The sequence below is a fragment of the Geomicrobium sp. JSM 1781026 genome, assembly GCF_041949955.1.
Taxonomy (GTDB): domain Bacteria; phylum Bacillota; class Bacilli; order Bacillales; family Marinococcaceae; genus Geomicrobium_A.
In genome coordinates this window covers 57,672-115,342 of the sequence record NZ_JBHFQF010000005.1, presented here as the reverse complement: position 1 = coordinate 115,342, position 57,671 = coordinate 57,672, and the positions used below count along the sequence as shown (strand labels likewise).

Below are 57,671 nucleotides of genomic sequence, written 5' to 3'. Positions count from 1 at the left end.
TCAGTGACGATGCCATTAGTACGCCGACAATGATGAGGGCTGCGGCTGTAACATGGGACGTGACAACTTCAAGAAGTGGCGAGAAGAACAAAGCCACTAAGAAAAACCCTGCCGTCACAATGGCGGTGAAACCGGTTCGCCCCCCTGCAGCGACACCGGCTGAAGATTCTACATAAGCTGTCGTCGTTGACGTACCGAGAATCGCACCGATAGACGTTGCAGAAGCGTCAGACAGTAACGCTCGGCCAGCATTTGGAAGCTTGTTATCTTTAACAAACCCCGCTTGTTGGGCAACGGCATAAAGCGTCCCCGCTGTATCAAAGAAATCAACGAATAAAAACGTAATTACGACAATCGATAATTGCAAAATCATTTCCGTTGTCCACTGCACTTCCCCTAAGTGCGTAAACGCTGCCCCAAAAGTCGGAGCGAGACTTGGAATGCTACTAATAATTCCAGACGGCGGTTGAATTAAGCCAAATAGTATACCCGCAATCGCTGTAGCGACCATTCCATAGAACACACCGCCACGTAGCTTCAACACCATGAAGCATGCTGTAATAACAACCCCGAACATCGCAAGCAGTGTGTAAGGGTTCGATAAATCTCCGAGACTAACGAGCGTCGCTTCATCCAATACGATAATATCGGCATTTTGCAGGCCAATAAAAGCGATGAACAAACCAATACCTGCACCCGCAGCATATTTCATTTCCGAAGGGATGGCGTTAATAATCACTTCACGAATCTTAAAGAGCGTAATAATAAGAAAAATAATTCCAGATAAAAATACGCCAAACAAAGCAATTTGCCAATCAATACCCATGCCTAGTACGACGGTATAGGCGAAGAACGCATTCAATCCCATTCCTGGAGCCAATGCGATCGGATACTTGCCCCACAGCCCCATAATAAAGGAACCAATCGCTGCAGCAATGGCCGTTGCAACAAAAACTGCATTGGCGTCCATGCCCGCATCACCGAGGATAAGAGGATTCACAGCCAATATATAAGCCATCGCCAAAAATGTTGTAAAACCTGCGAGCGTCTCTCGCTTATAACTCGTTCCATGCTCTGCAAAATTAAAATAATTCTTCAACGGACTGTTCCCCCTTAAGAAAACCCATAAAAAAAGTCGTTGCCCCGATTGGCAATACGACCGAAAATGACTTGCACAAGTAGTGCAGACATATACCGATCATAGTCAAGACATTTACGGTGTCTTGGTAGAGACTTACAAGCCATATTCTTGTGGTTATATGAGGTATCTTGTATTCTTTTGTACAATATTATTCTACCAACGTTCCATATCGCTTGTCAACGAAATCCGAACAATATCATTCGATGCGGATAATATGTTCGTAAATAGAAAAAGCAGCCGGATGGCTGCTTAACACGTTTCATCTGAACAAGCGTCCCCTTGCTTCACAACATTTAGAGGACTCGGCTTCTCTTCTGCTTTCACTTTGTTTAACACTTCCAAAAAGGCCTCAGGAGGTTGAGCGCCTGAAACGGCATACTTTCTATTAAAAACAAAGAACGGAACCCCTTGAACGCCAAGCTCCGCCCCTTCGCGAATATCTTGCTGCACAGCTTCTTTATATGCGCCGCTCGCCAATATATTTTGGACAGCTTCTTTTTTCAACCCAACTTCTTCCGCTAACCGAACAAGCTCTTGTTCTTCGCCAATATGTTTTCCTTCAATAAAGTACGCATGCAATAGCTTTTCAGTCAGTTCATTCATCTTCCCGTGTTCTTTTGCATAATGTGTCAAGCGGTGAGCCGCTTCAGTATTCGTCGATTGGACGAGATCCAACCGATAATTCAAACCAACTTCTTCCGCTTGTGCAGCTACTTGTTGCTGCATCGCTGCCATCTCTTCAACAGACTTGCCATATTTTTTCGCGAGCTTCTCATTCATCGATTCAACGGAATGTTTCGGAGCATCCGGTTCAAGCTGAAAGCTCTTGAATGTCACATTCACATCGTTTTTCCCTTCAAAATCCTCCAAAGCCATTTCGAACTTTCGTTTCCCTATATAACAAAACGGACAAGCAATGTCCGACCAAACTTCTACGTTCATCGTTAACGCCTCCTTCTCGTAACAGCGTAATGCATTTTTTCTTGAAGCACAAAACCTTTGCTCATGTTGCTCGCTTCATATACTGCCTTTCTGAATAGCCTAATGTTTTTTGCACGTGCTTATTTTCTTTAACGGCGTGGTATTTATAAAAACCAAGGTCCGTATATACCGAAATCGCCGCATCGTTCGTATCCACGACTTCGAGTACATATTCCATATTGTTTACGTCCTGCATTAGAACATTCATTAACGCATGGGCCACCCCTTTTCTACGATGTTCAGGGTGCGTGGCAACGTCCTCGATATAACATTGGTCATCGGCTAATCGTATCGGTTTTCGGTTCATCGAGATCCAACAGAGGTATCCTTTCCACATCCCAAATGAGCGAATCGCATGTCGCAGTGATAAGACTTGCGAATAAGATGTCGACGTTGAATAGACAGCCAATCCGATCACCTTGTCATTTTCTATCGCCACATACACTTGCTCTCGTTTAAATGTCGGGGCAATCGCTTTGATTAATTGTTCATCCGTTCGATTCAGAAACACCAAATCACGATGAAATGAAATGACCAAAACTGCTACGGCCTCTTGCAGAAAACGTTGATTCAATCTGTCCAGCCGCTCAATAAAATACGCCATACACCTCACCCCTTCATCGCCAACGCGTTGCGCCCATCCCTTATCAATTACGAACGTACCACTCTCCAATGAACAGTTCCATGTTCTTCCATTATACCCATTCGCATACGCATATGTACATTTCAATTGGAAGGGTAGAGGGTGATTTAACCCATTAGCAATCGCTTATATATTTCCATTGCTCGTTTAAATCAATCCAATTATAATGAAGAAAAGGAGGTTGACTGATGGAGAAAAACAATGACTTTCAACAACTTTTTGACTTGATGACTGACACAAGAACAACGATGATCACTCAATTTGATCTTATGCATAAGAAATTTGAGGAAATAGACAAAAGATTCGACCGTGTGGAAGATCGCTTAGATCGAATTGAAAACGAACAAACCGCTCTTACGAAACGTGTTGGAAATGTAGAAGTTGCCCAACTCGACATGAATGCCCGTATGCTCCAAGTAGAAGAGAGTAACGAGAACGTCGCTACCGCTCTTCAAGCCATTTCAAAAGTGTTGAAGCAAACGTTATAATGATAAAGGTTAGCTAAACACTCTTACAGAAACTCCTGCTTTCAGCGCAGATCGAATTATTAGCAGATATACCCGACTTGTACCCTTTATGTTTTACTAACTTCCCGATCATTCCCTCCGCCTTTTAAACAACCATATACACTACTAGCTTGCATTCAATGCACTCGCGTTATCAAAACATAAACACTTCTCTTAGGCATGGTCCATTTATTTTGCGGCTTGAATGAAAGACCATTATCCCCAAACCTCTATTTTGAACGTGCATACCTATCCTAGTATTTATGTAATCAACACTAGGATAAACTATATAATTCATGAACTTCAGTTCCAAAGTTCCGCTCTAGCGTCGTACACGCCATAATCAATACGAAAAAGCGCACTAGCCACCTTCACCGTAGGATTTAAACACTCCCTCCACTGAAAACGACGTTTGCGCGCATTACTTTTTTGGCATCATTTTTCTATTTTCATCTCATCATCCATACCGAATTGTACAACTCACCAACTTTAACTTCTTTCAATGTAGATAACGACCTGATCGTATTACTCTACATCACCTTTAACGTGACGAGAAACGTAGTCTCCACTATTTACCTATGTGATTGTACCAAAATCATTGACGGTAAAAATTAATATCACGAACGTTAATTCAATAAATTATTTTTTTCATATGTTAACTATTCCCATATAAGTTTGTTCAATACTAGTGTTCTTAGAGATTTCCATGAACTTCAATGCCTGATCGTATGCTTTCTTATCGTTGAATCGATTGGACACTTCTTCAGTCACCTCTCCTTTTTGAAAATACAAGTTATTCTGATCAAAGACTTCTATTCCTTTATCAACAAGATCAATGTTAATGTCTTCAAATGCATATAGTCCTCTTGTCACCATACATCTGCCTATATATTCATTCAAATCACAAGATCGGAATTCTTGCTCGACTTCATTCAGTAGTAACAAACCTTTTTCTATATCCCCAAGTTTTAAATAGATGTTCGCTAAATTGTATTTCGTCTTTTCACCTACGATTGTTTGACTTTGGTTACCCGTATGAAGTGCATCATAAAACGAGTGTTTAGCCACCTCGTAGAAACCTTGCCTATATTCGTGCAACCCTCGATTTCTCAATACTAAAGAGTTCATATAAGGATAGGGAGCACTAAGTTCTAATGTGTGTTCAAACAATTGGCTCGCTTTATGAAATGATTTCGCCTCTGATTGTATACACGCCATTAAAACTAAGCAGTTCGTCCGTCTTCTTTGATGGTTATCACTTGTTTTAAAAATCTCGTACGCTTCGTTAATATAGTTCATTGCAATGATATTTTGGTCTATTCGGTACAGACTCGCTCCAAACCTATAGTAAAATTCAGCTTGCTCATAACGATTTGCTTTATGCAAAGACTTCTCTGCTACTCGATAATGCTTTAGTGCGATTTTATAATTGTCTTGATTAAAGTGTATAAAACCCTCCATATAATGGTATAGGTACTCCAGTACACGATCCGTCTCAGTAATTGCATAAATACTTTTTAATTCTTTTTGCTTCACTGGTCGATGAATAATCTCACCAGTAGTAACCTTATGTCTGAAATCGACTAAATGAAAATAGTCTTTTACTTGCTTAGAAGTTTCCTTACTACTCAACAGGTCGCAAACTTCAACTCGTTTATCTGCTGCACCACGGAGGTCAAAGTTTGATAGTAAGCGAAACCATTCACCAATTTCTTTTATAATAGATTGGTCATTCGTCACTACATCCACAACCTTTCAAGGTGAAGATTATCATCCACAAACATATGTATAGTAATTATATATTATATTTTTAATAATTAGATATATTCCATTTAAAATAAATACAATGCGACATAATATGACAAATTCTTCATTAGTTAACGAGCATCATCCTTTTATGAATGCTATTAGGTTTGCTCCTTTTTAATTTCTTCATGACAGCTATTTATTGTAAAGATGTCCAAGGTACTCTCCTAACTCACCACCTAGTTTAATCTTTTGATTTTCTTCAATATCGATCCATCTGTAATGGTATAGCCAACCGTTATCAATGCCGTCGCTTTCCACGACGACAGAGAATTCATCAGGACAAGCTTCTGTTAGAGTGAGTAAATAATAGTGTCTCGTAATCATTACCTGTTTCGTTGCTAAATAATACTTATGAGAGCCTAAATATTCATTCATTTCAACCGCTTTTAATTTAGACTCTTCATCAATCTCACGCAGTAGGCACTGCTCCAACGTTTCATCGTCTTCTAACGTTCCTCCTGGAACTTGAATTCCGTATGACTCTACACCTTCTTCAATCATCGTTAGTAATTGAAACTTGTTCTTTTTATTTCTCGTAATATAAGCTGTTGTTTTCGTTACTGTTTTCATTTTTACCACCTCTACTTTCCAATGCTCCCTGAAATAATCAACGACAGGGGCAGTTATGAATAAAACGTCAGTGAGCTAAATTTATGTATACCCTTTCTTAGATCTGACGTAGTGGGATCTAATGAACAAGAAAGTAAAAAGTCCAAAAACGGTGAGATTGTTTGCTTCGTTATTGATGGTTTTTTAGATGTAATCTCTTTGGTAACACCTGAGTTTGTGAAAATGTTGATGACCAAATTCATCATTCCTACTATTACAAACTATGGTCAATTAGCTAGAATCTTAGCCCTACTTTATGCTATGAAAAACAAACGCTTTCGTTTCCACTCCTGCTGCTTTCCAGTCAAAGTCACCATAAACTTGCACCTGTGCGAAACCAGCTTGCTCTAGCGAATGTGTAATCTCTTCCTCCGTGCGAAATATTAATTGCATTTTTTCATGCACAAGAATTTCATCTGTTTTTACATGTTTAACCGTTTCATAAAACGTATACACACCGTCAACAAAACCATCGTACGCTGTCCATATTTCAAGCTGGTCCCCTGTAGCCTCGTCTACTGCCCGGTCAGGGGTTTGGTCTTGTTCCCACACTTCCCATGCTTTTGCGCTCGGGTTACGCGTATCAAAGAGAAAATATCCACCTGGTTTTAAAGAGCGGTACACGTCGGCAAGCGTTTGTTGCCAGCTTTTATCCGTTAAAAAGACTTGTGCTACATTTGCCGTCATGATGACAGCGTCAAACATCTTTGATGGTAGCGTGGCGCTATCTCCAATCATCCAGCTTATTTCGGCGGCATGTTCTTTTTCCTTCGCTAAAGCAATCGCTTCAGCATTCGGATCTATTGCGGTTACATCGTGGCCAGCTTTTGCTAGGTGGATTGTAAACCGTCCTGTGCCACAGCCTACATCGGCTACTTTCTTAGGCTGTACCTTTTTCAATAACTGTAAAAAGAATTCATCGTGTTTTCCCCACTGATTAATTTGATCATATACGAGTGGAATCATCTACTTAGCACCTTTTCCCTTCTTTAGAATCCAATCTACGGCATCAAGCAAGTGCTCTGCATAATAGTCCAGCCTCTGTCTCTAGCCAAGTCTGACGATAATCACTTTTTGAGCGCTCGCCCAAACCTGTTGCCACTACTATCTTGTAAGCCCCCACTTTATGTGCAGCTAACATATCCGTTGAACCTACATCTTCGATAATGACGGTCTTTTTGAGATCTAAATGATATTTTTGTTTAGCCTCTAGAAGCAAGCCAATCTCAGGTTTATGACATCCGCACCGTTCAGTTGGACTATGAGGACAAATAAACGAATCATTAAAGCCCAGCTCGTCAAATTCCATTTGAAAGTCCGCTATTGTTGCCTCACCCTTACTAATCCGGTGCTGATTCGTTAGAGCAAATAGCTTCACGCCGTGATCTTTTAGCTTTTTAGCGCTCTTCTTGTGAATGGATACGGCGAAAAATCATTTGGGTGGATAAAATGACCCGTTCCACCCATTGTCCCGTCTCGATCAATGAATACAGCTTGTATCTCTTGGAACATACATCCTCCTCCATTACAATCACACGATTTCTCCTACAACGTCATAATAATTGGACCATACATTTTAAAATAAGTATACACATTGAGCTGTAAGTTGAAGAATCATTAATTTTTGATTCTTAATCTAACGACATTATCCGCTGTTCAACAAATTTCAATTTGTGTCATAACTTTGCTATGAAGAATAAAAAAGCCCTAAAAACTCGGTTTTACCAAGGCTTTTAGGGGCATCTGTTATTATTCCCACTCAATCGTCGCGGGTGGCTTACTCGTAATGTCGTACACGACGCGGTTGACGTGTGCGACTTCGTTTACGATTCGTGTTGAGATTTCTTGGAGCACGTCGTGTGGGATTCTTGCCCAGTCTGACGTCATGCCGTCGATCGATGTGACAGCACGTACACCTACGGTATAGTCATACGTTCTGGAGTCTCCCATGACGCCAACACTTCGCATGCCTGGAAGTGCGGTGAAGAATTGCCAAATCTCTTTGTCGAGTCCGTGGGATTGAAGCACGTCGTGCAAGACGGCGTCGGATTCCCGAACGATCTCTAATTTTTCTTCGGTAATTTCACCGAGGACACGAATACCGAGGCCAGGTCCAGGGAAAGGTTGTCTCCATACGAAGCTTTCTGGCAAGCCGAGCTCGGTTCCAAGTATGCGAACTTCATCTTTGAACAACGTGTTCAGTGGCTCGATTAAATCGAGGCGCATGTCTTCAGGCAATCCGCCAACGTTATGGTGCGATTTGATCGTTTCTGCTGTTGCTGTACCGCTCTCAATCACATCGGTGTACAATGTGCCTTGGGCAAGAAAGTCCATGTTTTCGAGCTTAGATGCTTCTTCTTCGAACAAGTAAATGAATTCGTTGCCGATAATCTTACGCTTTTGTTCAGGGTCGCTGACGCCTTCGAGCTTTCCGAGAAAACGATCAGCGGCATCAATTCGTCTCACATGAATATCAAATTTGCCTTCGAACATTTCCATAACGAGGTCACCTTCGTTTTTGCGAAGCAAACCGTGGTCAATGAACATACACGTAAGCTGGTCGCCGATGGCACGATGGACGAGCATCGCCGTCACTGATGAGTCAACACCACCGCTGAGCGCACAGAGCACTTTGCGATCGCCAACGGCTTCGCGAATCTTCTCGACTTCCATGTCGATAAAGTTTTCCATCGACCATTCGCCACTTGCGTTACACACTTCGTACACAAAGTTTTTTAGAAGCGCGTCGCCGTGCTCGGAATGGCGAACTTCTGGGTGATATTGCACACCGTAAAGTTGCTCGGCTTCGTTGCTCATCGCCGCAACGGGACATGATGGGCTCGTTGCATCCACGATGAAATTCTCAGGTGGGGCAACAATTTTATCGCCATGACTCATCCATACGAGTTGCTCACTCGGCAACGCTTTGAATACTTTTGATTCGTTCTCAACTTGAATCATCGCTTTTCCATATTCACGATGATTGGCCGCTTCTACCTTGCCCCCAAAATGATGGGTCATGAGTTGCATCCCGTAGCAAATGCCGAGAATCGGCACGCCTAAATCATAAATCTTCGGGTCGCACGTCGGTGCTCCTTCTACATAGGCACTGTTTGGACCACCTGAGAAGATAATGCCTTTTAAGTCTAATTGCTGAAGCTCTTCAGCCGTCACTTCGTTTGAGTAAAGTTCACTGTACACACCAAGATCACGGATTCGCCGTGTGATGAGTTGATTGTATTGACCGCCAAAATCTAAAACAGCAATCGTTTCATTCATTTCCTTATTCATTTGCTCGCACCTCGTGAATGTTTTATCTGCCGTTCGTGTTAAAATCCGAGATTAATTTTATCAATATACGATAGAATGGTCAACGCAACGACGAACTGCTCTTGTGAATATAATCAAACATTTTCTGGATATGACCATTTGTCTTTTCGGGAATAACCGGATCTTTAGCTCCATAATACAAGTCATGATACACATTCGTTAACACGCTCATTTGCTCATCTTGAAAACGAAAATCAATTCTCGACGCATACTCTAATAGTGTTTCATGTTTTGCCCGCGTTAATCCAATAAACTTCAAATACCACAACACAGATTCATACGCTTGCAAAAAGTCCCTTTTTGACTGAACTGACTGGTGTTTTCGTTTCATCCATGCATAAATGAGTTTTTTCCGTAAGAAAAACAGCGTTGCTGCGATGGTCACGAAGACTCCGAGTAGAACAGCGACTAAACCCGTCGGGAATGATGAGTCACCGCCTACAGCCGCTGCGCCTTCTTCCTCTTCCTCAAGCCCAGCGTTTTCTTGTTGCTCATCTAATAGAGGGTCATAATCGTCCATCGGGTCCACGTCTTCGGTATCCCCAATCTCGATGTCCGTGTACACGTGTGATGATTCATTATCAAAGCCAGGTGTCGGTTCAAACGGTACCCATCCGACATTAGGGAAATACACTTCCACCCACGAGTGAGCATTAGAATTCGATACCTCGTACACGCTCTGGTTGTCTTCTGTGCCAAAAAGCTCACCAGACGTAAACCCTTTGACCCAGCGACTTGGAATGTCTTGGGAACGCAGCATCACAACCATTGCGGTAGAGAAGTTATCACAATAACCAATTTGGGTGTCGAATAAAAACTGATCGACATAATCTTGTCCTTCTTCAGGGATTGGTACGTTCTCAATTTCATAGTCGTATTCAAGCCGCAAATGTGTCTCAATGGCCTTTACAGCGTCATATCGATTTTCACTCTCAGAAGTCAAATCATCGGCAAGGGAATGAACCCGGTCTGGAAGCTCGTTTGGCAATTGCAAATACCGGGACACAATCGCTTCCGGGTCATCACTGTCGTCTAATGGCGTATACTCCATCCGTTCTATCGAGAAGTCGGCATCGTTATACTCAATTTCCATGCCTGCTTCTTCATTGTAACCCGTCCCCATCTCAATTCTTCCGCTCACCGAATCTACATAATAATTCATGAGGTTGTCATTTGAACGAGCTTCTAAAAACTCTCCTTGCGTAAAAATCATATCATTGGCGCTAAACATGGGTGTATACGTCACATGCGCCGATTGCTCTTCTACTTCTGTGTCATTTCCATAAAGCTGCACGTTGCCTCTCTCTTCAATCGCTTCACTATGTTGTTCTGTTACCCAGCCATGACCGGTGTACACATGCTTGGACTCACCACGCCAATACCCAGGGTTATCAACGGATGCATACATGACGGGTGTATCATCCATTTCAAAACCTCCGCCGAGACGATCGTCATGATCCCCATAACCAATCCTGCGGTTGCCTGTATCATATTCCGTGCCAAAACCGCCTGCAGCTTGAATGAAAGGAACTGGATTTGGCCATTGCGGCGCCAACTTTGGCGCTGAGACAGCTGCAGTCGTTGCAATGCTAACGACGACTAGCGTGACGATCGACCAACGCCACCAGTGCCTCATGGAAATGTTCATATACGTTAATGATAACCGTGACATCTTTAGATGTGCAACGAGCACAAACCCAATAATGAACAGTCTGAGCATTGCCCATGAGCCGTCATAAAGCGTAAATGTATCAAGAACAGCAACATAAATAACTGAACATATAAAGAAAAACATCATTCGCCTGACGTAGACAACCCAATAAAACGTGAGAAAGCTCATGAGTGCTAAAAGAATCATAAACAAAAAGGAGCGGTACATTTCGTTCAAAGCATGCAAATCACCTGTAAAGATGAGCAGCGTTTGCTCAAACGTCATCGAAAAGAACGTTTGCCACCACGAGATTCCCAAAAATACATCTTGAAAGAAAATCGTATGCATACTATACAAGATTGCAACTGTGACAAACAAAAGCCGGAGTAAGAAATGCATTGAAATTGCATTGACAACAAAAAGAAATGCCGTTAATAACAAGAATACGTGCACGTATCCGGTATCCGTAAAATAAGGCAATGGAAATAACCACTCAGCCAATAAAATGTATGTGAGCAGATACAAAAATACGTGTTGAGGGTTTTGAAAAAAAGATGTCCCACTTTTCATCAGCTGCTCCTCCTTCTCGACACTCGACGTACATCGGTTTGATGAGTGAGCGGCATTTCTATTGTCGGAATACGCATCTGTTTGAATTGGATCGGCGCTGCTTCGTGATTTCCGTAAAAAACAATCACATGCTGCCCCAATTGTTTTAGCTTGCGAACATCCGCAACGGCACCGTCATGAAGGGTAGGGGTCACATAAATCACCGTGTTTAGAAATTGGAAACCTTTTTGAATGGGCGCGCGTTTCATACCTGCTGTTGGAGTGATTTTGACAAGGATATTCATCACGTGTCGTAAATGCGCATGATCTTGCCCTTTCTTCGTCGTATAAGAAGTTTCACCTACAGCAGCGAAATTCATCAGAATCCCATGTTCAAAACTATGATCGACCAGCCCTGCTGTCCATTCAATCGCAGACTCAAATGCACCATTGTCTTCCGACCTCGTATCAAACATGACCGTATACCCTCGACTCTCTTCACGGTCAAAAGCCTTTGTTGCTAACTTGTTCTGGCGGGCGGTGACTTTCCAGTCAATACTTGACAAGCGGTCACCGGCTACATATTCACGCACGTTAGAAAAATCCATCGTCTCATCATAACTTGATTTTGCCTGTCCACCGCCTTCAAGTTTCGCCAAGTGGTGTGGTTGCATCTTCCTTTGCAAAAACGAATCGGGGAGCGTGGCAAGGTTCGGGTATACACCAAGCTCATTCGTCACTTTTTTTATCGCTTTTCGGCGAAAGAATCCAATCATATCCCCTGTCTCAAGTGTGAAGTGATCGAACGGGTACAATCCACGTTTAACACCTTTGACCACATAACTGTATGTCTTCTCTTTGGCAAACAACATAAAAAAGAATGCACCAGGGTGACTTTCAATTCGCACCCCTTTTGGCACTTCATCCATGACGCCTAAATAAAGGAGAGGGAATGGGCCTGTTTTCTTTACGGTCACTTCAACCGTCGTATGATCCCCGTTCTTAAGTTGCTGGTCACGAATCGTACGGCTCACTTGCACAAACTTGAGTGGCGTGACGGTCGAGAGCATGCCAAGAACGACGATGGTTACCACACTATAAAATAAAAACCAACTAATAAATCCACCTTGAAACATGGCATAGCTGTATAACACGGCAATCATAATGACCGTGAACAACAGTCGGAACACGAGACCGAAAAAGTTCCCGTATTTGAACTTCATCGTACGCTATCTTTCCGGGTTGCTGGCACGTTTACACGCTTTAACACGCGTTCAATCAGGGCAGTATCTTCCCCTTGTACACCCAATACATCGGTCTGAAGTACCAACCGGTGACCGAGTACGAATGGTGAAAGGTATTTCACATCATCAGGAAGCACATATTCTCTACCATTCACATAAGCATACGCTTGACTCGCACGCATGAGCGCAATTGAACCACGCGGGCTGACGCCAAGCTCGACACCTTCAAGATCTCTCGTTTCCCTAACAATGGCGACGATGTACTGCTTCACCGAATCATCGACATATACGCCGGTGACTTCTTGTTGTAATTGTTCAATTTCATCTACTGAAATGACCGATTGCAAATGCGAAAACGGATGAGTATTCTCTGTTCGGTCCAGCATATCCAGTTCTTCCATTTCATTTGGGTATCCCATCTGAATACGGAATAAAAAGCGATCCAGTTGTGCTTCGGGCAACGGATACGTCCCTCCGTGCTCAATTGGATTCTGCGTAGCCATGACAAAGAAAGGCTCAGGCAGTTGATGGGTTTGACCGTCGACGGTAACCATGCCTTCTTCAAGCGCTTCAAGCAACGCTGATTGTGTTTTTGGTGAGGAGCGATTGATCTCATCAGCCAACACAATATTCCCCATAATCGGTCCAGGGCGGAATTCAAATTCTTGCGTGCGTTGATTATATATTGATACACCCGTGACGTCGGATGGAAGTAAGTCCGGGGTAAACTGAATCCGTTTAAAATCGGCACTTGTTGCTTTAGCTACTGAACGAACGAGCATTGTCTTTCCAACACCAGGAACATCTTCAATAAGTACATGACCACGTGCTAAAAGTGCAGTAAGCGTTAGTGTGATGACTTCACGTTTTCCGACTACGACATGTTCAACAGCTTCTATAATTTCTTGTAATTGAGTTCTCGGTTGATTCAAAGAAATTCCTCCTCAACATTCTCCATCTCCGTAACTTTCATCATAACATTAATTAATTCCTTCAATGATCATTTTTTTCTGTAATTTCTCCCATTTTTTTCAGTGATTCAATCGTCGCCTATTTGCTAAACGAAACATACGGTATACGAAAAGGCAATCGTATAGATGGCCAACCTATGCTACAATGATGTGAATTGATCGATTGTTCGGAAAAAATCCCATGAAGGGAGAGGGTCTCATTGCAAATTCGATTCGTGAATACGAGTGAACCGGGCATCGCAGAAGAAATCTTAACGGTTCAGTGCCCCGCATATGAAGAAGAGGCGAAAGTGATTGGATTCGACGGCATTCCTTATCTAAAAGATACCGTTCATTCGATTCAATCAAGTACGGAAACTTTTCTCGGTTGTTTTGAAGAAGATACGCTGCTTGGATTTATCGCCTTTGAAACTGAAGCGAACAAAGCACAAATTACGAGGTTATGCGTACTCCCGTCTTACTTCAGAAAAGGGGTCGCAACACGTCTCGTTAACCATTTACTCACCCATTCCATCCCTGAAACGCCTATACACGTTCATACTGGAAGCTTGAATACACCTGCTCTTCATTTATATCGGCAATTTGGCTTTGTTCATGACCATTTAGTGGAAGCACAATCGGGCGTATGGTTGCAATGCCTTACTAGAGGATCACCGTAAGGACAATTCATTGCAATAAACAAGCTGCCATAAAAGATGATGCTCTTTTATGGCAGCTTGTTATTTTTCATTAAAATACCGTTGCAACAATGCAATACAAGATAATCGTTGCAAATAAAATACTCATATGGTTTAGAGAGTAAATAAACATGGATTTCGCCCATTTTTGGGGATCCATCCGCCGATACCCGATCACACTAAGCAACAACCAGCCGACTCCTAAGAGGAGTGCAACGAGCACAATCCCTAAACTGAGCGGCATAAACAAAAAGCTGGCAAAAATAAGTGCAACTAAGTATACGTTCGTTTGCACGTATGTGCGTCTTAATCCTTTAACAACGGGTAGCATTGGCACTTTAGCAGCTTTGTATTCATCATGCTTACGAATGGCAATCGCGTAAAAGTGTGGCATTTGCCATAAGAGCATTACGACAAATAGTCCAAGTACACCCGCGCTAAGCATATCCGTTGAAATGGCTGCCCAACCGATAAGCGGAGGCATTGCTCCTGAAATACTTCCAATTTCAGTGTTATAAATCGACCGTCTCTTTGACCACATCGTGTAAGGGATAACATATAGAAATAGACCCATAAACCCGAATAATGCTGCGAGTGGTGATGCAAAGAATAAAGCGAGTAGCCCTAAAAGAGCGATTGTCGTTCCAAATATAAGTGCAGTACGTACAGGCATGACTCCCGTCACTGTAGGACGGTTCTTTGTACGTTCCATGATGCTATCAATATCTCGATCATATACATTGTTAAACGTGCCGGCAGCACCGATAATAAATGCTGAACCAATCGTTGCGAGCACAATTTCTGGGATCATTTGCAATGGACTTACTTGGTTGGCATATAAAGCTAGTGCTATACCCGCAAACATCGCAATCAGATTTGATTTAACAATCCCTGTTTTAACTGTCTCAGCGATGACTTTTGAAATGCTTTGACGTGGAACCGATAGGGAGGCAGATGCGGTTGAGGTCGTCGTTGCCTTATCCATTGTTTTGTCCACTTTTACATTACTTCTCATTGTCCCCCTCTTTCCTCTGACGCCGATGATATCTCTATATAGTCTACCATGATTCGCACAAAAAAACCGCAAATCCACAAATAAGCGTGTGAACAATATGTGGATGCGGCAAACGAGTCCAATTTTCTCATTATAGTGTACCCTCTCACTAGAAATTCTACAACAACGTTTTCTAAAGTAAAGTACAATGATAGGAAACAGAACCTTGAAAGGAGCGAGACTTTTGCTCGTAACCTCACAGCTCAGTAAAAAAATGGAAGCTGTTGAAGCGTATACGCTTCAACAGCGTTTGCAGTCATATATGGATCAGCCAGGTAACCCGATGGGTGTAGAAATGGGGGTGTTTGAAGGCGCAAAGGCTTTCATCGTAAAGAAAATCCCAGGCCCTTCCCTCAATACTGTACGACTTCTAAGCCCAAGTCACTTGCCATTATTACCTGAAATAATTGACTTTTACAAACAGCACAATCTCACGCCCACGTTTGACATCGCTCCTACGACAAACATTGAACCGTTGCTACGTGGTTTGTCAGAATATGGATTTTATCAAGCAGGGTTCCATGTTTGCCTTTTTAAGCCGATTAATCCCGACACGAGCATTTCCGACAATGAGTTGTCGACACAATTAACCGGTAACGATTCATCGTATTTCGGGAAGCTGTATGCCGGTTCATTCGCCATGCCTTCATCCTTTTCAGAAACGATTGGAATCAATAACGAGCAATTAATGAACGAGCCGAATTGGTTTTATTATCATCGAGACGATAGTTTTGGCGTTCTCCACATCGCTCGTGATGTGGCCAACCTTACCGGAGCAGGTACACTCCCTAAAGAGCGTCGTAAAGGGCATCATCAAAAACTGATTCACACGAGGATCGTAAAAAGCGCTCAGGCAGGTTGTTCACTTGCCATTGCCCAAGCGTCTTTTCAAAGTCAAAGCATGTCAAACTTAATAAAGGCAGGGTTTCTGATTGGATATATGCGTGCAATTTGGCGAAAACGTTAAAAAGACTCGACGACAATTTTACCAATCACACGCCCGCTTTTCAGTTTCTCATGAGCATGTGTTATATTCTGCGCATTAATCGGTGAGTATACGTCTTGAACCGTTGATTTTAGCACACCTTCGTCAAAAAGCTGAGCAGCTTCTGTTAATAATTCATGCTGTGCAATTTGGTCATCGGTTTCATACATTGAGCGAGTAAACATGAACTCATAACTAAACGTGATGCTTTTTGTTTTCAGTAGTGAAAGGTCCAAAGGCTCTTCAGCGACAATGCTGCAAATGTTTCCTTGCGGCGCACAAGCAGCTGTAATGCTTTCCCAGTAGTCAGATAGATGAGTGCAACACAAGACATACGAATACAAATCTTGTCCATCAGCTAAAATGTCTCCATGATTGATCACGTGATCTGCACCTAATGCGTGCACCCACTCTTTCGTTTCTTTACGAGACGCTGTCGCCGTAACGCTAAGACCAACCCATTTCGCAAGCTGAATTGCCATTGAGCCTACGCCTCCGGCTGCACCGACGATTAACAACTTTTTCCCCGCGTTTTCTTCTCGCTGCTTCTTCACACCCATTCGATCAAATAAAGCTTCCCAAGCAGTAATTGTCGTTAAAGGCACTGCAGCTGACTCGGAAAAAGATAACGACCGTGGTTTCTTCGCCACAATACGCTCATCCACGAGATGGTATTCACTATTCGTGCCAAGCTTTGTGACATCACCCGCATAGTAAACTTCATCGCCTTCTTGAAATTGTTCGACCTCATCGCCAACTCGTTCAACGACACCAGCAGCATCATAACCAAGAATTCGTGGCTCTTCAAACTGACCAACACCAGCCGTAAATTGTTTCGTGTCGACGGGGTTCACGGATACCGCTTTGATTTTTACGAGCAATTGACGCTCCGTAGGTTCAGGTTGTTGAACCGTAACATCTTCCAAGTTTCCATCATGATAAAATCCTACTGCTTTCATGATACACACTCCTCTCTTGATCTTATTTTCCATAATAAAGAAATGTACGAATATTGTCACAGTGGAAGTGTTATGATGATCATGATTAATGGAGGTGAAGAATGGTGAATACGATTAAAGATTTTCTCGTGATGGCGATGGGCACCTTATTATTTGCCATGTCCATCACACTATTATCAATGCCAAATCAACTTGCTGAAGGAGGAGTTGCTGGACTTTCATTACTACTCTATTATGGCCTCAATTTATCACCCGCACTCGTAACATTCATCGTAAATGGCATTCTTCTAGCGATCGGTTATCGGTTTCTTCCACGACGTATGGTGATGTTATCGCTCGTGAACATCCCACTACTTTCCTTGTTTATCTTTCTCACAGAAGGCCTAGGATCTCCAATTAACGATCCGCTACTTGCTGCAATCTTTGCAGGGATCTTTACAGGTGCTGGATTTGGGCTTATTTTCCGAGCACGTAGCTCCATGGGTGGTACATCGATTATTGCGAGAATGCTGAATTTTCGTTTCGGTTTCGATCTTACAGCTACGAACTTTATTCTAGACCTCATGATCGTCCTGAGCGGAGTTTTTATTATTGGACCTGTGTATACGATGTACACCATCATTGCGCTATTTATCGGAAAGAAAGCGACTGATTTTGTTTTAGAAGGAGTCAATACGAGACGGGCAGTGAATATTGTCTCTAACAAAGCACCTGAAATTGCTGAAGAAGTTGTCCAAAAAATGACAGCAAGTGCTACCGTTTTTAAAGGGCACGGCATTTATACACAACAAGAGCGAAATGTAATGTACATTATCGTACCGACTCCTCAACTGTTCTATCTAAAAAAGATCGTTGAAAAAATTGACGCTAACGCATTCATCGTCGTCCATCACGTTCGTGAAGTGTCTGGCGGCACATACGTGAAACGAAAAAGAATACAGAAACGAATTAATTCAAACTATTCTGTCTGATGAAAGCATACACGGTTGACAGTCTTGCTATGAAATGATAGATTACATTTTAGTTCATTAGTGATTTATCGAGCTAAAGTAATCAAAGGGTGATTCTCATGAATGCTGTTATTATTGCTGTTTTACTTATGATTATTCTAAGCCTTATGCGTGTACATGTAGTCATTGCCCTCATTATAGGTGCTTTGGCTGGTGGGCTCTTCGGCGGCCTCGGCATGGAAGGAACGATTGCTACCTTCAGCGAAGGCCTCGGAGAAAATGCCGAAATTGCACTTAGTTATGCTGTTCTTGGCGCCTTCGCAGTGGCGCTCACTAGAACGGGACTGCCACAGTTGCTCGTTGATGGGGCTGTTCATCTCATTGGCAGAAAAGGAGAATCGCGGTCAAAAACTTTGCCGAAAGTGCTCATTCTTTTCGTCATCTTTTTAATCTCTTGTATGTCACAAAATGCTATCCCCATTCATATTGCCTTTATTCCGATCCTCATTCCGCCAATTTTACAAGTGTTAAATGAGCTTTTGATTGATCGCCGAGCGGTTGCCTCAATTATGACGTTTGGTCTAAAGGCGCCATATATGCTCTTACCGTTTGGATTCGGGGCACTATTCCATAATATTGTTCTTGAAAATATGGAATTGAACGGAATGGACCCTGCCGGCTCATCGATGTCGTTTGCAATGCTGTTACCGACAGCCGGGATGTTCCTTGGACTACTCGTTGCTGTTTTTATTACGTATCGTAAGCAACGAACGTATGAAAACATACCTATCGAGAGTGATAACACAAACAAATCGGTAACTTACACGGTTTATTCCATCACGTTTGCGATTCTCGCAGTCATTGCAACGGTTATTGTTCAAATCATTTACGGGTCAATGATTTTTGCAGGTCTTGCCGGACTCATTATTCTTGTGTTTAGCAGAAATGTTCGATTTAAAGAATCGGACGCACTTTTAACCGATGGTATGAAAATGATGGCATTTATTGCTTTTGTTATGATTGCCGCTGCTGGATTTGCTGAAGTGATTCGAGCAACCGGTCATGTTGAGCAGATTGTTGATGCTTCCACAGCTTGGATGGGAGACAGCCAAGGGCTAGCTGCCATCGTCATGATTCTAGTCGGGCTTCTCATCACGATGGGGATCGGTTCTTCTTTTGCGACCGTACCGATTATCGCTGCTCTGTTCGTACCTATTTGTGCAGCGATGGGCTTTAGCCCCCTTGCAACGATTGCATTAATCGGAACAGCTGGTGCTATTGGTGATGCAGGTGCACCGGCATCGGACAGTACATTAGGTCCTAGTTCGGGTCTTAATGCGGACGGTCAGCACAACCACATTTGGGATACGTGTGTACCGACATTCTTACACTTTAACATTCCCCTTGTCATTTTCGGTTGGCTCGCGGCTGTCATCTTATAGAACGTATAAAGGCTGTTCCTAAAAGTCGGTTGACCGACTTTTAGGAACAGCCTTTTTCTATTGAAAGGAAATTGCCTGGGCAAACATTGACGGTTTGTGATTCCTTTTGAATCTGAAAATGTTTTGCGTTAGAATGAGAAAGTTGGATTAATTTTCGCAAAAAAGAAGGGCTTTTATATGAATTTCAAAGTATATGTATTGGCTGTTTCTGCCTTTGTTGTCGGTATGGTGGAATTGATTATCGGCGGAATTCTGCCGATAATTTCTGAAGATCTTGGCGTATCTGTCGGCGCTGCTGGACAACTCATTACGATTTTCGCACTCGTTTTTGCCGTTTCTGGCCCTGTGCTTCTCTCGTTAACGAGTCGGTTCGAGCGCAAAAGGTTATACTTAATTGCTCTTGCTGTTTTCTTCGTAAGTAACATCGGTGCCTTCTTAAGCCCGACGTATGCCGTGCTCGTGATCTTTCGTGTAATCACAGCGATGAGCGCCTCGCTCATTATCGTATTGTCACTCACGATTGCTCCCAAAATTGTAAAACCAGAGTATAAGTCTAGAGCAATTGGAATTATTACAATGGGGGTTAGTTCTGCATTAGTGCTCGGTGTTCCGTTAGGAGTCGTCATAGGTGAAGCATATGGTTGGCGCATCCTCTTTTTAATTATTGCTCTTTTAACACTCGTTGCAGGGCTCGTTATTATGAAGTTTCTTGACGCCATTCAACCAGAACAAGTGAGCACGGTTCGAGAGCAAGTACGTTCCTTACGCCACACGAAACTGTCATCAGCACATCTTGTCACATTGCTTGTGTTAGCTGGACACTATACGTTTTATGCGTATTTTGCAGAGTTTCTCAATGTGACGATGAATCCTGAACCTTTTTGGGTTAGTGTTGCATTCTTCGTGTTTGGCATCTCAGCCGTGAGCGGAGGGGGCATCGGTGGTTTTGTCACCGACAAAATCGGTCCGGAAAAAACGGTACTTATCTTTACCGTTCTCTTCTTTATCGTATTAGCCACCATGCCATTCGCCGTCAACTCGTTAGTACTATTCGCTATTTTTGTCGTCATATGGGGCATGCTCAGTTGGTCCATTGCTCCAGCTCAACAAGGCTATCTCATCAAAACGGCTCCCGATACTTCAGACATTCAACAAAGTGTGAACACATCGGCATTGCAGTTTGGAATTGCGATCGGTTCTGGCGTAGGAGGCCTTGTGGTGAATGGCTGGTCGGTAACAGCTACTCCACTTGCAGGCAGCGTACTCGTCATTTTAGCGCTTGGGTTTGCGCTTTATTCGTTCAAACAGCCCGCTATCCAAGGAAAAACGATTTAACCGTATCCAGTGCACAGACCGCCCACCTTTCTCATACAATAGTAACCAGAAACGTGAGGTGGTCGAATGAGCAAAAATCAGCAAAATAAAAACGGGCAATCAAGCCGAGATGCCGAGCTCATTCAAATATCGGAGGACTTGATTTACTTTGGGTCAATCCTGAATACCACGTCCTCATTTCTCGGCCTGATTGGTGTACAAATCGCTCGTGAAGTAGCTTCTCGTACAGAAAACACAAGTGCTGCAGAGGCAGCTACCGGCTTTGCCTTTCAATCACAAGTGGCTGAAAACTCACTTCTACTACGAGATGGTCAAGTCGCACCGGAACATTTAGAAAACAAACTTGAGCAACTTCGTACAGAGCTCAATCACGTAAACTGGAAGATTCAAAATTTGCAATCACAACTAAACCGCAAAAGATAACCCTCAGATCAATGCGCCAAAATGATCTGAGGGTTATGATTAAGACGTTTTTTCTTTAATCTTTCGTATACGTACAACGAGTGAGGCGATTAAACTAATAATCATAAGAGCCGCACATACGATCATTCCAAATATAAGCGTAGGGAACGCGAAAAGTAACCACGTCGCATCACTTAACAGCATGAATGCAATGTACATCCCACCACCAATTAAAAACCACACCATCATCATAATCCCAGGAACGATGTAAACATCTTTGAACTTTCGATAAAAAAGCCACGAGCCTAGTGTAGTCACCGCCAGCGCTGCTATGATTTGCAAGATTGTTATCCAGTGCATGCGAACCCTCCATTTTTTCTATTGCGCACTCTATACGACCACATCCTGAATTGCAACTTCCACTTGTTATTTAAACTGCGGCATTTCTCGTTCAATATACTGTATACCTAATTGTTCATACCATATGTTCAATCCTTCCCATAACGCTTCGCAGCATGCATAAACAGCTTTTGTGTCCTCTAACTTGCCTGTTAGAATGCGAGAAACTAATGGTTCAAACCCTTCCGGAATCGAATCTGCTGCAAGAGCTTCTTGAAACGTTTTCGCACGCGTGCTATACCAAATCCGGTTCCACAGCCCTATGAGTTTCGCTGTTTGCCAAACCAAGTCATATGCCCCGATTGGTATATAATGAAAGTTTTCCATCTCCATGTTGCCGCGAATTTTCCCCATTGTTTCATACGGCTCCCAAATCATAAAAATTCGCATCGTTGCTCGGATGTCTTGTTCGTCAATAAGAAGTGGCAACTCGCGAGCTCGTTTGAAAAGCGCACTTGGGTCGTGCAGTGGCAGGATGTTCATATACACGCCAGTCCGAATTGCCCAACTGTCATCTACTTTTTTTGCTCCTTCTAGAAACTGTTGCTCAGTTGCTACAGACAACTCAAGCTTAAACGGTGGATAAACGAATTCGTGCTCTTTTAGCGTACAGTTGTCAGTAATAATCACATGCATTTCGATATCTGAATAACGGCTAGCCGAGCGTGTAGCCATCGAGCCATACAACCCAATCGCAATGATCTCCCCCGAAAAATCTGCAAGCAGTTGCTCTGTTACTGAAGCGTAAAATTGCTCTTTTTCTTGAATTGACGTCGGCAATGGAAGTTCTCTCACACAAATCACCTCATACACTATTATTTCCCGGGCAATGTTTGGCTCGTATGGCGAGTGGCATACAATGCACCAGCGATGGCAAATAAACCTGCCGTTCCTTTGCCAATCATCATCGCTGTCATATGTTCAGGGCTCACCCCTGCGACAAACCCTAGATGACCACCAAATATAAATGCCCCCGCCACACAAAAAGCGGCTACAACAACCTTTCCCCGTTCATTCATATGTTTATATATTGCCAATGCAGGAATTGCATGTGCTAAAGATACGAGCAGTCCCGCACTGCTTTCTTTGTTCAAGTTAATCTTTGCCCCCACCGTTTGCAGAGGTTTTTCTAACACCTTTGAGATCACATATACGAGTGGCATAGCGCCGGCCAATACAATGACAATTTGTCCTAAAATCCCCATTCCCTCTTGTAACGGTGCGATGTTTGGGACCGTGACGAACAATGTATCGATGGCGAGTAGCATCAACCCAAAGACTGCAACAACCGTTACGGCCTTTCCAATTATCGTAAAAAGAGTAATCACCAATGACGCTTTGAACGTCAAACCTACAAATATAAATCCAGATAACCCGATCGCTGGGATTAGATTGTTCAGCATCATGCCTGTAGAAAACCCAGCCATCCAACCACCTGCTAGACACCCAATAGGAGCAAACATAATGCCTATAAGAATACCTCGAATAAAGTGCGGGGTGTCTTGCTTTTCAATGATTCCGAGTGCAACAGGCACTGTAAATGCAATGGTTGGACCATACATCGTTCCAATAAGCGCCCATGCGAAAACCTTCGCATCCTCATTGTAGTGAAGCGCCTCGGCTAACGCATAACCACCCATATCAATGGCGATAAACGTGTTAATCACTGCCGCCGGTTCGATACCTGTAAATCCATAAAGTGGGTCCGCAATTGATTGAAGCGACGTCGCAATGATGGGCGCGATCGTAGTGATGCCAACAATAATGATCATTAAAGCGCCGAGTAATTGAAATGCCTCATGAAACTTATGGCCAAGCCCTAGTCTTGAACCGAGTAAGTAGTCTACAGCTGCCACAATAAATGAGCAGAGAAGGACGATAAAGATTACGTCATTGATTGTCATCATTTTCAAAAAAACGCATCGGTTTCTTTTCTTCCTTATAATATTCAATTCGCTGATCTCTACTACCTGTATGAAATTCAAACCGATGACCGTCTGGGTCGGAGAAGTAGATGGAATGCCCTTCACGTTCTTTATCCCGGTCTCTACCTTCGTCGAATGAAATTCCGATCTTTGTAAATATCTCCTTTTTCATCTGGAGTTCTTCAGGTGTGACGGTGAAGGCCATATGTGTATATGAATGTGAAATTTCGTTTCTCGGAATGTTAGTCTGAACATTTAACGCAAGCCAAACTCCGGATAAATCAAAGTAGGCCATCCGTTCCCCTTCTACCAGAATCTTTGCATTAAGTGCCGTTTCATAAAATTCGATAGATTTCTTTAGATGACTAACTGAAAACGTAATATGATTAATCTCCATGAGAGACCCCTTTCGCCATCGTATGTTCTTTGTTTAATTCATAGAAAATCTTATGACTCCACGCAAGTATTGTGGAGAGCAGAATTAATCCTCCAAGAATAATAAATAACACCGTGAAATTGTAAGCTTCTGCAAGTAACCCACCAACACCTGCACCTAAAGGAATTCCTGCTTGTGCCAAAATTGTTCTGACCGCAAATACACGACCTCGCAAATGCTCTGGCACTCGTTTTTGGTAAAACGTCGTATTATTAATTGTAAAAAGCATGGCGATAAATCCTTGGACCGCCGACACGACCCAAGCGACCCAAATCGTTGTCGTAAACGCCAGTGTTGCCATCGCAACCCCCGAACACGTGAGACTGCCTAACATCACTACGCGCAAGTTTTTTGGAGACTGCCATATGCCCGCCGTAACAGAACCAAGCATCATCCCGATTGAAAAAAGAGACATGAATATTCCGTAGTGAAGTTCGGTTCCACCGATGTGTTCAAGGATATACGGTAAAAACATTGGTTGTGCCGCACCTGTACTAAAATTAATGGTCAACATGAGAATGCCGATCCAAAACAATACCGGGAACACCCGGTAAAAACCAATCCCTTCCTTAAACATTTGGAACCACCGTTCTCCAGCCGTTGACCTTTCTCTTTGGATTTTCGTTAAAAAGAGCAGCAACCCTCCGGAAACCGTTAGTACACTCGTAATTAATATGAGAACAAAGTTGGGTCCGAGAAACGCGAGCAATACTCCTCCTAAAGCTGGACCTAGCATCATTGTTAGCTGCATCGTTCCTTCCAACAGCGCATTACCCCGTTGCAATTTCGATTTCGGGAGTAGATACGCCACATACGCCATTCCAGCAGGACGAAACAGTGGTTCTGCTAGTCCAAAAACAACCGTCGCTGCAAATAACAATCCAATGGTCAATCCACCCGTTACCGAAAAAACAAGAATTACGCTAATCGCTAGAGCCCGCATGAGCTCAGAGAAAATCATGACACTTTTGTATTGCAACTTATCAATATATGGACCTGCTATGAGGTTCATAATAATATTTGGAACGGTAAAGAGGATCCAAGTAAGACTCATAAAAATTAATGAATCCGATAATTGATAGACTAAAAAAGAGATAATGAACGTCGTAAACGTGCTTCCGAGTGCCGATGCAGACTGGGCAATCCAGAGAATGACGAAAGACCGACTCATATAGACTTTCATAATGACTGCTCACCTCCATGCAAAAATTGCTGGAGCCGAAGCGTCATGGCGTCCATCCCTTCTTCTCTGTAAGAATACCGATCATTTTTTCCATATGTAGAATGCACTCGTACTAAGCCTGCAGCTCTGAGTGTGATGATGTGGTGATGCACCGTACTTTTCGCTAAGCCCATCTCTTCGTGAATTTCTCCAAAACTCTTAGTAGTTCCAACTAGGAGTCGCAAAAGCGCTAATCTCCGTTCATCGCTGAGTGCTTGTTGCACCCTTAAATAATAAGGAGCAATCGTTTCACGGAATAGTACAAGATCATCTGCTGAATACGCGTAATAAGATACATCCTCATAGTCTTTGTATAACACAATTGGACGCCAATGATAGTGGGGCGTTAGGATGACGGTGCGACTTTTTATATCTTCTAAGTAAATGCCATTCGTCACATGTTCAACAGCTTGTACCAGTGGGTATTTGTCAATAATTTTGTCGGCACGTTGCTTTTGCGTCCACAACCCCGCTGTCACTCTTGCCTCAATTTTGTGATAATACCCATCATACCACGCGCGCAAAATTTCATAAATTTCTTTTCCACCACTTTGAATGGAATACGGATTTCTAGGATGGTTCTCTGGCCAATGCCCGCTCTTAATCTGTTGTAAGAACTCCATAATTCCTTTAGGTTGTACATCACTTAACAACAAGTGTTGATCCAAGTATAGCAACGACTGTTCAAACGCGTCTGTGTCGATGTACTCCAGCTGTTCCTTAGAAAAAGACGTTCCCACTTCCTCTTTCCATTTCTGATTAAGATCAAACCGTTTTTGATGCGTACGATTTCTAAATAGTCTCAAACTAAGGAGAAATTCCATCACAGGTTTACACTCAGACTGAACGCGCATATCGTTCGACTCCTATCGAATAGTATAGTTCGATTTTAGTCGAACAATTCGTAATTTGCAAATCTTTTATCCTATGTTACCCTCGTATTAGTCAACTATAAAGGAGAGGATATTCATACTTTCTAAGTGGACGTGGTACCAACTCATTATACTTATCTTCCTTTTTACAGGGTTATCGTTTGCACACCTCATCTCCCAATGGATCGTGAATGTGTTCTTTTCCCCAGACGGTACGGTGATCCCTAGTTCGGTATCAGCATTGTTTTTGATTGTGTTCGTATTCGTTGTGTACGCGCTTTTCATCATTGAAAATAAGAAAGACCCGTCATTGTTTGATCATGCTTTTTGGTCCAAAGTGCCACTCGTATCATCGGTTGGTTTAATAATTCTAACCGTAGGTTTTATCGTTAGCTTTGAACTCTTTTCATTTTCCATGCAATCTCATTGGTTGCTTACTTTCGTCTTCATCTTTATCTTTTTAACCTTTTCTCTCCTCACCTCTCTTCTCTCTCGTACAAATGATAGTCTTCTACAATCCATCCATCTAACGATGGGCATTCTTGTTGTCGTCCTCTTATTGTTCGTATTACTTTAACGTGCGGTTGCACGTTTTTTTATTGACAAGATCCTTTTATCAGATTATTATTACTTTATATCGATCAGTACTGTTCATTAATCAGTACCGATTAAAGCGATGGTGATAACAATGAATGTTCAATTCAAAAAGGGTGTGCTCGAGTTATGCGTACTCATCCTCACGTCTCATAAAGACCGTTACGGGTATGAATTGGTTGAAGAAATATCAAAGAAATTCGAAATATCTGAGGGTGGAATTTATCCACTGCTTCGCAGAATGACGAAGGAAGAACTGTTTTCGACGTACTTGTCTGAATCCAAAGAAGGGCCTCCAAGAAAATATTACGCAATTACAGAGAAAGGGTTGCTTTTAAAAGACGAATTACTAAAGGAATGGACCCATTTTACACAAGGGGTTCAAGAAATTATTCACGGGGAGGATTCTCATGACTAAAGACCAATATGTATCCGTACTGCAACAACACTTAAAGGATATACCTGCTCACGAGCAAGAGGAATTCATAAATGATTATAAAGAACATTTTGTACTTGGCATGGAGGAAGGGCGGAGTGAAGAAGAGATTGCCGACCGGCTAGGTCCCCCAGAAAAAACAGCGAAAGAAATTCGAGCTCAATATCAATTAACTGCCGCTGAACAGAAGCCGACGTACAAAAGCGTATCCAAAGCCGTCTTTGCCGCTGTTTCCTTAGGCTTGTTTAATCTAATTTTTATTTTAGGACCATTACTCGCACTCATATCTATCCCGATTGCTCTTCTAATTACAGCAGGAACGCTCGTCATCTCTCCCCTTTTGCTGCTCATCCAAGAAGGGATTGGTCAGAGCTATTGGAATAAAGGATTTCTTATGATTGGCTATGTCGGTGTCGGGCTTTTGCTAGGCATTGGCACGATGAAGCTCATCCAGTGGATGTACAGCTTAATATTACGATACGTGAAATTTAATTTGAGAATGGTAAGGAGTGAGTCTAAATGATACGTATTAAGCCGATAGTGATTACCGCCAGTAGCATGATTCTCATCTCCATTATTGGAAATGTTGGACAATACATTGCCGGAACGAGTCCCTTTCAATTTGAAGATATGGACCAATCGTATACGTACGCAACAGAAGATATTGATCTCCTTCATATCCAAGCTGACGTCGGCAGTATTCAAATTAGGCCCCATGACGATGATGAAATTCTTGTTGCTTTAGAAGGCAGCCAAATGCGGATGCAAAGGAACCATGTAGAGCTTCAACATCGCTTAAACGATGCCACGTTAGAAGTCGTTATGGACCGAGAACCGCGCGTACAATTGTTCAGCATCTTTCCAGAGAGGCACACACTGAATGTTTATGTACCCGATGTAGACTTGGAGCTTGTGACCGTTTCAACTTCTGTTGCCAACATTGAAGCTCAGAATGTCTCGTCACAAGCTTGGCGTTTCTACTCTGATGTCGGAAGCATCCAAGGTACGAACTTAAATAGTCAAATTGAAGCCGAGACCGAAGTAGGCGCCATTCATTTAGACATGGAAGAACTCGTTGACGACGTGACCGTGCGCTCAAGCGTTGGAAGCATCACCGTTGCAGTAAAAGAATTACCGGACTTGATTCAGAGTCATGTACAAACGACGGTTGGTGTCGTTAACACAGATGCCATTACACATATCGAACCTTCTGGTGACGCTCCGAAGTTAGATTTACAAACAGAAGTGGGGAGCATTACCGTCGTAAATGACTAATCACAGCTCACTAAAAGAGGTGATTGAAAATAGTGCACCACTATCTACGTTACTCGCTAACGAGAACCATCGGGTCCGATCTATGTGGGATGAACGTAACGTTTTCCTAAATTGTGCTGTTTGGTGTTGGGTTGGCAAGGGTAGCGCTAGTTTGCCTAGTTTAACGATTTTTGCGCTCATTCCGCTAAACTCCTGCGCAGTTTGTTCCAACTGGGGCGCAAATTCAATGCCCATAAGCGAGTAACCCGTCGGCCTGAGCGCGGCCAAAGCCAAATCGGACTCGGTTCGGCGTGAACCGGGCCGACAGCTTGTGGGTACTTCGGGACGGGAATGTACACATGACCTTGTAATCTGTTACCGAGTTCGCTCAATCTGCTCCCTAGTTCATGAGAATATATCACTTTTCCTGCGATTTTCCTCAACTTGAGAACAGTTCGGTCGTAACTTGAGCACAGTTTCCACTTTACGAAGCTTACCATTGGTTCGTGCAGATATTATTTAGTTCAACTCATCTAAGTGGGGGTATAAAATTTCTGTTTAGGCCGTCCTTCTAAAAATGAGTACTCATCCAGGAAAATCCCATCAAAGACATGTTCGGGTCGCTGAAAATCGTACGACCTTTTAAGAAACATCCCTTTTTAACACGACAACGTCATGTTACAAGGATGATTGTGTAGTGAATAATCGTTCGAGCTTTGTGTCTAGTCTCTAATAGCATTCTATTCGAATTATATGAAAGAGATTTACAATGGGATTTAGTAGCGGCTAGTGAAGGGCATTTGGTAATATCCTCACATAAAATTCCCACAGTCTCCGCGGACTAATCATTGGCGCGAAGTATGTGACGAAAATCTTGCCATAGATGGTACTAAGATAAGATTTTCCTTGTTTTACGAGACGTTTTGTTGAAAATACTCCCATAGAAACGAGAAATTGTACCATAGGATGACCAATGGTAAGATTTTAGCCAAAAACGCTAGCAAATTCGAGAAAATCCTACCATAACAGATCACTACCTCATTCAAATCCGACATTGTTCGGGTTAACGAGCAACTGATGTGTTGTTCATTTCATTTATAAATGAGCGGGATGCAATTTTTAGAGCCTTTAATGGGGTTTTCTACTTATAGCAAGCAAAACACCGTTATACGATTTTCAAATTGTGAACACTAATCGTTTTTACTAAGTGAATGACCACAAACACGACGATTTGTGGCGATTGGAGTATTTCTATAAACCAAGTCGGAGAATTCATTGTCGTATAATTTACGTACTCATTAGCAATGCAGTTATATCTATGACTTTCTATTATCTTTGGAAGTTCTCAATCCGAGGCTGCAAACGTCGTGAATGTTCCTTCCCTCATCAAGAAAAAAGCGATACATTTTATATTTTTACTCGTTTGCTATAAATCTTTCAAATGTCTCGATGAGCTCCTCTAGTCGATCAATGGGTGGGGAATGCCCTGTATCTTGTAAGTAGCTCACGTGTACATCTTTGTTAAACGTTTGGAAATCTTCTATGATCTCTTCGGTCATGGATCGAACGATGACTAAGTCATCTTCCCCCCAAACGACTAGGGTAGGAGCTTGAATGTGTTCGATTTCCTTTGTCCCTTCTTCCAATCCATTATACGTATTACTCATGTTGAAATGATTGTTTGCGTAGTAAATATCGACAAGATTTCTTTGTGTGAGCATATCTTCCAAATATTCTTCGTAACGTTCAGGCTCAGGCTGATGGTTCGTGTAAATGCCTGCATTCCAAACCTTTTTAAGAAATGATTTATCTCGGTTTTTGTAAGCCTGTAGCGTAGGAATTGTGCGCAGCCCATCATTTTCAATCTGTTCTTTCGTGTTTAACCGCTTCCCCTCATGATCTTGAAATGGATACCCTCTCGTCGACAGTGAGGACATAAGTATTAAACGATCAACAAACTTAGGGTATCCGGCTGCAAGTTGCATCGCCACACCTCCACCTGTAGACCAACCAACAACAGATGCGTGTTGGACACCAAGCTTCTCCACGACCGCATGCACATCGTCGGCAAGTTCTTTTAGAGATTGAAATGACTGGTTGTATGTTGATTTGCCAAATCCCCTAAGGTCAATAGCATACAGTTTGTACGAAGCATCCATTTTCTCGAGAACTACATCCCAATGTTTTGAAGAAGTCATATTCCCATGAATTAAAAGAACAGGAACCTCTCCTCCTTCCCGTTCTCGGATGTACAATGTTTCACCATTTTCGATAGTCACTTGTTGTCCATGAATGACACACATGTTAACACCTCTCCCATCTTTAATAATTCGTGCATTCGTTGCAGCTCTGCTGTTGGCTCAACACCGAGTTCATCTTTCATGACACGCCTACATTTATCGTACGAACGCAATGCATAAACACGATTATTCAAATGATAATACCCAATCATCAAAATGCGATAAGCTTCCTCAAAGCATATGTCTTTTTCGATAATCTTTTCTGCTCGATCAATAGCCAGCTCATACTCTTGGGTGCGGAGAAGTTGATGTGCAGATTTCTCACACGCTTTAATATACAAAACTTGTAGTCGCTCCCGCTCATCAATCGTCCATTCATCAGCAGTCCGATCATTCATAAAATCCCCTTCATATAGCATGATGGCGTTTTCATAAAAGACCATTGCCTCTTCGCGGCTTTTCGCTTGATGACCTGCCGTTACAGCAGCTTCAAAGTCATTACAATCCATTTGCAATGATTGAGTAAAGCGTAAGCCATACCGGGAGGTAGCGCGCTGAATGAAGAATGGTTTTGAGCGTGCTAAGCGGTTCGGCTCTAATACATTGTTTAAAGAGTTTAGCGCAACTTTAAAATCACGATCTGCAACCTCTTCATTTTGCCCAGACCATAATATAGAGAAAATTTCTTCCTTCGATAATTGTTCTCTTCTCTTTGCAATAAATAATGTGAGCAAGTCTTTCGCTTTTCCTCGTTTCCAGTCCTTCTCAACGAGTTCTTTATCCCCTAGAAACACTTTCAATCCTCCAAGTGTTTGGATGCGAACTGTATACCCTGGATGAATGTGAACATCCTCTAGATTCTGCTCTTTTAATATTCGGTTGAGGTACTCGCTTGATTCGCTCACAGGGCCGTTGGATTCAAGAAGCATCGGGGTGAACACTTGCAAATCATTCGGTCCAAAAAACGTTCGTTTTTGTAAAAGATAATCCATGTTCTCTAGTTGTACCGCTTCAATGAACTTTCGAACGGTGGACTGGAATAAAGAATGCTTATTGTTTCTATATTCATTGTACGCTTGCCACATGAGCGCAAGTGTCTGGCCATAACGTTCGTCGCTCTCCAAAAAATACTGCTTACACTCATCAAGTTCTTTCTTTGCAAGCGTGTAGTTATCATTGTGAATATAAGAAATACCGAGACAAAGACGAATCAATGACGAGAGCCAATAATCTTCTACACGCTCTGTTTCCTTAAGCGCCTCTTGCCCATAGAATAGCGCCCGTTCGATGTTTCCTTGTTTCCCGTGAAGAAGACAAAGCCCCATAAACGGTTCAGCTTTTCCTCTTGCAACGTCAATTTCATCCATGATCGAAAGAGAAGTTTCATAACATTTGATCACAAGGTGTGTATTGTATTTCGTACATAATTGGATTGCATGACCCATTCTCATCCATCCGCATGCTTCAATGAATGGGGATTGTACATCAATTCCTTGAATGATCGATTGTTGTGCAAGTTGCTTTGCTTCTAATGAATTGCCCATAAATGCTTGAATAAGGGACAAGAGTAAATCAGTTTCTCTGTGAGAATTCGGAAGTTCTCTTTGAATACGGTTTTCTGCTAACTTCTTCTGACGCTCTAATCGTTTATATGCCGACTGAAGTCTTCCTGTTCTGAGCAGAAGTCTTGCTTCTAAATTCTCATAAGAAGTCATGTTGTGCTTTTTACTTATGGAATACCACTTCTCAGCACTAACCGCATCTCCAAGATTCACCGCATTCTCAGCCATCAATCGATAGAGCTCATAGATTTTATCAGTACGAGATTCGTCCATTGCTTCCAAACATTCCGCAGATTGATGCAACAAGTGATTGGCCGTTTTTGGTTGAATCGTGTCGATGTACACTCTAGCTTTTCCTTCCAATCCCGCACTTTCGAGTTCTAAGTTCGTCCGCTCTTTGCCGTGTTCAATTGCTCGCTCATAGCATGCGAGAGCATCTTTATATCGAGAGTGAACCCGGTAACAGTCCCCTTCGTACAATAATATCCTCGGGAACATCCGCTTGTGATCTATTCCAAGTTGTTGAATGCTTTCGAGCACCTTATCCACATTCATTGATTGAAACAGCTCTTTTGCATGCTCGTCTATTACTTGAGCAATATGAAGATGTTGTTCACTTTCTTCGTAATGATACAAAGCTTTCGACCAAGATTGTGTTGAGACATAGTAGTCTCCAATTTGCTTTTGGGCCGGTTTATATTGACCCATTCGAATATTTTTGGTGAGAAGAAATTGTTGCATCAATGGGTAAAGACAATCGGTTTTCCTGTTCTTATCATTAAAGATAAACCCGTCTTCTCTTAAACGCTCGAAGATTCCAGGGCTAACTTCACCGAATATTCCGGTATATTCTTCAATAAGGATTTGCTCAAGCATTGCCACTCTATACAATACCGTTTTTATTTCATCCGGCATATTAAAATCGATCTCGTCTAGAAAATACGTTTGTAAATCCCGTAACGTTCTCTCCAAATCATTGATGACTACTCTAAAGCTACTTCCATTTTTCATCGCTTGGAAAATGATAAGTACTGGTGAAATCCAACCACTCGTCAGTTTATGTAGCTCTAACAACTCTTCTGACTGCAAACGTAACATCTGCTCTTCACATAATGCCTCAAGCTCATACTCTTTAAATGAAAGTATATCTTGAGACAAATAGAGCAGCTGACTTTTCACTTTCAACTCACGAATGACCGGAAGTGAAAGAGAATATCTCGTGAGAAGTACGAGATGAATGTGCTCAGGTAAAAACCGAATGAGTTCATCCATGAAACTCAAAATATCTTCGGATCGATTCATCCATTCGCTCTGGTCAATAACAATCGTAAGTGGTCCGTCAACGTTTATCCACTCATTAATGACGGAAGCTGAGAGGCACCCGTCTCGCTCATATGCAAAGGTGCTGGCATTCTCGTTTTCTGTGCGAACCGCACGTTGTAAATACCGTACGAAAACTTCTAGGTTACTATCGCTCTCAGACATCGTATACCAGCAATACCTTGTCCGCTCACTTCGTAAAAATGAAGAAACGACTGTACTTTTTCCGTAACCAGGCAAGGCTTGCACAACCGTTAATTTATAGTGCTCGATCTTTCTTAGTAACCGAATGAGATGAGGACGAAAAAGTACATCGGTGCCTTTGCTAGGGGCGACTAGCTTCGTTTCAATGCATTCAGCACCTTTCATTCATCAAACCTCCAGTTCATTAAGTTCCGAATAGTTTACTTATTCGGAAACTACGTTCGTAATCCTGCTTCTATCTGTACTCTTAATGTATTTTTGTTAATTTTACCTACATCTGTTTTCGGCAGTTCATCATAGAACTTATAGATTTTCGGCGTTTTATATCGTGCAAATTGGTTTTGACAATAATTTCGAAGAAACGTTTCATCAGTATACGTACCTTGCGCGAGCACGACCGCACATGCAACAACCTCTCCCCACGTTTGATCATGAACACCTACGACCGCTACATCTTGAACATCAGCGAGTTGCATTAACGTTTTTTCAATCTCTTGAGGGAATATATTCTCACCGCCGCTAATGATCATATCTTTCGATCTTCCAACAATGTAATAATCGCCCTCTTCATCACACATTGCCAAGTCCTCCGTATTGAACCACCGTTCGTTATTCACTTCTTCTTCTTGTCCCCAATAATATTCATACAGGTGATCCCCTTTGATAAATAGCTCGCCGACTTCACCAGGTTTTGCAACTCGGCCATTTTCATCTCGAATGCATATGGCATTATACATCATCGCTTTTCCGACACTTCCATACTTTTTTCTGCTTCTTTCATTTGAAATATAAAAGTTGTTCGGACCTGCCTCTGTCATCCCGTATCCTTCTCGAAAAGGTAAACCCCGACGTTCAAACGCTTCATATACAGTATTTGGACACGGTGCTCCTCCTGATAAAAACGATTTCATTGAAGGGAATTTTGCACGTTCAAAATCGGTTTCTTTTATGAATCGTTGATACATCGTTGGAACCATAAGAAGGATGGTACATCGATACAGTTGAATCAACTGGGATAGTTGCGTTGGACAGTATTGCGCAGTATAAACAACCGTTCCTCCTGCGTAAAGAATCGGCAATGTTAAGGCATTGATTCCTCCTGTGTGAAACATCGGCAACACTGTAACTGTCGTATCACTACTGGAGAGTCCCCAACTTGTTAACGTATTAATGGCGTTAGTGTGGATTGAACGATTACTTAATACTACACCTTTCGGTTTACCCGTCGTCCCCCCTGTATAGATCATCATCCATGGACAGCTCCATTCGTATGTGTACGATGTTTTTTTATTGGATGGATCTTTTAAGCAAGCAAGGTCCACCTTACCTTTATCTTGAACATGTAACTGCTCTGCCAGATGCTCATGAGTCTCGTCGTAAACTAAGTATTTAGGGGTACAATCTTCCACCAACCTATTGAGTTCTTTAACGTGTAACCTGCCATTCATCGGCACAAAAATGGCCCCAATTCTTCGACAAGCAAATAGGAGCAAGAAGCCTCGGATGTTATTATTAGATAGCAATAGCACTCTCTCTCCAAAGCCAATTCCTCTGCCGATGAATTGCTCTGTCAATGCTTCGGTCATTATATTTACTTGCTCGTACGTCCACTGCTCCCCTGTATCGCCATCAATGATGGCGATTTTTTCTGGGTCAATTCTCGCTCTCGTTTCCAACCAATCGACGTCTAGCTTCATCCAGACTCCCCCAACGTATTGTATTTGCAACCCAAGCATAGCCAATGCCCGCACTTACCATACAAACGATATCTCCATCTTTCACCCGCTTTTGTGCCAACGCTCTTTCTATAGAGATGAATTGATCAAATTGCCCTACATGCCCAATGTCCTGTAAATATATGGATTGTTCATCACGAAGTCCAAGCTTTTGCAGTACATATTGATGTGCCGACCGTTTCATATGGAGAATTGCGAGAAAATCTAACTCGTTAATAGCGTATCCACTTTGTTGAAGCGATTCGTGAATGACATAGAGAAAGTTTTTCATCGATTTATCTTCCAGTCTTTTCTTCATCTCTTTAGGGTTTGTCACATCAAGTTCATCATGACACGACGAGCGTTCGGTTGAATCTCTCGCTATTGATCCACCAGCGCGACGGATTACATCAGTGGAAAAAGACCCGTCGGTCACTGTCACTGTCTCAAGCAACGTATTTCTTTTATAGTTTTTCCGCAAAATCATCGCTCCGCCGCCAGCTGCCAAATTGTACATAAATCTTGATCGCTCATTTTTATAATTGATAAAGTCACCGTTGCGATACCCTCCTGCTAAAAGAACCGTCGATACATTTTCCTTGGCGATCATCATCGATTTTGCAACGTCCATTGCTAAGACTGTCGTCCCACACCGCAGTGACATATCAAATGCGACCGCTCCATAAGCACCCAGTTGTTCTTGCATATAGATTGAAGCGGTCCATAATGAATATTCCTTATACTCCTCCCCGACATAGATGATAAGATCCAGTACAGACGCAGCAATTCCCGCTCGTTCCAAAGCCTTTTTAGCGGCCCTAATTCCCATTTGGGCGGGGTGATCTCCACGTCCAGGAATTGTTTTCGAATGAATTCCCATCTTTTCTGTAACGATGTTAGATGGGATTCCACTTCTTCTTGCAATTTCTTCTCCAGTTATTGTGTGAGAAGGTAAGTATGAGGCAACGCTCATCACTCCAACACAATTATCCATCGCCTCTACCTAGCCTCTTCACTTCTTCTTGTAGATAAGGAACCATCTCCTCAATCGTTTGTACATTTACTTCATCGTCGGTTTGTACATTCTTAATTTTCACACGAAGTTCAGACTTGTGAATGACGACCCGAAGCACGTAAGATGCAATTACACTCATTCTTGACTGCTCCTTTTTCCTTTTCTTTTTGACCATTTCTCCCTAGCCGTTCCGACAATGCCTGCAGGAAAGAAAAGTATACTCATAATAAACACGAGTCCAAACAAGATGACCCAACGTTCAAAGATTGGGTGCACATCGCGCATCCCCATTAGCCAATGGGAGGCAATTTCGATCACTCCCGCACCAATGATTGCACCGTATAATGTGCCTACCCCTCCAATCACGACCATGAGAAGAGCATCAATGGTCACGTCCACATCCATCGTGCTAAAAGGATTTACAAACCGAATGGATACGGCGTACATCATCCCCGCCAAGCTGGCGACAACACCTGCTACAATGGTCGAAATTAACTTGTAACGAATAATTGAATATCCGAGCGCTGACACGCGACTTTCATTCTCTCGTATCGCTTGTAGTGTTCGACCGACCGGGGAATAGATGAACTGACGCAGAACGAGAAACATAACGATTAAAAAAAGAAACGCGAGATAATACACCGTTTGCCGATCAATTAAGTTAATAAATCCGAACAATTCTGTCGGAACTTGAGCGGTGAAGTTAAATCCTTCATCTCCCCGTGTAAATGAGCGCCATTGTTCAGCAATGACTAAGAAAATTGTCGCTACCGCTAATGTAATCAACGCATAAAATGTGTCTTTAAGCCGCAAAGATAACAATCCAACAAAGAAGCTGACGATGACCGAGAAACTAACACCAGCCAAAAGCGCGACAAGAAGTGCGACCTCCGCCTGTTCGATATACGTTAATGAAAGAGCCACACTGTATGCTCCGAAACCGAAAAACATCGCGTGACCAAATGAGATAATTCCAGTGTAGCCGAGCAAAATATCATAGCTCATCGCAAACACCGCAAGAATAAAAATGTTTGTGAGTAAAAATAACATCGAACTTTGCGTGACGAATAGTGGCAGCAAAAGCATCACGAAACAGATGGCAATAAATACCCAAGGCTGCTTCTTTCGCCATGTGTTTCGGTCCATTAGCGTTGACGAGTGTTGTGTATCTGGCGTTAGCATTCGTTTTTTAAAGTTTACATTCATCCGATCACCTCGTTGCCCCGAATAATCCCGACGGTTTTAAAAGCAGAACTAAAGCCATGATCATCATGTTGACCGCAAGTGATCCTGGTGGAAAGTAATAAGCCATGTACGCTTCCGACAAACCGACAATCACAGCCGCAATTGCCGAGCCACCCACACTGCCCATCCCGCCAATCGCCACCACGATAAATGCCGTCAGCATAAGACTTAGCCCCATATCCGGGTTAATTTGCCCTTGAAAAGGTCCCCAAAGAAATCCACCAACACAAGCAAGCGTCGTGCCAAACACGAAAACGAATGTAAAGACTTTTCGCACATTAATGCCGAGCGCCTGAACCATTTCTTTATTTTCAACACCTGCACGGACGACGAGTCCAATCTTTGACTTTTTCAACATGAGAAGTAATGTGATTAAAACGAGTAGTCCAAACCCGATAATAAAAATGCGGTAGTGATGAAATCTCACATTCATCAGTTCCGTAAATCCACTAATAGCCGGTGGTGGCTGAACAGAAATGAGGTTTGATCCCCAGATGAGCATCACCAATTCTCCGACGACGAGCATCACACCGGTCGTTATGAGAATTTGACGCAAATGGTTGCCATACACTTGCCTGACCGTTGTTCGCTCCACCGTATAGCCGAGAACAATACCGGTCACAATGGCTCCGATCAACCCCATCCCAAACGCTAAAATGCTGTAGTCCCCAGCTGCGCCCCCGAACAACAAATACATCCATGTACCGGCATATGCTCCGAACATGAATAAAGCACCGTGGGCAAAGTTCAAGACCGACATGAGACCAAAAATCAAACTCAAACCAGCAGCGAGAAGAAAGATAAGCATGCCAGTCGCCAGCCCGTTAAACAATAACGTTAAGTGTAGCTCCATACGTTCACCTGCTTTCTATGCGATACCTAAATATTTCTGCCGCAGTTCTTTATCTTCTTCCAACTGACGCATCTGTCCGTGGTGAACCGTTCTTCCCTCATCAAGGATGTAAAAGCGCTCGCCCATTTTACTTGCCATCCGAAAGTTCTGCTCAACGAGAAGTACAGTGGTCGTTTGTTTGATGACATTTAATGCTTCCATCACCTTATCGACCATAATTGGGGCTAAACCTTTGCTCGGCTCATCAATGAGCAGAAGTGGTGTCTCGTTTACGAGTGCTCTGGCGATGGAGAGCATTTGTTTTTGCCCTCCAGATAAGTTGCCTCCTTTTCTTGTGTAGGCAATTTTCAGATCCGGAAACAACTCTAAAATCCACTTTTCTCGTTTCTCTGTTTTTTCGTTTTCCTTACGTTTCGCTACACGCAAATTCTCCTGCACCGTTAAATCTGAGAAAATATCTTGATCTTCCGGCACATAGCCAATCCCTTTTTTGGCGATTACGTGAGGAGGCAATTCCCGGATACTCTCTCCTTGAAAAAGAATCTCTCCTTTTGTAGCAGGGTTAAGGCCCATCATCGAGCGCATCGTTGTCGTTTTGCCAGCGCCGTTTCGTCCTAATAGAACCGTCACCTCTTGTTCAGGAACGTCAAATTCTACACCTTGCAAAATGTGAAACTCTTGAATATACGTTTCAATGTTACGTACTTGAAGCATCGTCATCGACTACATCCCCTCCTAAATACGCCGATTGCACACGGTCGTGTTTCATGATGGCTTCCGGTTCGTCATCTGCAATCAGTTCACCGTGAAATAGCACTGCAATCGAGTCGGACAAATCCAACACCAAGTCCATTTTGTGTTCGATCAGTACAATGGTTCGATCTCTCTGGTCACGAATCGAGCGGATCACATCTATAATCGCCGGCACTTCTTCCAATGACATGCCTGCCGTTGGCTCATCAAGTAGTAGCACCTCAGCATCTAAAGCTAGCAAAATGGCGATTTCTAATTTGCGTTTCTCCCCATGTGCCAATGCACTTGCGACCTGATCTGCTTTATCACTCAAATGCACAGTCACTAAGTACTCGTACGCTTTCGCCTCAAGCTCGGGGAATGACTTAAAATGACGGAACATGGAAAAATACACATTTTCTTTTGATTGAACAGCCATCCGAACGTTTTCTAGCACCGTTAAATTCGGGAAAATATTCGTAATCTGAAAGGAGCGCCCAATGCCTAACTTCGTGCGTTTAGGCGGGGACAAATGTTGAATCGGGTTTCCCCGAAACAACACACGTCCACTCGTTGGCTTTAGTTGACCGCTAATTAAGTTGAACAACGTTGTTTTACCTGCTCCGTTAGGCCCGATAATGCTTTTGAATGTTCGGTCTTCAACACGTAAGGATACATCGCTTACCGCTTTGTGGCCCCCAAATTGAATGCTCAGTTGGTCAGTTTGAAGCAAAGCCTCTGCCATACCATCTACTCCCTGTTGTTTCGAATTGGTGGTTCCGTTTGTTCCGGTTCGAGCGCCTCATTCAATACTGGAAGTGGGTACTCATAGTCGGGGTTATCTTCCAACGTAATGGAATACATCGTCTGCAACGCTTGATGATCTTCTGCTCGGAATGTCATCGGACCTTTTGGTGTATCAAACGTCATTCCTTCCATTACCTCAATGAGTGTCTGGGCATCTGCTGCACCTTCAGACTCCTCTAAAGCTTGAACCGCTGCCATGGCACTTGCCATGCCTCCAGCTGTAAACAAATCAGGTGGGGACCCGTGTTCTTCTTCGTGTTCGGTTACGAGGTAATCATTCACTTCATTATCTGGGAGTGTGTAATGATAGACCGAGAATCCTTCCATCCCTACGAGATCTCCCATCGTGCCTAATGCTGCAATGTCCGGGGCTCCTGTTGAAATTGTAATGCCTCGATCGGTAAGCCCCATATCATTAAAAGATCCCCACGGCGTATTTGACCCCGCCCAAATGACGAACATATAGTCCGGATCTGCTTCAATGACACGTTGTACACTTGACGTGAAGTCGGTTGTATCTGGTGCAGGGTACTCTTCCAACACAATTTCTGCACCTAAACGTTCGGCTTCCTCTATGAATGCTTCTGCCCCATCAAGTCCAAATGAACTGTTCGGAGCATACACAGCAATTTGCGTACCCTCTTCCGCAATTGCTGCTGCCCCCGCTATCGCATCTTGTGTTGAGTTTCGACCGGTTCTAAAAATATTCGGATTCCATTCTTCCCCTGTGATCGCATCTGCGACTGCCGGCTCAACAATCATAATGCGATCATACGTCTCTGCTAATGGGAGAACCGCTAGTGTGTCCCCGCTATCAGCCGCCCCGACTAAAATGTCCACCTCTTCATCTTCATAAAGCTCTGTAGCTTGTTGCACAGCCACTTGCGGGTCCGTTTGGGTGTCTCGAATAATCACTTCAATTTCCCTGCCCGCAACTTCCCTCGTACCCTCTGTGGCATAATCAATACCAATTTGAAAACCATTGATCATCTGATTTCCATACGCCTCAAGTAGACCGGTTTGAGAAGTTAACACACCAATCTTCACAGGATCATCTGTGTCTCCTCCAGATGCTGAATCATCACTAGAACAAGCCGCCATTGTTAGAAAAAGTGAAGTCGTAATGCTTGAAAATAAAACCCACTGTTTTTTTGCCACCCTAACCTTCCCCCTTGTCGATAATCGTTCCTAATTTCAATTGTAAATAGACGAGTTACGAATGAGTTACAAACATTCCGAAGCGTGGTTTATTGCCGTTGTTCTTTACTCATCCACACAAAAAAAGAACTCCCCAAAAGGAGTCCCTCTTCAATCATGAAAATTCGTTCCATCACTCGTTGCTTTTATATACCCTGCTCGGATGACGTAATCACCAAAGTGCTCGCCTGCCGATCGGTTTTTGCCATAATCACTGAGCAACGGGCGGAGCGTGTCCAGCATTTCTTCTTCGCCAATGTTTTCTTTGTACATTTTGCTTAGACGTTCGCCTTTAAACCCTCCACCGAGATACAAGTTATATTTACCAGGGGCTTTACCGATAAAACCAATTTCGGCCATTGCCGCTCGTGAGCAACCGTTAGGACATCCAGACATGCGAATGACGATTTCTTTATCACGCAAGCCCACTTCATTTACGGTTTCTTCTAGTTTATCGATCAAACTCGGCAAGTAACGCTCGGATTCAGCCATAGCCAAGCCGCAAGTTGGAAATGACACGCACGCCATTGAACTTTTGCGTAACGCGGAAATTTGCTTTGAATCAACAATATGATACCGGTCTAAAATCTCACGAATCGCTTTTTTCTTCGCAGCGGTCACGTTGCTAATGACGAGGTTTTGATTGGGAGAAAGTCTGAATTCCCCTGTGTGAATGCGGGCTATTTCGCGAATTGCACTCATTAGTTCGTACTGCTCTTCGTCCTTAATACGGCCGTTTTGCACGAACAATGTGTAATGCCAACGATTGTTCACACCTTTCACCCAACCGTAACGGTCGCCATTATCCGTAAATGAATAGGGCCTTGCTTCTTCTAAACTGTACCCTAATCGTTCGTGCAACTCGTCAATCAACCAGTCGATGCCTCTCGCATCAATCGTATATTTGAATCTCGCATACTTTCGTTCATGACGATTTCCGAAATCACGTTGAATCGTAATCAACTTCTCAGAGACATCCGTCACTTGCTCTGGCGTACAAAAACCAATGACCCTCGAAAGCTGTGGATACGTGTGTGAATCACCGTGAGTCATGCCCATGCCACCACCGACGCTCACATTAAACCCTCGCAACTTTTCATTTTCAATGATTGCGATTAACCCTATGTCTTGAGAGAATACATCCACGTCGTTGGACGGAGGAATGGCAATGCCCATCTTAAATTTTCGCGGCAAATACAACTTCCCATACATCGGTTCTTGTTCTACTTCCTTGTTGCTTTCAATCTTTTCTTCATCGAGCCATATTTCGTGATACGCCCTCGTCCGCGGCGACAAATAATCGCTCAATTTGTTCGCACATTCATAAACTTGTTGATGCACTGCCGATTCATCTGGATTGGGGTTGCACATGACGTTGCGGTTCACATCCCCGCAAGCTGCGAGTGTATCCATCAATGAATCATTGATTGCCCGTATGCTCGTTTTCATGTTCCATTTCAAAATCCCATGGATTTGAAAAGCTTGCCGAGTTGTTAGCTTGAGTGTGCCATTGCCATACGTTGTCGCCAAGTTGTCGATTGCAAGCCATTGTTCAGGGGTGGCGACCCCGCCTGGCGCTCGCACTCTAACCATAAATTGATGAGCAGGCTCAAGCTTTTGTCGTCTCCGCTCATTACGTAAATCTCGGTCATCTTGCAAATAGCTGCCGTGGAATTTCATTAAGCGGTTATCCTCTTCTGGAATTCCTGCGGTGAGCGGGTTTTGCAACGTGTTGACTAACGTGCCTCGTAAGTAATCACTCTTTTCTTTAATGTCCTCAACATCACTTGGAGGACCGGTTTGAATATGAGGGCGATCTTCATTTGCCATTTTCTTTCACCTCGTTAATAGACGTCTCTTTGGTACCGCTTCTCTTGTTGCATTTGCTTCACATAACTTTCTGCTTCAGCTCGTTCAAATCGACCTTGTTCAGAAATAATATCGATGAGCGCAGTATGCACATCTTGAGCCATTTGTTTTTCGTCTCCACAAACGTAAATAACCGCACCTTCTTCAATCCATGCGTACATTTCTTTTGCTTTTTCTCTCATTCGGTGCTGAACATAAATCTTTTCACTCGTATCTCTTGAAAAAGCGACATCCATTTTCGTGAGCACGCCGTCACCGAGCCACCGTTGCCAATCTAACTGATACAAAAAGTCATCAACAAAATGTTGATCCCCAAAAAACAACCAAGACTTCCCTTTTGCATCTCGCTCTTCTCTTTCTTCTAAAAAACTGCGGTACGGGGCAACCCCTGTGCCTGGGCCGACCATGATGATCGGGGTTTCAGGGTCTTCTGGTAACCGAAAGTTATCATTTTTCTGAACGAAAATCGGTAAGCTCCCACCTGCTCCTGTTCGTTCGGCACATTGCACCGAACATACACCAGCACGGCTACGATCATGGGCATCATAGCGAACAGCTGATACCGTAAGATGGACTTCATCTTCATTCGCCAACTGACTATTCGCAATCGAATACAGACGCGGAGGAATCTTTCGGAGCGCACCGACAAACTCAGGAGCCGAAACTGTAAAAGGCCCGTAATCTTGAACAAAGTCAACAAGGTCTCTGCCTTCTAAATACGCCTGTAACACATCGTTTTGTTCGGCTTCTAACAATTGAGGTAGTGCGTCACTTTCCGTCCAGGCCACCGTTTTCTGTAATAAAGGTTTCGTTAAAACCGTAATTTCAAAGTGCCTAATTAACGCCTCACGTAAAGGCAGCGTATCCCCTTTTTTGTTAATTTCCACTTCTTGGTTCGCTTCCCACGCCATTATCGTCATAAAGTGATCGACGAGCGTTTCATCATTTTCTGGAAATATGCCAATGCTATCCCCTGGAGAAAAGGTAAACCCTGATCCGTCTATGGAAAGTTCAAGGTGACGCGTTTCTTTGTTCGAGCCACGCCCGTTAAGATTAATATTTTCCAATACTTCCGCCTGGAAAGGCTTACTTCTCGAATAGATGGATGGTTGCTCCGTTACCGAGATCGGATCGACGATAGATGCTGGGACTGCTGGGCTTTCCTCGAGCATTTTAGCAGCTACTTGCTCGACCCAATCATTGGCATCTTCTTCAAAATCAACATCACAATCAACCCTCGCTACGATCCTTTCCGCGCCAAGTTCTTCAAATTTCCGGTCCAGTTCCTTGCCTGTTTGACAATAAAATTCATACGATTCATCTCCGAGAGATAATACGGAGAATTTCACATCTTTTAGTTTTGGCATTTTGCGACCAAAAACATATTCATAAAAGGAAATGGCGTTATCAGGTGGGTCTCCTTCCCCGTGTGTGCTAATGACGACAAAGAGACGTTCAACAGACTTAAGCTCTTTCGGCTTATAGTCAGACATCGATTGGAGTGTGATCTCCATCCCGTTATTCGTTAACGCTCTTGCTAGTGTTTCTGCGACACTTTGCGAGTTCCCTGTTTGCGAACCGTACAAAACGGTAGCCGTTTGGACAGGCGTGTCTTGTCGTTCAGGGGCTAAAGCGTGCGGCTCATCAGTCACACCCGCTCTAGCGACTTCAGAATTCCCACCGGTCCCGCTCAAATATCCACTCAACCACAGTTTTTGTTCCACAGTTAGTCCCGGCAGAAGTTGGTTCAACCATTCAACTTGCTCGTCTGTAAAAGGACTATTTGTACTTTTCAGATGCAACATATTCCCCCCCTTGCCTCATTCCACTCTTTTACGCATTCGGAAGATGGAATGTTCAGTCATTGCTAAAATTTATATCTCATCTTATGGTAATTATTCCTAGTTGTCAAATAGGAATAATTGATCAAAACCGGCATATGTATCATATACTTTGTTAAAATCCCTTTTTTTAATTTATTTTGACAAAGAAAGAATGAGAATGTAGAATCACTTTAAAACATATCAATTTAGTATGAATAATCTTCGAAAGGAGACAGAGAAATGACGCCAACGTATGAAACGTCTACACGTGAAGATTACGAAGTGTTGAATAAACAGCTTCATCAAAAGGACGCGTTGGATGTATTAAAGTGGGCAAACACAACGTACGGTCACCAACTTGTGTACGCTTGTAGCTTCGGAGCAGAGGCGATGGTACTACTCGATCTCCTTTCTAAAGTTCAGAAAAATGCTCACATCCTTTTTTTAGATACCGACTTTCATTTCGATGAAACGTATGCGCTCATCGAAGAAGTGAAAGAGCGTTACCCACAATTTCAAATCACACTCGCTAAACCGATGCTCACTCCCGATGAGCAAGCGAGAACTCACGGCGAGCGCTTGTGGGAAACGAACCCTGATCTTTGTTGTCAGATTCGTAAGCTTGATGTGTTAGAACGAGAGCTTACACCTTATCATGCTTGGCTTTCAGGGTTACGGCGAGAGCAATCTCCAACAAGAGCGAAGACGGAGTTCATAAACGCTGATCACAAATTTCAGAAAATCAAGATTTGTCCGTTGATTCATTGGACTGAAGAAGAAATATGGATGTATATTGAGCTGCACCAACTGCCGTACAATCGCCTACATGACCAACATTATCCGAGTATCGGCTGCACACATTGCACCCGCCCAGTACTACCAGGGGAGGATGAAAGAGCAGGCCGATGGGCTGGAACGACGAAAACAGAATGTGGCTTACACGCCGAAGGAGGAAACGAACGTTGACACTCGTAAACCGCTATCAACCTGAAAAAGAAACGAACCATATTAGAGTATCCATTGAGCTGGATGGCTTTGCTCTTTCTGATTTGGAGCTAATCGGAATTGGAGGGTACAGTCCACTAACTGGTTTTTTAGATGAGAAAGATTATGAAAACGTCGTTGAACATATGCACTTATCGTCTGGCGAGGCATGGAGCTTGCCTATCACTTTGCCCGTTTTTGACGCATCCTCTTTTGATATCGGCGACGAAGTTCGCCTCGATTTTGACGGTGAAACGTATGGGACAATCACAATTTCTTCGATCTATGAACCGAACAAGATTCGTGAAGCCGAACTCGTGTATCGAACCTCAGATGAACAGCACCCCGGTGTTGCCAAGTTGTTCTCTCGAGCACCGATTTATGTAGGCGGTGATGTTGTGTTGACGAAAAAAATTGACCGACCAGAATTCGCTTCCTACTATCTCACCCCTGCACAAACCCGAAAAGTGTTTAAAGACAATGGCTGGAACACGGTCGTCGGCTTTCAGACGAGAAACCCTGTCCACCGCGCCCACGAATACATTCAAAAAGCCGCGTTAGAAACAATCGATGGCTTGTTTTTGAACCCACTTGTTGGAGAAACAAAAGCCGGAGACATCCCCGCTGAAGTAAGGATGGAAAGTTACGAAGTGCTTCTCCAACGTTATTATCCAAAAGATCGCGTGCACTTGTCTGTGTTTCCTGCTGCCATGCGTTATGCCGGGCCGAGGGAAGCCATTTTCCATGCACTCGTTCGTCGGAATTACGGCTGTACACATTTTATTGTCGGCCGCGATCACGCTGGGGTTGGTGACTATTACGGTACGTATGAAGCGCAAGAGATTTTTAAAGAATTTTCACCAGATGAACTAGGCATCATGCCATTATTTTTTGAGCATAGCTTTTATTGCCGCGCATGCGACAGTATGGCATCGCACAAAACATGCCCTCATGATCAGAAAGAACACGTCATTCTGTCGGGAACGAAAGTGCGTGAGATGTTGAAAAATGAAATCCTTCCTCCAAAGGAATTTAGTCGTCAAGAAGTCATTGAAGTGCTGATCCGTGGAGAAAAGAAAAAAGAGGTGGGCTCATGACACAACCTAATCTTACTTGGCACAACACGACGATCACAAAAAAAGATCGCCAAAAAAAACTAGGATTTCATAGTTGCGTGCTCTGGTTTACTGGCTTGTCTGGATCAGGAAAATCCACCCTCGCAAACGCTGTTGATGTCGCTTTACATGAACGTGGACTAACGAGCTATGTGTTAGATGGCGATAACGTACGACATGGTTTAAATCAAGACTTAGGTTTTTCAGATACCGATCGTGTGGAAAACATTCGCAGAATTGGAGAGGTGTCGAAACTATTTGTTGATGCTGGGGTGATCGTTTCTACCGCATTTATCTCTCCATTTACAGCAGACCGAGACCTCGTACGGGAGTTATTTTCAGAAGATGAATTTATTGAAGTGTATGTGAACTGCCCGTTAGAAACGTGTGAGAAGCGGGATGTCAAAGGATTATATGCACGCGCGAGAGCAGGCAGCATCCCGCATTTCACAGGGATTAGCTCACCATATGAAGCACCCGTTGACCCTGAAGTCACCATTGAAACTGCTGACAAAAGCATTGCTGAAAGCGCAAAGGAAATTGTCGATTTCCTAATAGAACGCGGTCGGATACCGAGGGAAACTAATGAATAGCGGACATGTATATTTCGTAGGTGCTGGCCCTGGTGACCATGGTTTACTGACAGACAAAGGAGTCCGCTGTTTGAGGCGAGCGGACGTGGTGCTATATGATCGACTTGTCAATCCGAAACTGTTACTACATGCCCCTCCCGAAGCCGAGTATATTTATGTCGGGAAATTCCCAAAACATCATACATTGAGGCAAGAACTGATTCAAGAAGAGCTCGTTCGTCACGCCCTTCTACACCGGACCGTCGTCCGTTTAAAAGGCGGAGACCCTGGAATTTTCGGAAGAGTCGGCGAAGAGACCGCAGCCCTAGATGAGCAAAACATCCCTTTTGATATCGTTCCAGGCGTGACTTCCGGAATCGCCGCTCCACTTTATGCAGGAGTTCCGGTTACACACCGCGACTACGGCGCTAGTTTTGCTGTTGCGGCGGGACATCGTAAGAAAGACTCCGCCGATGAGTTGGATTGGAAGGCACTCGCGGGTATTGAAACGCTCGCTTTTTACATGGGGATCAATAACCTTGAGCAGATTACTGAACAATTGCTCCGCCACGGCAGAAGCCCTAATGAACCAGCACTCATCATTGAATGGGGCACGACCTCAAAACAACGCTCTGTTCGTGCAAGCTTAGGAACGCTCGCTAAACGCGCAAAGGAAATGGCCGTTATTAACCCTGCCATAACGCTCGTCGGAAACGTAAATCACCTGCATAACGACACGAGTTGGTGGGAAAAGAAGCCTCGCTTCGGGACATCTGTCGTGATTGCCTATGACGAAGATGTTAGCACCCATTTAGAAGACGTGTTAGAACATGAAGGTGCAGAAGTACTTGTTTATCCGAAAACAAGCACGCACCCTTTACCCTCACCAGACGTTGATTGGTCGCACATTCCATCTGTACAATTTGATGATGCGACGGCCGTTAACCATTGGTTCCATTGGTTAAAAGAGCAATCCCTTGATATTCGCTCCGTCTATTCAAGACTTATTGCTACAACTGACCGAGCGCGCGTCCAACTTGAACAGTACGGGTTATCCTCTACGATGGCTGGAAGCGGCTCAAGTGCCGTACGATTGACGAGTGCTCCGTTGACGAAACATACAGCAAGCACGCGCCACACGTATCATCCAGTGAGTCATTTGTGTTTACACAATCAATTCAAAGACGAGGAACGTACTGTTGTTTATTTTCCAACCGAACGATCGGTGGCGTTTTTTATTGACGGTTTGGAAAAAGGGAATCTGACCGATTGGATCGCAAACGTTGATGCTGTTTGTTTTGATGAAGAAACAAGACGAAAAGCAAGTGTGTGGTTTCATATAAAGGAGGAAGACGATGCAAGCGATTCTTTACGTCGGGCATGGCAGTCGAGTGAAAACCGGCGTTCAACAATTTGAGCGCTTCATTGAAGAAGTGATGCGGCAAATGCCTGGCGACAACCTGTTCCAAACGTACGGTTTTATTGAGTTGTCAGCACCTACGATTACTAGAGCCATTGAATCGTGTATTGAAAATGGCGCCCGAAACATTGCAATCGTTCCCGTATTACTTTTAACAGCCGGTCATGCCCGCACTGACATACCTGAAGAAGTGAAAGCGGTCAAACATCGCTTTCCACACATCACATTTACGTACGGTGAAACGATTGGCGTATGCGAAGAAGCGGTAGACCTAGCGGTTAAACGTCTCATAGATTCAGGGTTACCGAAAATGACAAAAGACACTGAACGAATTCATGACGTTTTAGTCGTTGGACGGGGCTCAAGTGATGGCTACCAGCCGAGTGATGTAGCGAAAATCGCCCGCCTCATCTTTGAGCGAACCGCGTGTGAAAATATTGAGATTTGCTTTCTAGCCGCAACAACCCCCACTTTGGAACAAGGAATAGAGAAATTGGAGAAACTGGGGTCAGAGAAAACGTACGTGCTTCCGTACTTATTGTTCACTGGGGTGCTCATGAACGAACTAGACGATTTTTTGCAGACAAGAACAGGTCCAACATCGTATGTTCGCTGTGACTTTTTAGGCAAAGACGCCGCGCTCGCTCCAGTTATTGTTGCAAGGGCGAAACAAGCATTGGAAGGGCAAATACTCCAATGAGCAAGTTACCCATCGTCTTGCACCCCACTTCAATGAATGCCGTCGTCGTTGGCGCAGGGAATGTCGGGTCGCGAAGAATTCGCCATCTGCTCGACAGCGGCATTCAGATCACCGTCATCTCCCCTTCTTTACCTGAATGTTTTCATGGTTTCGTTTGTTGGGAACCCCGATACTTGACGAAACATGAATGCTTAACCGCTAATCTCATTGTCCTTTGCACCGACAATTATGAGTTGCATGATGCCATATCGAAAAATCGCGCACCTGGTCAACTCATATACCGAGCTGATGACGTAAAGAAAAGCGATTTTCATTTTCCTGCCGTTATCCACCGAGGCAACCTGATCGTAACAACGTCAACAGATGGTGCCAGCCCTTATTATTCACAGCAGTTGCGCCAACAAATTGAACAGCTGCTTCCAGATAGTATAGAGCAAGACCTCGCGTTTTTAGAAGAAGCAAGAACACAAATAAAAACGCATATTAACAAAAACAAGCGTCAGGAGCTTCTCAAATATATTTCAACCGACTACTTCTTGCGTCAAAGAGATCGTGAAGAACAATTGCAAACGTTCCTTCACGGTGAGCAGTCGATTAAAAACCACTAAGGAAGTGTTGTCTAGTAAGGGCCCCTTTGCGTGGCAAGTGGGCACACCATCCATTTGGCCTTGTGCTATTCTATTCACCGCATGGATCACGCTTACACCGTAAGAAAACCGTTCCATAAGCTAGACGTAAGAGCTTCCACCCCCTTTCTGTCAGAAAGGACAGCGAGACGTTGTCATGAGTCAAGCCGACGTTCATTCGGTTTATCTTCGGCACCGAAGGTGCCGATGGTTGTTATCTCTTAAGGTTGATGTGAAAAAACAAGGTTGGATGTTCGTTATAGAGACGAACGTTCATTTTTGAGCAAGTATCAGATGAGCTACGGTGTGCTACAGAGATCTAGACCATTTCGGGGGTGATCTAGATCTCCCATCCCCTATAAATATCCAAAACCATGTAACACTAGAAGGGTTTGTGAGTAAACACTGCCTCGACATCGGTCGAGAGTGGGTGCAAACACAAGCTTCTTCGTATACGTATACATAGGTGGTAGGAGTTCTCGCTAATTTAGCGTACTCAGCTCGATGCGGAAGTGAACATGCCGGCTTGGTTATTTTTTTGAAATAACAGCCTCCTATTCACTCCTTGTTGATAACTCTCCAGTTCACACGCCAACGAGGTGCCGGCTTGATTCTTGCGGGAGACCATTCAGTTTCACTTCGACATCTTAGGTGCAAATGGTTCGCTCGATCTTGATGATAAAAATCGAGATGAAGTAGGCATAGCTAGCTGTTATTCCCCCCTGCTCTTTATATAAGCAGGAAAACATCTACCCTAATACGCCCTGTTATGGCATTGTCTGTAGTATATTTCATTAAATAACCGCCCCTGAGCGTTTGTCTCGGGGGCGGTTATTTGCTTTCACCACTCGGTCTCTTTCTGTTGTGGTGCGCTAGTTATATGAGAATTCTTGATTGCGCATCGTTCCATGCTCTTTGAAATGTTGATACCAAGAAAAGGCTTCTTGTAAAAGGTGCGGCGTTTGGCCACCACTCTCATCAATGGCTCGCTCAAAGTAATCGAGCAACTGGTCTCTGTAGATTGGGTCAGCACAGTTTCGAATGATCACAGGTGCACGTTCTCTAGGCGCGAGTCCTCGTAAATCTGCAAGCCCGTGCTCAGTAATGAGGATGTCAACATCGTGTTCTGTATGATCAACATGGGAAACGAATGGGACAATGCTGGAAATGTCGCCACCTTTTGCGATGGATTTTGTGACAAAGATGCTTAGGCGAGCGTTCCTTGCAAAGTCTCCAGAACCACCAATCCCATTCATCATCTTCGTGCCCAAGACGTGCGTGGAATTTACATTTCCGTATAAATCAGCTTCAATTGCGGTATTAATGGAAATAAGTCCTAAGCGACGAATAATTTCGGGGTGATTTGAGAATTCCTGTGCTCGTAATACGAGTCGATCTTTATAAGAATCCAATCGAGGAAATACATCATTCATTTTGTCTTGAGAAAGAGTAATTGAACATCCAGAGGCGGATTTCACTATCCCTTGATCGAGCAATTCAAATACCGAATCCTGTAACACTTCGGAGTACACTTCCAAGTCTCTAAACCGTGAGTCTTTTAATCCACTAAACACAGCATTTGCGACAGAACCGATGCCCGACTGTAACGGTGCTAGCGTTTCAGGTAGACGGCCTTCATCGTTCTCTTTTTCTAAAAAGGAAATAAGATGCCTGGCAATTTGTTCGGTTTCGTCGTCTGGAGGTGTAACAGTTGAAGGGGAGTCAAGTTGGTGAGTGAAAACGATGCCCCGAATTTTATCAGGGTGAACACGAATGCCTTTTGCTCCGATGCGGTCGTCAGGAGCAGTTAACGGAATTGGGTCTCGATTGCCCTGTTCATCCAACTGATAAACGTCATGCATACCTTCTAATGATGTTGGTTGAGCCGTATTAATCTCCACAATAATCTCGTTTGCGTGCTCAGCAAATGACGCTGAGTTTCCAACAGATGTCGTTGGAATAATTTCTCCGTCCTCGGTAATGGCTACCGCCTCAATGATCGCAAAATCAATCGGGGGCAACGCTTGTTGGCGAAGAGCTTCTGATGTGTGGGAAAGATGTTGGTCAATGAAGTAAATGTCTCCTTCATTAATTCTCTTTCGCATCGTTGTATCCACCTGGAACGGGAGACGCTTGTTTACAAGATCGGCTTCTGCCATCGTTTTATCTAAGTCAGCCCCAAGAGACGCCCCTGTAAAAACATTGACTTTCATCGGGTCGTTCTTTGCTTTTTTCGCTAGAGCTTTTGGTACGACTTTGGCGTCACCGGCACGAGTAAACCCACTTAACCCTAATGTCATGCCATCAGAAATCCAACTGGCGGCTGTTTGTTCACTTACTACTCGGTTGGTTAGTTCTGGGAGGCGTACGACGTCTGAAATGTTCATAGTTATGGCCTCATTTCATGCGATATTCTCGCTGCTTTTAAACGAAGTGAAGTTTGTGCATGGAATCAATCGTGAGACGCAATTCTTTCAAGGTGTCCACTGTACTTTGGTCCGATTCATTGTGCACCATCATGTTTTCGTCTACTTCCAATTGTTCGAGCAATTCATCAATGCTGGAGCTATTCGTGTTCACTTCAATAAACGTCTTTAGCACGTTCAGCTTCTCTTCCGTTGAATCAATCTTTTTCATGTCGTCCTTTAGCGAAGCCCATCCGTTTAGCAATGTTTCTGTATCCTCGCTAATGACTTGGTACGTGAGCGGCTTCATCGGCTCTTTATTTTCATACCTTCTAAAGTTTTCTTGAATAAAACGATAAAAGTTTTTGTTCTTTTCATTTGTCATGCCTAATTCATCGATTAACCACATGAGCATTTCTCCCTTAGTTGATTGGCTTTAATTATATTATATGAGATAATATCAATCATTAAAAATAATTAAGAATGAGCGCAATCGATCATTATAAATGATAGGAGTATACGATGGAACTGAAAGACTTGCACATCTTCGTTACGTTAGCAAAAGAACAGAATACAACGAAAACTGCCGAAGTACTGAACTATGTACAGTCCAACATTACAGCACGAATTAAAAAGCTAGAAAAAGAGTTTCAAACCGATCTGTTTTTTCGTCAACCCCGAGGGATGACCTTAACCCCGAAAGGACGTCAACTTCTTCAGTATGCTGAGCAGATTCTCGCACTTGTTGACGAAACAACGCTTGCGCTTATCGATGATGAAATGCCTCATGGGACGTTGCGGATCGGAACGAATGAAACGACAGCTTCCAGCCGCCTGCCGAATTTACTCGTTGACTATAGTAAAAACTACCCCGATGTCGAACTGTCTTTACGCGTCGGTACAACGAAAGTTCTCCTCGATGATATTTTTAATTATCAGCTTGACGGGGCGTTTATGGTTGGACCTGTTGAACATCCTGAGCTTGTCACGACGGAGATCTTCACGGAAGAGTTGGTGCTCTACTCAAGCAGTCCCATCACACCGGGCGATGTTCAACATAAAACATTGCTCACAAGACCGTATGATCTTTATCGTGAACGTCTAGAAACGTGGATGACAGAAGAAGAGATTTACCCGCGACGAATTATGGAATTTAATACGATTGAATCGATCTTAAATTGCGTGAATGCTGGTCTAGGGTTCTCCATTGCACCGATTTCCCTCGTCGACTCTCATCGATTTGATCGACCTGTTTCCTTTTATGATATTCCTGAGCCACATTCTCACATTCAAATCATATTCGTACACCGCAAAGACATGCACGTCGATTCCGCGCTGAAGAAATTTATTTCCATGGCCGAACAGCTATCAGATTAAAAAAACCGATCCAGACTTGTATCTGGGTCGGCTTATCATGTCATGATTCATCGAATTGAAGAATGTACTCCGCAACTTCTCTTGGTTTTTCTTCAGGTACATAATGTCCACAATCTTTAATTTCTACACCTTCGACACGAGCAACAGTTTGCTTCCATACGTCGATGACAGGTAATCCAGCGAGGTTTCCGTTCTCCCCCCATAATAACAATGTATCTTGGGGAAGTTTGTCTACGCCTTTTTTATAGAATGCTAGATCGGTTCGGTACGTTGCGCGATAGTCATTTAGTGCCGCTTTTACCGCACCTGGCTGTTGAAAGTCACGCAAGTACTCATCAAATGAACCATCCGCCTTTAACCGTTCATACAAGCCGTCTCCACGGTCCAATAAATAAGTAAGAAACGCTTCTTCCTTGCCTTCAACTAAGGTCTCTGGTAAATCTGGAATGACTTGAAATACCCAATGCCAATATTTCTTTGCTGCTTCTTCTGCAGACAATTGATACACATACTCTACAGGCAAAATATCGATGAGCACTAATTTCTTCACGAGTGTTGGCTTTTCGTAAGCGAGCCTTCTCGCGACCCTTGCTCCGCGGTCATGACCTACGACTAGTGCTTGATGAATGTCCAAATGATCGAGCACTTCCACAACATCATTGGCCATAATTTCATTTGTGTACAGTTCTTCCTGAACCGGCTTGTCCGACTTTCCGTACCCTCTTAAATCAACCATAATCACACGGTAATGATTAGCCAAATACGGAGTGACATACCGCCACGTTAACGAGCTTTGCGGAAATCCATGCAACAATACACACACCGGCTTTTCAATCTGAGCGTCATCTGTAAAGTGAATGCGTATGCCTCCAACCGTTAGCTCTGCCATAGGTCACCTCTTTAATTGTTTTATAATTGCTTCGGTAACTTCTTCTGTCGTTGCCGTACCCCCTAGGTCAGGGGTGACAATTTGTTCACGAGTCACATGTTCAATAGCATTCAAAATCTTCGATGCAGACGCTTCTTCTCCAAGGTGGTCCAACATCATTTTCGCAGTCCAGATTTGTCCGATCGGGTTGGCAATTCCTTGTCCGACAATGTCCGGGGCTGATCCGTGAACAGGTTCAAACATCGATGGATATTTTCCATTCACATTTAAGTTTGCGGCTGGAGCGACACCAATGCTTCCCATAATGCCAGCACCGATGTCGGTAAGAATGTCCCCAAAAAGGTTTGAAGCAACAATCACATCTAGTGTTTCAGGCTTTGTGACGAGAAAAGCAGCTAGAGCGTCAATGTGTTGCGAGTCCGTCGTTACCTTCGGGAAATCCATCTTCACATCGTTAAACACATCATCCCAAAACGGCATACTGTGAATAATGCCGTTTGACTTCGTTGCACTCGTTACGTGACTACCTCTCTTATTCGCTTGTTCAAAAGCAAATCGCATGGCACGCTCCGTACCTTTTCTCGTGAACACCGCATTTTGAATGGCGATCTCATCTTCGCCCCGACCTGTTCTTCCTCCACTCGAACTGTATTCTCCTTCACTATTTTCACGAACGACAACAAAATCAAATTCCTTAGGGTTCGCTAATGGAGACCGGACGCCAGGGAGCACTTTCGCAGGGCGCATATTAATCACTTGTTCGAACTCGCGTCGAATCTTTATTAATAAACCCCACAAAGATACATGATCCGGAACAAGGTTTTCGTTTCCAACAGCACCTAAAAAGATGCTATCAAAAGACGCCAACGTATCAAGTCCATCCTCCGGCATCATCACACCATGCTCCAAATAATACTCACAACTCCACGGAAATGACGTGAATTCAAATTGAAACCCGCCATGAACTTCCGCCATGGCGTGAAGCACTCGTTCTGCGGCTGGGACAACCTCTTTCCCTACACCATCACCTGGTATGCTTGCAATTTTCCAACTTTTCATAAATGTGCCCTCCACAAATACCTGTCGTCTGTCGACAGATGATATTTTGTCTTTATTATACACGATATCCTCTGCAGTAACAGTGCCAAGTTTCATCTAAATTTTTTCTTCCTTAGACCATTAAAAAAGCTAGAACCGTGTTTTACGGTCTAGCTCAAATAAATAACTATTTCTGCTCTAGTCTTGCAATTCGGTCGCTAAGTGCAGGGTGCGTTGAGAACAAACGCATCATGCCGCCATTGCCGTTAATCTTCATCGTTTGTACAGCGGAATCATCGCGGTGGTCTTGGACCGTAGCTCGTTCTGCATAACGTTGAAGTGATTGCAATGCGTGAATCATTTTGTCCTTGCCTGCAAGATCAGCTCCGCCATTGTCTGCATGATACTCTCGATAACGGGAGAAAGCGTTCACGACAAGGCTTCCGAGGATTGAGAACAAGATTTGTAACACAAGGATCATGACAAAGTTAACGATCCATTGTAATTCTTGACGTACGAACTGAGCTGCAACAAACGCGACGACACGCGCTGCAAAAATAACAATCGCATTCACAATTCCTTGGAGAAGCGTCATCGTGACCATGTCTCCGTTTGAAACGTGAGCAACCTCGTGAGCGATGACGCCTTCAACCGCATCATCATCCATAGACTCTAAAAGGCCTGTAGAGACCGCAACGAGAGAGCGCTTTTTCGATGGCCCTGTTGCAAAAGCATTCACTTCTTTAGAGTGATAGATTCCCACTTCCGGCATATGAGCAAGGCCGGCTGCACGTGACATGCGGTGGACTTTCTCCACTACACTACGCTCATATTGATTCAAGTTACCATTCGGGTCGAGCACACGCACTTTCATCATCTTCTTCGCAATCCAACGGGACATTGCCAAGGAGATAAAAGCACCACCAAAACCGAACATCAAACTAAATATAGCGAGTGGTAACAATTGCAACATGCCGTCACTCGAGTACAAATGAATATCAAAGACTCTTGATATAATGGACCAGACGATAAATATGGTCGTCATAACCAAGATGTTCGTCAGTATAAAAAGAAAGACTCTTTTCCCCATTTCCCCACCTCCGTATCTATTCTATTCCTATATGATAGCATGTTTTACGTTTGCAGAGGAGCATGGGTTTCACAAATCTGTGAAGTTTTCCTCATCGTATTGGCGTTCATCTTTACGAGTCGCTTTCGCTTCTGCCAACATGCGCATCGTCACCCGGGGAGCCAGCCATAATGTCGGGAGCATGAGCAAAAAGACGGGCACCGCTGTCACGACGATAAACGACTGCAACGCATCAATCGTCCCTTCACCGATATACAACAATACAGCGGCAACCGCACCGAAGATAATGGACCAAAACATCCGAACCGTTCTCGGAGGGGTTTGTTGACCACTAATAATCATACCGATTGAATATGAAATTGTATCTGCTGTTGTGGCCACAAATACACACGTTACGAGGATAAATGCAATTGCAAACAATGTCGCAAGAGGCAGTTGCTGTACAATCGCAAAAATCGATGCGGGCAGACCGCCTTCAAAGAGAATGTCACTCACCG

Annotated in this window: 56 protein-coding genes and 1 riboswitch (2 of these 57 cut by a window edge); of the genes, 18 read left to right on the top strand and 38 right to left on the bottom strand. The window is 43.5% G+C overall.

The window, feature by feature from the left end:
- From ACE1TF_RS10280 to ACE1TF_RS10270, 3 genes are all read right to left on the bottom strand, one after another.
- On the bottom strand, nt 1-1,099 hold the 5' portion of the coding sequence (locus ACE1TF_RS10280; RefSeq protein WP_375016486.1) for an NCS2 family permease. It extends 209 nt beyond the left edge of the window; 1,099 of the gene's 1,308 nt are visible here — the first part of the coding sequence; the start codon lies at nt 1,097-1,099; the stop codon falls past the left edge of the window.
- An 82-nt stretch (nt 1,100-1,181) separates the two neighbouring features.
- A riboswitch (purine riboswitch) is annotated at nt 1,182-1,283 on the bottom strand.
- A 107-nt stretch (nt 1,284-1,390) separates the two neighbouring features.
- Nucleotides 1,391-2,083 carry a DsbA family oxidoreductase gene (locus ACE1TF_RS10275; protein WP_375016484.1) on the bottom strand — a complete coding sequence of 231 codons (693 nt, stop codon included), beginning with the start codon at nt 2,081-2,083 and terminating at the stop codon, nt 1,391-1,393.
- A 61-nt stretch (nt 2,084-2,144) separates the two neighbouring features.
- The gene (locus tag ACE1TF_RS10270; protein ID WP_375016482.1) at nt 2,145-2,726 is read right to left on the bottom strand and encodes a GNAT family N-acetyltransferase; all 582 of its coding nucleotides are present in this window, start codon (nt 2,724-2,726) and stop codon (nt 2,145-2,147) included.
- 227 nt (nt 2,727-2,953) lie between these two features.
- Here ACE1TF_RS10270 and ACE1TF_RS10265 point away from each other — a divergent pair, with 227 nt between their 5' ends.
- Nucleotides 2,954-3,253, top strand: coding sequence for a hypothetical protein (locus ACE1TF_RS10265; protein ID WP_375016481.1), 300 nt, complete (start codon nt 2,954-2,956; stop codon nt 3,251-3,253).
- A 666-nt stretch (nt 3,254-3,919) separates the two neighbouring features.
- Here ACE1TF_RS10265 and ACE1TF_RS10260 read toward each other — a convergent pair.
- The 9 genes from ACE1TF_RS10260 to ACE1TF_RS10220 all read right to left on the bottom strand — a co-directional run bounded on the left by ACE1TF_RS10260 (nt 3,920) and on the right by ACE1TF_RS10220 (nt 13,395).
- On the bottom strand, nt 3,920-5,011 hold the full coding sequence (locus ACE1TF_RS10260) for a response regulator aspartate phosphatase (protein ID WP_375016480.1): 1,092 nt from the start codon (nt 5,009-5,011) through the stop codon (nt 3,920-3,922).
- A gap of 201 nt (nt 5,012-5,212) precedes the next feature.
- Nucleotides 5,213-5,650 carry an NUDIX domain-containing protein gene (locus ACE1TF_RS10255; protein ID WP_375016478.1) on the bottom strand — a complete coding sequence of 146 codons (438 nt, stop codon included), beginning with the start codon at nt 5,648-5,650 and terminating at the stop codon, nt 5,213-5,215.
- Nucleotides 5,651-5,938: 288 nt separating this feature from the next.
- A complete protein-coding gene (locus tag ACE1TF_RS10250; protein WP_375016476.1) occupies nt 5,939-6,655 on the bottom strand; it encodes a class I SAM-dependent methyltransferase in 717 nt (238 codons plus the stop codon).
- 43 nt (nt 6,656-6,698) lie between these two features.
- On the bottom strand, nt 6,699-7,067 hold the full coding sequence (locus tag ACE1TF_RS10245; protein WP_375016474.1) for an HAD hydrolase-like protein: 369 nt from the start codon (nt 7,065-7,067) through the stop codon (nt 6,699-6,701).
- Between the two features lie 11 nt (nt 7,068-7,078).
- Nucleotides 7,079-7,201, bottom strand: a complete 123-nt coding sequence (locus ACE1TF_RS10240) for a hypothetical protein (protein ID WP_375016472.1) — start codon at nt 7,199-7,201, stop codon at nt 7,079-7,081.
- Between the two features lie 237 nt (nt 7,202-7,438).
- Nucleotides 7,439-8,980, bottom strand: coding sequence for a glutamine-hydrolyzing GMP synthase (gene guaA, locus ACE1TF_RS10235; protein WP_042399866.1), 1,542 nt, complete (start codon nt 8,978-8,980; stop codon nt 7,439-7,441).
- 79 nt (nt 8,981-9,059) lie between these two features.
- Entirely contained in the window at nt 9,060-11,240 is a 2,181-nt protein-coding gene (locus ACE1TF_RS10230) for a transglutaminase domain-containing protein (protein ID WP_375016470.1), read from the bottom strand.
- Entirely contained in the window at nt 11,240-12,442 is a 1,203-nt protein-coding gene (locus tag ACE1TF_RS10225; protein WP_375016468.1) for a DUF58 domain-containing protein, read from the bottom strand. The genes ACE1TF_RS10230 and ACE1TF_RS10225 overlap by 1 nt, the downstream gene beginning before the upstream one ends.
- On the bottom strand, nt 12,439-13,395 hold the full coding sequence (locus tag ACE1TF_RS10220) for an AAA family ATPase (protein WP_375016466.1): 957 nt from the start codon (nt 13,393-13,395) through the stop codon (nt 12,439-12,441). Before ACE1TF_RS10220 ends, ACE1TF_RS10225 begins: the two co-directional genes overlap by 4 nt.
- 239 nt (nt 13,396-13,634) lie before the next feature.
- Here ACE1TF_RS10220 and ACE1TF_RS10215 point away from each other — a divergent pair, with 239 nt between their 5' ends.
- The gene (locus tag ACE1TF_RS10215; protein WP_375016464.1) at nt 13,635-14,093 is read left to right on the top strand and encodes a GNAT family N-acetyltransferase; all 459 of its coding nucleotides are present in this window, start codon (nt 13,635-13,637) and stop codon (nt 14,091-14,093) included.
- Nucleotides 14,094-14,163: 70 nt separating this feature from the next.
- Here ACE1TF_RS10215 and cyoE read toward each other — a convergent pair whose 3' ends face one another.
- On the bottom strand, nt 14,164-15,126 hold the full coding sequence (cyoE, locus tag ACE1TF_RS10210; RefSeq protein WP_081829156.1) for a heme o synthase: 963 nt from the start codon (nt 15,124-15,126) through the stop codon (nt 14,164-14,166).
- Nucleotides 15,127-15,349: 223 nt separating this feature from the next.
- Between cyoE and ACE1TF_RS10205 the strand changes: the two genes are divergently transcribed.
- On the top strand, nt 15,350-16,132 hold the full coding sequence (locus ACE1TF_RS10205) for a hypothetical protein (protein ID WP_375016461.1): 783 nt from the start codon (nt 15,350-15,352) through the stop codon (nt 16,130-16,132).
- On the opposite strand, the gene ACE1TF_RS10200 is transcribed toward ACE1TF_RS10205, so the two are convergent.
- The gene (locus ACE1TF_RS10200) at nt 16,129-17,109 is read right to left on the bottom strand and encodes a zinc-binding alcohol dehydrogenase family protein (RefSeq protein ID WP_375016459.1); all 981 of its coding nucleotides are present in this window, start codon (nt 17,107-17,109) and stop codon (nt 16,129-16,131) included. The genes ACE1TF_RS10205 and ACE1TF_RS10200 overlap by 4 nt on opposite strands.
- Before the next feature lie 101 nt (nt 17,110-17,210).
- Between ACE1TF_RS10200 and ACE1TF_RS10195 the strand changes: the two genes are divergently transcribed.
- From ACE1TF_RS10195 to ACE1TF_RS10180, 4 genes are all read left to right on the top strand, one after another.
- Nucleotides 17,211-18,080 (top strand): YitT family protein, encoded by an 870-nt coding sequence (locus ACE1TF_RS10195; RefSeq protein WP_375016457.1) that lies wholly within the window; start codon nt 17,211-17,213, stop codon nt 18,078-18,080.
- A 98-nt stretch (nt 18,081-18,178) separates the two neighbouring features.
- Nucleotides 18,179-19,501, top strand: a complete 1,323-nt coding sequence (locus ACE1TF_RS10190; RefSeq protein ID WP_375016455.1) for a Na+/H+ antiporter family protein — start codon at nt 18,179-18,181, stop codon at nt 19,499-19,501.
- Between the two features lie 177 nt (nt 19,502-19,678).
- Entirely contained in the window at nt 19,679-20,836 is a 1,158-nt protein-coding gene (locus ACE1TF_RS10185; RefSeq protein ID WP_375016453.1) for an MFS transporter, read from the top strand.
- A gap of 66 nt (nt 20,837-20,902) precedes the next feature.
- Nucleotides 20,903-21,259 carry a hypothetical protein gene (locus ACE1TF_RS10180; protein WP_375016451.1) on the top strand — a complete coding sequence of 119 codons (357 nt, stop codon included), beginning with the start codon at nt 20,903-20,905 and terminating at the stop codon, nt 21,257-21,259.
- Nucleotides 21,260-21,298: 39 nt separating this feature from the next.
- Here ACE1TF_RS10180 and ACE1TF_RS10175 read toward each other — a convergent pair whose 3' ends face one another.
- The 6 genes from ACE1TF_RS10175 to ACE1TF_RS10150 all read right to left on the bottom strand — a co-directional run bounded on the left by ACE1TF_RS10175 (nt 21,299) and on the right by ACE1TF_RS10150 (nt 26,074).
- Nucleotides 21,299-21,598: a hypothetical protein gene (locus tag ACE1TF_RS10175; RefSeq protein WP_375016449.1), complete on the bottom strand. Its 300-nt coding sequence runs from the start codon at nt 21,596-21,598 to the stop codon at nt 21,299-21,301.
- A gap of 66 nt (nt 21,599-21,664) precedes the next feature.
- Entirely contained in the window at nt 21,665-22,432 is a 768-nt protein-coding gene (locus tag ACE1TF_RS10170; RefSeq protein WP_375016447.1) for a kanamycin nucleotidyltransferase C-terminal domain-containing protein, read from the bottom strand.
- A gap of 20 nt (nt 22,433-22,452) precedes the next feature.
- Nucleotides 22,453-23,544 (bottom strand): ethanolamine utilization protein EutH, encoded by a 1,092-nt coding sequence (locus tag ACE1TF_RS10165; protein ID WP_375016893.1) that lies wholly within the window; start codon nt 23,542-23,544, stop codon nt 22,453-22,455.
- A complete protein-coding gene (fosB, locus tag ACE1TF_RS10160; RefSeq protein WP_042399838.1) occupies nt 23,528-23,959 on the bottom strand; it encodes a metallothiol transferase FosB in 432 nt (143 codons plus the stop codon). Before fosB ends, ACE1TF_RS10165 begins: the two co-directional genes overlap by 17 nt.
- Entirely contained in the window at nt 23,949-25,181 is a 1,233-nt protein-coding gene (locus ACE1TF_RS10155; protein ID WP_375016445.1) for an MFS transporter, read from the bottom strand. The genes fosB and ACE1TF_RS10155 overlap by 11 nt, the downstream gene beginning before the upstream one ends.
- Entirely contained in the window at nt 25,178-26,074 is an 897-nt protein-coding gene (locus tag ACE1TF_RS10150) for a helix-turn-helix domain-containing protein (RefSeq protein ID WP_375016443.1), read from the bottom strand. The genes ACE1TF_RS10155 and ACE1TF_RS10150 overlap by 4 nt, the downstream gene beginning before the upstream one ends.
- 211 nt (nt 26,075-26,285) lie before the next feature.
- Between ACE1TF_RS10150 and ACE1TF_RS10145 the strand changes: the two genes are divergently transcribed.
- The 4 genes from ACE1TF_RS10145 to ACE1TF_RS10130 all read left to right on the top strand — a co-directional run bounded on the left by ACE1TF_RS10145 (nt 26,286) and on the right by ACE1TF_RS10130 (nt 28,397).
- Nucleotides 26,286-26,669, top strand: a complete 384-nt coding sequence (locus ACE1TF_RS10145; RefSeq protein ID WP_042399832.1) for a hypothetical protein — start codon at nt 26,286-26,288, stop codon at nt 26,667-26,669.
- Between the two features lie 111 nt (nt 26,670-26,780).
- Nucleotides 26,781-27,104: a PadR family transcriptional regulator gene (locus ACE1TF_RS10140; protein WP_375016441.1), complete on the top strand. Its 324-nt coding sequence runs from the start codon at nt 26,781-26,783 to the stop codon at nt 27,102-27,104.
- The gene (locus ACE1TF_RS10135) at nt 27,097-27,645 is read left to right on the top strand and encodes an HAAS signaling domain-containing protein (RefSeq protein ID WP_375016439.1); all 549 of its coding nucleotides are present in this window, start codon (nt 27,097-27,099) and stop codon (nt 27,643-27,645) included. The genes ACE1TF_RS10140 and ACE1TF_RS10135 overlap by 8 nt, the downstream gene beginning before the upstream one ends.
- Nucleotides 27,642-28,397, top strand: a complete 756-nt coding sequence (locus ACE1TF_RS10130; protein WP_375016437.1) for a DUF4097 family beta strand repeat-containing protein — start codon at nt 27,642-27,644, stop codon at nt 28,395-28,397. The genes ACE1TF_RS10135 and ACE1TF_RS10130 overlap by 4 nt, the downstream gene beginning before the upstream one ends.
- Before the next feature lie 1,394 nt (nt 28,398-29,791).
- On the opposite strand, the gene phaZ is transcribed toward ACE1TF_RS10130, so the two are convergent.
- The 12 genes from phaZ to ACE1TF_RS10070 form a co-directional block, all read right to left on the bottom strand.
- A complete protein-coding gene (phaZ, locus tag ACE1TF_RS10125; protein ID WP_375016435.1) occupies nt 29,792-30,679 on the bottom strand; it encodes an intracellular short-chain-length polyhydroxyalkanoate depolymerase in 888 nt (295 codons plus the stop codon).
- Nucleotides 30,652-33,867 (bottom strand): AfsR/SARP family transcriptional regulator, encoded by a 3,216-nt coding sequence (locus ACE1TF_RS10120; RefSeq protein WP_375016433.1) that lies wholly within the window; start codon nt 33,865-33,867, stop codon nt 30,652-30,654. Before ACE1TF_RS10120 ends, phaZ begins: the two co-directional genes overlap by 28 nt.
- Before the next feature lie 50 nt (nt 33,868-33,917).
- Nucleotides 33,918-35,399, bottom strand: coding sequence for a class I adenylate-forming enzyme family protein (locus ACE1TF_RS10115; RefSeq protein WP_375016431.1), 1,482 nt, complete (start codon nt 35,397-35,399; stop codon nt 33,918-33,920).
- Nucleotides 35,356-36,411 (bottom strand): 3-oxoacyl-ACP synthase, encoded by a 1,056-nt coding sequence (locus tag ACE1TF_RS10110; RefSeq protein WP_375016429.1) that lies wholly within the window; start codon nt 36,409-36,411, stop codon nt 35,356-35,358. Before ACE1TF_RS10110 ends, ACE1TF_RS10115 begins: the two co-directional genes overlap by 44 nt.
- Nucleotides 36,404-36,571 (bottom strand): hypothetical protein, encoded by a 168-nt coding sequence (locus ACE1TF_RS10105; protein ID WP_193744249.1) that lies wholly within the window; start codon nt 36,569-36,571, stop codon nt 36,404-36,406. Before ACE1TF_RS10105 ends, ACE1TF_RS10110 begins: the two co-directional genes overlap by 8 nt.
- A complete protein-coding gene (locus ACE1TF_RS10100; RefSeq protein ID WP_375016427.1) occupies nt 36,568-37,638 on the bottom strand; it encodes a branched-chain amino acid ABC transporter permease in 1,071 nt (356 codons plus the stop codon). The genes ACE1TF_RS10105 and ACE1TF_RS10100 overlap by 4 nt, the downstream gene beginning before the upstream one ends.
- A gap of 4 nt (nt 37,639-37,642) precedes the next feature.
- Nucleotides 37,643-38,530, bottom strand: coding sequence for a branched-chain amino acid ABC transporter permease (locus ACE1TF_RS10095; RefSeq protein ID WP_375016425.1), 888 nt, complete (start codon nt 38,528-38,530; stop codon nt 37,643-37,645).
- Nucleotides 38,531-38,545: 15 nt separating this feature from the next.
- Entirely contained in the window at nt 38,546-39,250 is a 705-nt protein-coding gene (locus tag ACE1TF_RS10090) for an ABC transporter ATP-binding protein (protein ID WP_375016423.1), read from the bottom strand.
- Nucleotides 39,228-40,007: an ABC transporter ATP-binding protein gene (locus tag ACE1TF_RS10085; RefSeq protein WP_375016421.1), complete on the bottom strand. Its 780-nt coding sequence runs from the start codon at nt 40,005-40,007 to the stop codon at nt 39,228-39,230. Before ACE1TF_RS10085 ends, ACE1TF_RS10090 begins: the two co-directional genes overlap by 23 nt.
- A 5-nt stretch (nt 40,008-40,012) precedes the next feature.
- Nucleotides 40,013-41,227, bottom strand: coding sequence for a substrate-binding domain-containing protein (locus ACE1TF_RS10080; protein ID WP_375016419.1), 1,215 nt, complete (start codon nt 41,225-41,227; stop codon nt 40,013-40,015).
- Between the two features lie 150 nt (nt 41,228-41,377).
- Nucleotides 41,378-43,096 (bottom strand): assimilatory sulfite reductase (NADPH) hemoprotein subunit, encoded by a 1,719-nt coding sequence (gene cysI / locus ACE1TF_RS10075; protein ID WP_375016417.1) that lies wholly within the window; start codon nt 43,094-43,096, stop codon nt 41,378-41,380.
- A gap of 14 nt (nt 43,097-43,110) precedes the next feature.
- Nucleotides 43,111-44,937 (bottom strand): assimilatory sulfite reductase (NADPH) flavoprotein subunit, encoded by a 1,827-nt coding sequence (locus ACE1TF_RS10070; protein ID WP_375016891.1) that lies wholly within the window; start codon nt 44,935-44,937, stop codon nt 43,111-43,113.
- Nucleotides 44,938-45,198: 261 nt separating this feature from the next.
- Between ACE1TF_RS10070 and ACE1TF_RS10065 the strand changes: the two genes are divergently transcribed.
- Genes ACE1TF_RS10065 through ACE1TF_RS10040 form a run of 6 tightly spaced genes read left to right on the top strand, consistent with a single transcriptional unit; the run spans nt 45,199 to nt 50,357 of the window.
- Nucleotides 45,199-45,924 (top strand): phosphoadenylyl-sulfate reductase, encoded by a 726-nt coding sequence (locus ACE1TF_RS10065; RefSeq protein ID WP_375016415.1) that lies wholly within the window; start codon nt 45,199-45,201, stop codon nt 45,922-45,924.
- On the top strand, nt 45,888-47,039 hold the full coding sequence (gene sat, locus ACE1TF_RS10060; RefSeq protein ID WP_375016889.1) for a sulfate adenylyltransferase: 1,152 nt from the start codon (nt 45,888-45,890) through the stop codon (nt 47,037-47,039). The genes ACE1TF_RS10065 and sat overlap by 37 nt, the downstream gene beginning before the upstream one ends.
- Nucleotides 47,036-47,650 (top strand): adenylyl-sulfate kinase, encoded by a 615-nt coding sequence (gene cysC / locus ACE1TF_RS10055; RefSeq protein ID WP_042399817.1) that lies wholly within the window; start codon nt 47,036-47,038, stop codon nt 47,648-47,650. The genes sat and cysC overlap by 4 nt, the downstream gene beginning before the upstream one ends.
- Nucleotides 47,643-49,046: a uroporphyrinogen-III C-methyltransferase gene (gene cobA, locus ACE1TF_RS10050; RefSeq protein WP_375016412.1), complete on the top strand. Its 1,404-nt coding sequence runs from the start codon at nt 47,643-47,645 to the stop codon at nt 49,044-49,046. Before cysC ends, cobA begins: the two co-directional genes overlap by 8 nt.
- A complete protein-coding gene (locus ACE1TF_RS10045; RefSeq protein WP_375016410.1) occupies nt 48,985-49,749 on the top strand; it encodes a sirohydrochlorin chelatase in 765 nt (254 codons plus the stop codon). The genes cobA and ACE1TF_RS10045 overlap by 62 nt, the downstream gene beginning before the upstream one ends.
- Complete coding sequence (locus tag ACE1TF_RS10040) at nt 49,746-50,357, top strand: precorrin-2 dehydrogenase/sirohydrochlorin ferrochelatase family protein (protein WP_375016408.1); 612 nt, start codon at nt 49,746-49,748, stop codon at nt 50,355-50,357. The genes ACE1TF_RS10045 and ACE1TF_RS10040 overlap by 4 nt, the downstream gene beginning before the upstream one ends.
- An 890-nt stretch (nt 50,358-51,247) precedes the next feature.
- Here ACE1TF_RS10040 and scpC read toward each other — a convergent pair.
- The gene (scpC, locus tag ACE1TF_RS10035) at nt 51,248-52,762 is read right to left on the bottom strand and encodes a succinyl-CoA:acetate CoA-transferase ScpC (RefSeq protein ID WP_375016406.1); all 1,515 of its coding nucleotides are present in this window, start codon (nt 52,760-52,762) and stop codon (nt 51,248-51,250) included.
- Nucleotides 52,763-52,799: 37 nt separating this feature from the next.
- A complete protein-coding gene (locus tag ACE1TF_RS10030; RefSeq protein ID WP_042399806.1) occupies nt 52,800-53,189 on the bottom strand; it encodes a hypothetical protein in 390 nt (129 codons plus the stop codon).
- Between the two features lie 113 nt (nt 53,190-53,302).
- Here ACE1TF_RS10030 and ACE1TF_RS10025 point away from each other — a divergent pair, with 113 nt between their 5' ends.
- The gene (locus tag ACE1TF_RS10025; protein WP_042399804.1) at nt 53,303-54,157 is read left to right on the top strand and encodes a LysR family transcriptional regulator; all 855 of its coding nucleotides are present in this window, start codon (nt 53,303-53,305) and stop codon (nt 54,155-54,157) included.
- Nucleotides 54,158-54,197: 40 nt separating this feature from the next.
- On the opposite strand, the gene ACE1TF_RS10020 is transcribed toward ACE1TF_RS10025, so the two are convergent.
- The 4 genes from ACE1TF_RS10020 to ACE1TF_RS10005 all read right to left on the bottom strand — a co-directional run.
- Nucleotides 54,198-55,046 carry an alpha/beta fold hydrolase gene (locus tag ACE1TF_RS10020; protein WP_375016403.1) on the bottom strand — a complete coding sequence of 283 codons (849 nt, stop codon included), beginning with the start codon at nt 55,044-55,046 and terminating at the stop codon, nt 54,198-54,200.
- Between the two features lie 3 nt (nt 55,047-55,049).
- Nucleotides 55,050-56,105, bottom strand: a complete 1,056-nt coding sequence (locus ACE1TF_RS10015) for a tartrate dehydrogenase (protein ID WP_375016401.1) — start codon at nt 56,103-56,105, stop codon at nt 55,050-55,052.
- Between the two features lie 166 nt (nt 56,106-56,271).
- On the bottom strand, nt 56,272-57,174 hold the full coding sequence (gene htpX, locus ACE1TF_RS10010; protein WP_375016399.1) for a protease HtpX: 903 nt from the start codon (nt 57,172-57,174) through the stop codon (nt 56,272-56,274).
- A 69-nt stretch (nt 57,175-57,243) separates the two neighbouring features.
- Nucleotides 57,244-57,671, bottom strand: the 3' end of a protein-coding gene (locus tag ACE1TF_RS10005) for a BCCT family transporter (protein WP_375016397.1). It continues 1,126 nt past the right edge of the window; the window shows 428 of its 1,554 coding nt (coding positions 1,127-1,554); its start codon lies off the right edge, out of view; its stop codon occupies nt 57,244-57,246.

Excerpts from the sequence above, each read along its gene's own strand:
- ACE1TF_RS10095 (WP_375016425.1), bottom strand. The coding sequence starts at position 38,530 with ATGGAGCTACACTTAACGTTATTGTTTAACGGGCTGGCGACTGGCATG.
- ACE1TF_RS10275 (WP_375016484.1), bottom strand. The coding sequence starts at position 2,083 with ATGAACGTAGAAGTTTGGTCGGACATTGCTTGTCCGTTTTGTTATATA.
- cobA (WP_375016412.1), top strand. The coding sequence starts at position 47,643 with ATGAATAGCGGACATGTATATTTCGTAGGTGCTGGCCCTGGTGACCAT.
- ACE1TF_RS10195 (WP_375016457.1), top strand. The coding sequence starts at position 17,211 with ATGGTGAATACGATTAAAGATTTTCTCGTGATGGCGATGGGCACCTTA.
- ACE1TF_RS10230 (WP_375016470.1), bottom strand. The coding sequence starts at position 11,240 with ATGAAAAGTGGGACATCTTTTTTTCAAAACCCTCAACACGTATTTTTG.
- cysC (WP_042399817.1), top strand. The coding sequence starts at position 47,036 with ATGACACAACCTAATCTTACTTGGCACAACACGACGATCACAAAAAAA.
- ACE1TF_RS10065 (WP_375016415.1), top strand. The coding sequence starts at position 45,199 with ATGACGCCAACGTATGAAACGTCTACACGTGAAGATTACGAAGTGTTG.
- ACE1TF_RS10255 (WP_375016478.1), bottom strand. The coding sequence starts at position 5,650 with ATGAAAACAGTAACGAAAACAACAGCTTATATTACGAGAAATAAAAAG.
- ACE1TF_RS10225 (WP_375016468.1), bottom strand. The coding sequence starts at position 12,442 with ATGAAGTTCAAATACGGGAACTTTTTCGGTCTCGTGTTCCGACTGTTG.
- ACE1TF_RS10135 (WP_375016439.1), top strand. The coding sequence starts at position 27,097 with ATGACTAAAGACCAATATGTATCCGTACTGCAACAACACTTAAAGGAT.
- ACE1TF_RS10270 (WP_375016482.1), bottom strand. The coding sequence starts at position 2,726 with ATGGCGTATTTTATTGAGCGGCTGGACAGATTGAATCAACGTTTTCTG.
- ACE1TF_RS10185 (WP_375016453.1), top strand. The coding sequence starts at position 19,679 with ATGAATTTCAAAGTATATGTATTGGCTGTTTCTGCCTTTGTTGTCGGT.
- ACE1TF_RS10105 (WP_193744249.1), bottom strand. The coding sequence starts at position 36,571 with ATGAGTGTAATTGCATCTTACGTGCTTCGGGTCGTCATTCACAAGTCT.
- ACE1TF_RS10265 (WP_375016481.1), top strand. The coding sequence starts at position 2,954 with ATGGAGAAAAACAATGACTTTCAACAACTTTTTGACTTGATGACTGAC.
- ACE1TF_RS10190 (WP_375016455.1), top strand. The coding sequence starts at position 18,179 with ATGAATGCTGTTATTATTGCTGTTTTACTTATGATTATTCTAAGCCTT.
- ACE1TF_RS10030 (WP_042399806.1), bottom strand. The coding sequence starts at position 53,189 with ATGTGGTTAATCGATGAATTAGGCATGACAAATGAAAAGAACAAAAAC.
- ACE1TF_RS10250 (WP_375016476.1), bottom strand. The coding sequence starts at position 6,655 with ATGATTCCACTCGTATATGATCAAATTAATCAGTGGGGAAAACACGAT.
- ACE1TF_RS10020 (WP_375016403.1), bottom strand. The coding sequence starts at position 55,046 with ATGGCAGAGCTAACGGTTGGAGGCATACGCATTCACTTTACAGATGAC.
- sat (WP_375016889.1), top strand. The coding sequence starts at position 45,888 with ATGTGGCTTACACGCCGAAGGAGGAAACGAACGTTGACACTCGTAAAC.
- ACE1TF_RS10180 (WP_375016451.1), top strand. The coding sequence starts at position 20,903 with ATGAGCAAAAATCAGCAAAATAAAAACGGGCAATCAAGCCGAGATGCC.
- ACE1TF_RS10085 (WP_375016421.1), bottom strand. The coding sequence starts at position 40,007 with ATGGCAGAGGCTTTGCTTCAAACTGACCAACTGAGCATTCAATTTGGG.
- ACE1TF_RS10155 (WP_375016445.1), bottom strand. The coding sequence starts at position 25,181 with ATGAAAGTCTATATGAGTCGGTCTTTCGTCATTCTCTGGATTGCCCAG.
- ACE1TF_RS10090 (WP_375016423.1), bottom strand. The coding sequence starts at position 39,250 with ATGACGATGCTTCAAGTACGTAACATTGAAACGTATATTCAAGAGTTT.
- scpC (WP_375016406.1), bottom strand. The coding sequence starts at position 52,762 with ATGAACATTTCAGACGTCGTACGCCTCCCAGAACTAACCAACCGAGTA.
- ACE1TF_RS10115 (WP_375016431.1), bottom strand. The coding sequence starts at position 35,399 with ATGAAGCTAGACGTCGATTGGTTGGAAACGAGAGCGAGAATTGACCCA.
- ACE1TF_RS10240 (WP_375016472.1), bottom strand. The coding sequence starts at position 7,201 with ATGTTCCAAGAGATACAAGCTGTATTCATTGATCGAGACGGGACAATG.
- htpX (WP_375016399.1), bottom strand. The coding sequence starts at position 57,174 with ATGGGGAAAAGAGTCTTTCTTTTTATACTGACGAACATCTTGGTTATG.
- ACE1TF_RS10200 (WP_375016459.1), bottom strand. The coding sequence starts at position 17,109 with ATGAAAGCAGTAGGATTTTATCATGATGGAAACTTGGAAGATGTTACG.
- phaZ (WP_375016435.1), bottom strand. The coding sequence starts at position 30,679 with ATGTGTGTCATTCATGGACAACAAGTGACTATCGAAAATGGTGAAACA.
- fosB (WP_042399838.1), bottom strand. The coding sequence starts at position 23,959 with ATGGAGATTAATCATATTACGTTTTCAGTTAGTCATCTAAAGAAATCT.
- cyoE (WP_081829156.1), bottom strand. The coding sequence starts at position 15,126 with ATGAGAAGTAATGTAAAAGTGGACAAAACAATGGATAAGGCAACGACG.
- ACE1TF_RS10130 (WP_375016437.1), top strand. The coding sequence starts at position 27,642 with ATGATACGTATTAAGCCGATAGTGATTACCGCCAGTAGCATGATTCTC.
- ACE1TF_RS10040 (WP_375016408.1), top strand. The coding sequence starts at position 49,746 with ATGAGCAAGTTACCCATCGTCTTGCACCCCACTTCAATGAATGCCGTC.
- ACE1TF_RS10025 (WP_042399804.1), top strand. The coding sequence starts at position 53,303 with ATGGAACTGAAAGACTTGCACATCTTCGTTACGTTAGCAAAAGAACAG.
- ACE1TF_RS10150 (WP_375016443.1), bottom strand. The coding sequence starts at position 26,074 with ATGCGCGTTCAGTCTGAGTGTAAACCTGTGATGGAATTTCTCCTTAGT.
- ACE1TF_RS10165 (WP_375016893.1), bottom strand. The coding sequence starts at position 23,544 with ATGATGACAATCAATGACGTAATCTTTATCGTCCTTCTCTGCTCATTT.
- ACE1TF_RS10015 (WP_375016401.1), bottom strand. The coding sequence starts at position 56,105 with ATGAAAAGTTGGAAAATTGCAAGCATACCAGGTGATGGTGTAGGGAAA.
- cysI (WP_375016417.1), bottom strand. The coding sequence starts at position 43,096 with ATGGCAAATGAAGATCGCCCTCATATTCAAACCGGTCCTCCAAGTGAT.
- guaA (WP_042399866.1), bottom strand. The coding sequence starts at position 8,980 with ATGAATAAGGAAATGAATGAAACGATTGCTGTTTTAGATTTTGGCGGT.
- ACE1TF_RS10100 (WP_375016427.1), bottom strand. The coding sequence starts at position 37,638 with ATGAATGTAAACTTTAAAAAACGAATGCTAACGCCAGATACACAACAC.
- ACE1TF_RS10110 (WP_375016429.1), bottom strand. The coding sequence starts at position 36,411 with ATGGATAATTGTGTTGGAGTGATGAGCGTTGCCTCATACTTACCTTCT.
- ACE1TF_RS10045 (WP_375016410.1), top strand. The coding sequence starts at position 48,985 with ATGCAAGCGATTCTTTACGTCGGGCATGGCAGTCGAGTGAAAACCGGC.
- ACE1TF_RS10175 (WP_375016449.1), bottom strand. The coding sequence starts at position 21,598 with ATGCACTGGATAACAATCTTGCAAATCATAGCAGCGCTGGCGGTGACT.
- ACE1TF_RS10140 (WP_375016441.1), top strand. The coding sequence starts at position 26,781 with ATGAATGTTCAATTCAAAAAGGGTGTGCTCGAGTTATGCGTACTCATC.
- ACE1TF_RS10120 (WP_375016433.1), bottom strand. The coding sequence starts at position 33,867 with ATGAAAGGTGCTGAATGCATTGAAACGAAGCTAGTCGCCCCTAGCAAA.